Genomic DNA, 57,671 nt, shown 5'->3' with positions numbered 1-57,671 from the left:
TCGACAGCTGGATCATCTTGTGCGGTTCTTCTGCCAACGAGCCGCACGGAATGCACCTTAACACCATGGCGGTGTAAGTCGCTGTAGCGCGAGTGATTAGAAACGGGCGTGTTTCATGATGGGGGCGCGAGGATGTGAGATGGCGCGGAATCGGCCACTTTGATCTTCGTGTTGCGGCCCGCACGAGTCTGGTTCGTTGTGATCGACTGGCTGGCGCAGGTGGCATTGCCGGATGCAATCACCGTGGGCGTCCATAGTGGCCCTCCATCGTGGGGGGCGACCCTGGGCCGTCACGTTGGGGCTGATGCTCGGGTCCTTTGCTTGGCAGACTCGCCTCCTGAGCGACAAGCTTCCACCGCCGTGATTGACCAATGCGTGTCGTGGCGATCCAGCGCCGGAGGCAGACGGTCGCGGATTGCCCCCTCCGTGAGGCGGCAGCAGCTCGTGGTGGGAGGCGACGGAGAATGGAGAAACACGGGCATGGGCCACGAGGCGGCAGTATCACCTCCCCTCCGGGACATGAAATGATCGACCTGAGGTCCGAGTCGAGCGCACGACTTGACCGTTCCGTCAGGGCTGCTCTGTTCTCCGAGGTCGGCGGAAACGATACGTATGACGAGGATGCTGCCGTACATCAGCTAGAGACGTTCCTTGCTGAATTGTTTGGAATGAGCGAAGCGCTCTTCGTGCCCACCGGTCGCATGGCAAATATCATCGCTGCGAGCGTACTGTGTCCGCCAGAAGGGGAAATTCTTCTCGACGTATGGGCTCACATGCTCAAAGCGGAGTATGGGTCGCTGTCGAACCTTCTCGGGCGCCAGGCGCGCACCTATTCGAGTGGCGACGGATTGCTTGAAGCGGATGCGGTCCTAGCACTCGTGCGGACCAGTCACACGACGCGGCCGACGAGGCTGGTGTGCATTGAGGACCCGCACATCGGACTCGGTGGGTCCCCGCAGCCATGGGCTGAGGTAGAGCGGCTAACGAGTGAGTTGCGGCATCTCGGCGTGGCCTCGTACTGCGACGGCGCACGCCTGTGGTACCGCAATCCTTCCGCCAGCGTTCCCTGGACTGTGTACGGGAGCGTCTATGACGCGTTGGCTGTCTCCTTGGTGAAGGGACCGGGTGCACCGGTGGGAGCAGCACTACTGTTCCGTGGGGCACATCGTTCCCATGCCATTGAGGTTCGTCGTGCACTCGGGGGTGGTTGGGCACGTCCGGGTCCGCTGGCAAATGCCGCCCTGGCTGCACTCGAGGCGAGACTGGGCCGAATGACAGGCGACTGCGAGTTGGCATGTCGGCTCGGTGAGCGCCTTGCCGGAGAACTCGGCCCGGACCTGGTGTCTCACAACATCAACATGGTCGAACTGCGGGTGACCGACAGCTCTGAGTTCTTTGACGGCTGCAAAGAACTCGGTGTACTGCTGTTCCGACCAGAAGCGCACCGAGTCCGCGCCGTCGTCCATCAGGACATAGCGGAAGCCGATGTCGACCGCGCCGTTGACGTGATCCTCACCGTCGCGGGGTCGATGCAGATGGTGAGTCGGTGCGCCGCATGAGCCCGGGTTTCGAAACGACGCAGATCCACGCCGCTACGGAACCAGACGGTCCGCTCGGCGCCCGACAGGTGCCGATCTATCCGGGCAATGCATTCCTCCTGGGCGACTTCGAGCGGGCAGCCCGACTGTTCAGTCTGGACGAGCAAGGGCCGATCTACACCCGCATGGGCAACCCAACCATCCAAGCTCTGGAAGGTCGGATTTGTGCCCTCGAAGGCGGGAGCGATGCTCTGGCCGTTGCCAGCGGCCAGGCCGCCGAGATGATCCTATTTCTGAATGCCGCTCGGGCTGGCGAACACATCGTGGCATCTCCCGTCTTGTACGGAGGCAGCACGAACCTTCTGCGCCGGACCCTGTACGACACGGGGATCGACGTGACGACAGTCGCGGACCCACAGAGCCCGTCCAGTTGGGCAGCTGCTATCCGTCCCAATACCAAGTTGCTGTTCGTCGAAACGATCGGAAATCCTACGAACTCGGTCTACGACCTCAGCGCCATCGCAGCTGTGGCGCACCAACACGGCGTCCTTTTCGCGGTCGACAACACCGCCGCGACGCCGTACCTGTTCCGCCCTCTGGAGGTGGGGGCGGATCTGGTCCTGCACTCGGCTACCAAATTCCTTGGCGGCCATGGCACCGCTGTGGCCGGAGTCATCGTTGAGGGCAGTTCGTTCGACTACGCCTCATCAGGTCGTTATCCCCGACTGATGGAGCTGGATCCCGGGTATCGGATCAGCTTCTGCGACCGCTTTCCCTCAGCCCCGTTCGTCGCCCGGGCGCGCTACAACCTGTTGCGCGACCTTGGTCCCGCGCTGTCACCCTTCACCGCGTGGGCGGCGCTCCAGGGCATTGAAACCCTCAGCCTGCGCATGCAACGCCACGTCGAGAACGCCGTCGCGGTCGCGTGTTGGTTGGATACCCAACGCGACGTGGAAGGCGTCGGCTATGCCGGCTTGCCGTCGAGTCCGTACCGGCCGATGGTCGAAAAGTACCTCCCACGCGGCGCCGGCGCGGTCTTCTGCTTCGACATCGCAGGCGGCCCTGACCGCGCGATCCGATTCGTCCAGGCGCTTCGGCTCTTTAGCCATGCGGCGAACATAGGCGACATCCGCAGCCTTGTCATGCATCCGGCCAGCACCACCCACTCCCAGATGGACCCCTCGGAGCGAGCCGCGGCCGGAGTTACGGACACCATGGTCCGTCTGTCTATCGGCCTGGAAACCGCCGATGACCTCATCGCCGACCTAGCGCAGGCCCTGCAGGCCAGCGCGTCCTGCTGACCCACTGACTGGACTTGGAGGCCACATGCCCCGCGACGTGCAGCAGCACAAGTGGCAGCGTGAGACACACCCCGCGCGACTCTGGACACCCCAGGACGACGGGAGCGTGGTGTGCCACCTGTCGCCACGCAACTGCCGCATCAAGGACGGCAGCAGCGGATTCTGTCGAGTGCGTGTGAACCGGGGCGGCGCGCTGGTGACCCTGAACTACGGCAAGTCAGTCGCGATGACTGAGGAGAACATCGAGACCGAAGCCGTGTTCAACTTCGCGCCCGGCGCCCGGATCCTGTCGATGGGCAACATCGGCTGCATGATGAACTGCGACTACTGCCACAACTGGCAGACCTCCCAGGCCAGCTACGTCGGCGACGACGTGGTCCGGACCTACACACCTGAACAAGTGGTCGATGAGTGCCTTTCGCGAGGCATCAACATCATCTCCTGGACCTACAACGACCCGGTGGTGTGGCACGAGTTCGTCATGGACACCGCTGCGCTCGCCCGTCAGCACGGCATCATCAATCTCTACAAGTCGGCCTTCTACATCGACCCCCGCGCCATCGACGATCTCACGCAGGTCATCGACATCTTCAGCCTTTCGCTGAAATCCATGGATCCTGTCTTCTACAAGCGGGTCACGAAGGGCCGCCTCGAACCGGTCTTGGCCGGCATCGAGCAGGTCTACCGCTCCGGGTGTCACCTCGAGCTGTCGATGCTCCTGGTCACCGACGCCAACGACGCCCCAGGTCAACCCGAGAGGGTCGCCAGCTGGATGCTCGAGAATCTCGACGCGGATGTCCCGCTGCACTACGTGCGCTTTCATCCGGACTACAAGTACGTCGATGTGCCGCGAACGCCTATCGACCGCCTGGTCCGTGCCCGCGCCGCGGCTCTCGAACTGGGCATGCGCTACGTGTACCTCGGCAACGTCTACGGCCAGAACGGAGCCAACACCTACTGCCCCAACTGTCAGGCGCTTCTCATCGAGCGGGTCGGCCTGCGGGCTACGGTCATGTCCCTGTCCGACAAGTCATGCTGCAGCGTCTGCGGGTTCCAGACCTCCATCCGGCAGCCCTTGGCCGGCATTGCGAGCCAGCCCGTAGCTGCGGTGGACGTGTCGGCGTATGAGAGCAGCCCGTTTCTTTGGCACGGCGACATCAACGCCGTCCACGTCGAGGTCCGCAACTGTGGGCCTGACCCCTGCACCGTGGTAGCCATGTCGGCGGGCGGAACTACCGACGGCCAGCCGCTTCGCGTCGTACCCCTCGACGTGGCTGGCGAGTTCCGGTTCATGGTGTCGCGGACGGAGATCGACCAGATGGGCATCACCGTTTGCCACCCAGGTATCAACGTGCGGTTCTTCGAGGTGTTCGACCGGGCCCACTATCCGACCCAGAGCACGGGGCAGGTGACGCACACCAGCGACGCCGTGCCCGAACCGGCGTTGTTGGGAATGCCGACCCAGCGTCCCCGTAGTGGCCCGGCGGAGTAGGCCATGCCGTTCGACCAGTTTGTGCAAACAGCCAACATCATCGCTGATGTGCGCCGCCGTGCGGAGCCGCTGCTGGCACGCCTCTGTGCGAAACCAGAGACCGTCGCCGTTGGTGTGCTCGGGGGAGCTGCCTTGAGCGGCCGCCGGGCATTCGTCGACGGCCACTCTGACATCGACCTGACTCTGCTCATCGACGTTCCAGTGCCTACACCGGTGCTCGAGTTGCCGTGGCCCAAGTTCGTCGACACGGTCCAGGGCCTACTGCCTACCTGGCTGCCCGGCTTCAAATTCCGCGACCCCACCGGCGACCTAGAGATCAACATCCACCAGCACATCTGGTCGTACGAGTCCCAGCCGCACGTCGTCTGGGACGACCGCAAGTGTGAGGCATACGCCGAGACGCTCGACGTTGTGTACGACCCTCAAGGGCACCTGCGTGCTCTGGTCGCGGCCAAAGTTGACAGCCGCCACGGGCGGGCACGCCGTGCCGCGGTCGAGTTGCTGACCTACGGCCGTAACCTGCTGCAGGACGGGGCCACAAAGTGCCTACTCCGCGGACGGACCGACGCGGCAGTGGACATCTTCGAGCACATCCTCAGCGACACCATCGACGTCACGTTCTTCCTCGTCGGAAGGTGGCCGCCACACCTCAAGTGGCGGATGGTCACGCTCGAAGCCCTTGCCGAGTGCGACGAGCTCTGCGCTGCCCTACTCGCACTCACATCAGACTGGCGCTGCCGACGCATTGCCATCGACACGGCGCGCGCGACCCTGCTCGGCCTGCTGGACGTCATCGAGCACCGCTGCCGCGAGGTCTATTCCACCTGGCCGGACGATGTCTATAGACATGCCATCGTCCACCACTTCGTCGACCGCCAACTGCTGCTCTCCACCCACGCCGACCAACAAACACGTACGGCGAGCTACGCACACTGCCTAAACGACGAGACATGGAACGCCGTCAACTGGCACCTCGGCGGACCCGAATCTCTTCGGAACCACACCGAACCAGATCGAAGCCGTGAACTCCCGCCACCCGCTGGCACGTCAACGATCGGAGTACGCACCACATGAAGATCATCCTCTTCGCCGCCGTGGATCCGATCGAGACGGGTGAGTCGAACGCACTCTGGCATCCGCTTTCGGTTCTCGCGATCGGAACCACCCTGGTTGACGCTGGCCACACACCCGTGATCATCGACTGTCAGACCGACCGGAACTGGCGCGAAACAGTACGACAGGAGGCGACCGATGCCGAGCTCATCGGCGTCTCGTCGATGACCGGGCCAAGCATCAACAACGCCATCGCCGCGATCGGGATCGCACGAGCCATCCAACCTGGCATCCCGGTGGCGTGGGGTGGCTACCACGCCACACTCGCCTACCGCGGCATCCTGCGAGAGCGGCTCGCGGATGTGGCCGTGTTCGGTCCCGGCGACCTCACCATCGTCAAGCTGGCGCAGGCGATCGAGGCGGCGGGCGGTCTTCCCGACCGTGACGTGCTGGAGACCTTGCCCAACGTTGCATTCCTGAACGGCCGCCGAGAGGTACGCGCCTCGGGCACCGTGGCCGACGGCGTCACGACCACGCCGTATGCGATCGTCGACATGAACGAGCTGCCGGCGATGAACTACGAGCTGGTCGACGTCGAGGCGTATTACAACGAGCACCGCCGAGCGATCTCGTACATCAGTAGCTACGGGTGCCCTTACGCGTGCACCTACTGCGCCGAACCCACCAACAGCATGCGAAAGTGGCGTCCGCTGGAGCCGCGCCGCGTCGTCGACGAAGTTTCCAGCCTCGCCTGGCGCCACCGCCCAGAGTTCATCAGCTTCCTCGACCCAAACTTCTCCAGCAACGCCAAGCGGGTCGTGGACATCGTGGAGAACCTCGAGCACAAGCCGCTGCCCGCCGACGTCGAACTCCTGGCGAACATGCGCGCCCACGACATCGTCCGGTTGACCAGGATCGTGGACCTCAGAAGACTGCGCGACGTCGGTTTCCGGCGCATCTTCATCGGAGCCGAATCCGGTTCAGATCGAATGCTGACGGCCATGAAGAAGGGCTGTACCCGGCAGGACGCCATCGATGCGTGCCGGGCACTCGACGAAGCCGGAATCTTCTCGCTCACCAGCTGGATGCACGACCTGCCGGGTGAGACCGAGGAGGACAGCCAGCAGACGCTTAGCCTGTCACGCCTGCTCAGCCAGCTGCCCACCAACCGGCAGATGCACCACTTCTATACCCCGTTCCCCTCCACGGAGATGTACGAGGCGTTCTTCGGAACCGCCTACGACGAGGACACGAAACAGACCGACTGGGCCACGAGCGACACGTACGCCGGCACCGGGCTGTGGAGCGGACGCCGCGAGTTCCGGCTAGCAGTCCTGGAGGGCCTCGAAGACATCCGGCAGGATGCGCCGTTCACCTTCGAGCGCAAGCAGCTACCGACGCTGTGAGCTGGGCGGGAGCCATTCGATGATCAGAGAAATAGGTCATGCGTTGGAGGCGGACGGGTTCTGGATCACTCCTCACCAGGTCTTTTCCGGTGTCGACCTGGCCCGACTGAGCCAGTTGATCCTCGAGGAGATCTCCGCGCGTGGTACGTCGTTCGCCGACGAGATCGACAAGCCGCATCTGGCTGACGAGAGACTGCTGGAATTCCTGCTTGATCCGAAGGTCCTCGATCTCGTTGCGGCCGTTTGTGGACCTGACGTAGTGCTTGGCTCCAGCCACCTGTTCGCCAAGCGCCCAATCGTCGGCAAGGCGACGCCCTGGCACAACGACACTGCCTACTTGCACCGTTTTCTCGACGCACCCGAGCGAACTGTCGCTGTATGGATCTCCGTGGACGGATCGTGGCCCGACAACGGCTGCCTCCGGATCATTCCGGGCAGCCATCGCCTGCCAGCAGCGGGCGCCCACGTGGCCGTAGAGGACCCCGATCGGTTCGTGCTGAGCCGCTACCTGCCCGACATCAACGACGCCATGGCCGTCGACGTCGTCCTTCCTCCGGGTCACGTGTCGCTACACCATCCCAGCGTCCTACACAGTGCGCGTCCGAACCGCTCCAACCGACCAAGGACCGGCTTAGTGGGCAGGTTCCTGCCTGCCGACGTCAAGGTCTTCGAGCCACTACCCGAAGGCCACCGGCTATGGCTGGCCCGCGGACGCAGTCACGGACAGAACGACTATCAGACGCGGCCACCCACCGACCGCGAACAACGGGCGCAAGGATAACGATCATGTCCGATTGGCTCACCGCCACGCAGAATTTTGATGATCACGGATATGTGATCATCAAAGGTGCGTTGGCTCGGTCCGAGGCCATCGCGCTTAGCGAACTTGCCGAGGAGCGTTGGCGCCGGCGTCCCAACGCTAGCGAGCACTACCTGCACGAGTTCGACTTCGTCAACGTCGAGCCCAGGTTCAGGTCGCTCGTAGCCGTCCGGTCAGTGCTGGGGGTCGTCACCCAGATGCTTGGTCACAACGTCCACGTGTATCACTGTCATCTGACGGTTACCCAGGGGCATGCAGCGGCGACCGGCGAGCGGCCGGTGCCGGACTATGAATGGCACCAAGACGGCGGCACTCTCATCGGCGACCTCGGTGGCGCGGGCGCCCCGCGGGTGTCGATCAAGGCAGGGTTTCTTCTCAGCGATGTTCCCAGCCCCCAACACGGGCCGACTGTGATGCTGCCGCGCGGTCACTGCGGACCGTTGCCGCCGGCTGGGCATGAACACACATGGGCGGGTGCTGTCCCGATCACCGGCCACGCTGGGGACTGCGTGGTGTTCGACAACCGAACATGGCACTCCCGAAGCCCGAACCTGACCGACCAGCCGCGTGTGCTGGCTTCCGTCGCGTACGCGCCGCGCTGGATCCGTTCACGCGACCGCCTCGCGCCCCCTGACCTAGCCGATGTAGACCCCACGTCGGCCATGGCGCAGCTACTGGGACACGCCGAAAGCGCTCGCGGTTGTCATGTCGACAAGGCTGACGACGGCCTACCGCTGCTACGTTTTATGAATCAGAACTGACGAACGCGAGAGAAGTTCACCAACGGCTTTGCGGTGCAGCCCTAGGTGAAACTGTCGCGATCGCAGCGTCATTCGGTGAATCGCGCAGGTCTTGATCGGGAGGAACAGGTGACCTCAGGGCACCCACTGAAGCTGTATAACTCGCTCGGCCGGCGAATCGAGGACTTCATGCCTCGAGCCGAAACCGTGGGCTTGTACAGCTGTGGACCCACCGTCTACGGGTACCCCCACATCGGCAATATGCGAGCATACGTATTCGCGGACACCCTGCGCCGTGCGCTGCGATGGAAGCGGTATCCCGTAAAGCACGTCATCAACATCACTGACGTGGGGCACGCCGTTGCGGAAACCAACCTTGGAGAAGACAAGCTGGAGGCCGCGGCGGAGCGAGAACGACGCTCGGTCGAAGAAATCGCGCAACACTACACACAGGCATTTTTCGATGACCTCACCGCGCTCAATATCCTGCCCGCTGACGAGTATCCCCGAGCCACAGCCCACGTCGACGCGATGATCGAATTCGCTGCCGAACTTGAGAGCACAGGTTTCGCCTACCGGATTCCGACAGGACTGTACTTCGACACGTCCCGATCATCCGGGTACGGCGAGCTTGGGCTCATCGACGTAGCAGGCCAACTCGAGGGGGCCCGGGTCGAACAAATCGCCGGACGGCGGAATAAGACTGACTTTGCCCTGTGGAGGGCCGAGGCGTCCGACCAGCGCCGCGCGATGCGATGGCAATCCCCATGGGGGTGGGGTGCGCCCGGCTGGCATCTGGAGTGCTCCGTCATGAGCATGCACTTCCTGGGAAGCCACTTTGACCTGCACACCGGCGGCGTGGATCACAGAGAGCTGCACCACGTCAATGAGATCGCTCAATCTGAGGCATTCCTCAGCGACGGCGAGCGGTGGGTGCGCTACTGGCTGCACAACGAGTTCCTGCAGTTCAACGCCGGGAAGATGTCAAAGTCGGAAGGCGGAACCGTCCGGGTTTCCGACCTGGCGGACAAGGGTTACCACCCGATGGCATACCGGCTGTTCCTGCTCGGCGGCCACTACCGTATGCCGCTGGACTTCACGACGGACGCACTGGAGCAAACCAGGGCAACCATGCGCAGGCTCGTGGCGCGCATCGAAGCTTTACGCCCACTGCCGCAGGTCGTCGACCAGGCGATGGCGGGTGACGCGGCGGGTGACGACAAACGGGCCGCCGAGATCCTCGACCAAGTGGATGCCGCTATCAGCGCGGATCTCAACACCCCGCAGGTACTCGCCCTCCTGCAGGAGGCACTCAAGGACCAGGACCTTACCGAGCCAGGACGCAAGGTAGTGGTGAGTGCTGTCGAGGCCCTACTTGGACTACAGCTGGGCACCGCGTCCCAAGCGGACTTCGAGCAACGCCGCAGTCGCGACGACTTCAGCGCCGCCGATATCGGTGAAATTGAACAGCTAGTCGCTGCCCGAGCATCAGCTCGCGCCGAGCGAGACTGGGCCAGGGCTGACGTCATCCGGCAAGAGCTAGCGCAACGAGGCATTGAGCTGACTGACACTCCTACCGGGACAACGTGGGCACCGCAGCTGGACGGGTGAGGCCCCGTGGTCGCCCGACGCTATGCCGCCTGGGTAGACCCCTGGGAGGGGTCAGTGGTGCGAAGCTGCTGCGGGATTGTGAATGCCAGGCCCATCGAGCCACGATCGATGCGAAGTCCAAGGGCCACGCGCACGAGCACGTCGTAGGAGGTGATGTGCTGCCTGTTGAGTGCTGCTTGATCGCCATTGGAGTGAGGAGCGCGGCGGCGAGCCCGAGGACGACCAGGACGGGCTGCAGGTCGCGCAATGTCACCTTGATGAGCGGGTAGACAGCGCCCCAGAAGGCGGCGAGCAGGAGTAGCTCTCACCCATGATCGACGATTCATGTGGCAGGGCTACACGGCGCGTACTGGATTACTGGTATCGATGCCACGTGGCCGTGTGGCTGCCGGTGAGGATGGTGCGCATCCGGTGGGCGAGTTCGTCGGCGACGGCTGGTCGGCCGGCGAGGGAGGCGATGACGCTGGTAACGAGTTGGAGTTCTCGGGTTTGGCGGAGGATGTCCCAGCCGGGCAGCGTGGTGACGTCGACGCCGTACGTGGTGGCGAAACTGGTGTAGTCGGCGCGGCTGCGGGCGAAGCGGTGCGCGCCGTGGGCGGCGGGGACGAGGTCCCACTCGCGTGGTCCGATGGCGACGGAGTCGAGGTCGCCTAGCACGGTGTGTCCATCGGATGTGGCGAGCAAGTTGCCGGTATGGGCATCGCCGTGGATCACACCGACGGGCAGGGCCCATTCCGTTGCGAGCAGGGCTGACTCAAGGTCGTCGCACCATCGGCCGAGATGGTCGACGATGTGTGCGAGTGAGCGGCCCACCTGCTGCGCCCAGGAATGCATGAAGCGCTGCTCGCTGTCGGCAAGGAGGCTGAGGTCAGCCAACCGGCGCCGGGACTTGCCGACCGGATCCCAGGTGGGGACCGTGGTGGGCGCTTGTTTGATGGCGTGGATGGCGCGAAGTGGTCCTGTGAGGTCTACCGGCGCCCACCGTCGATCCGCGTCGTCGATTACGGCCTGCCAGATGGAAGCCGACCATTCGCCAGCGTGGACGGGGTTGGGCAAGCCGGCAGCGAGGCGGATCGTAGGCGCGTCCAACTCGGCGAACGCCACCCCGACACGAACGACACGGTCAACGCGTTCTGCCGCGGTGGGTCCGGTGGCCAACCGGAGCACGACGTCGGCGTGGTGGAGGTGGAAGACCGCGTTCATCGTGTATTTGATTAAGACGGCGTCGTCAGGATCGAGGCTCACCTGTCGGCACACTGCGCTGAGGCCGGCGCGAAGACGGGACTGTTCGTCGAGGCTCAGACGGGTCGCCACCGGCTGAGGCTATCCGGTGCGGTGGTGACGGTGTCGATGCGGTGGATGACCTCGGCGATGCCGCGGTGGGCGGCCCGTGGCCGAGCGAGCGTGGCCAGATTGTGCAGCCGATCAACGGCCCGTATGGAGTCAATCTCGACGGTCATGTCAATGGCCGTGTGGGCATGCTGTTCTGCTTGATCGAGGTCGCTGTCGAGGAGATGGGCGGTGGCGAGGGATATGGCGTCGAAGGTGTGGCTGCGTGCCTCGCCGGCGCCGCGGTTGTGGAAGGCGAGAGTGGCACGCTCGATGGCCATAGACGCGAACGCGGCGCGGTGCTGCGAATGTGTGGCCAGGGTGCTGTAGACGACGGCGGCGATGCCGTTGATGTCAGCGGGGGCGAGGAAGAACCGGGCCCAAGACGGGACGGTGGCGGCATCGACGCGGGCGAGTTCACCTTCAGCCCGTGCGAGGGCGTCGCAGACCAGCGCGTCCTGGCCGAGTGCGGCGTAGGCCCAGGCTTCGTTGGCGTGCAGGACGGCGACGGAGACCAGACAGCCGCTGTCTTGGGCGACGATCTGCCCGAGTTGCCACAACCGGAGCGCCTCTTGAGCGCGGTGTTGGTGGATGCTGATGCGGCCGAGTCGGTAGAAGGCGCCCGCGATGAGGGGCAGGTCGTCGATCTGGCGGGCGAGCGCGATGCTGCCGGTGAGGTAGCGGCGAGCGTCGCCGTGGTCGCCGAGGTCGTGGCAGGCCCATCCGACGACTTGGTACATGTCGGACAGCGCCGCCTTGAGATCGCGCTCAGTCTCCGGCTTGGCGAATCGGCTGTGCAGCATGCCGTGGGCCCAGTGCAAGTAGGCGAGCGAGGAGTCGCGGCATGATCCGCCGCCACGTTCGGCGTCGAAGCGGCGATGCCGGTCACTGATCTCGCGCAGGACCGCGACGTGCCGGTCCGTGACGACGGCAGGTACACCGTCGGTGGGCATGGGTGGCGTTGGTAGGAGCCGATTGGCGTTAGCTGGTGGTGAGCCAACCGCGTAGGAGGCGAGCGCGCCGAGGAAGTCACCGTAGTCACCGGGGTCGGAATGCGTGGTGGCGGTGCGCGCGACTCGGTGGGCCGTCTGCGAGTACGCCAGGCCCACAAGGCCGCGGTCGATGCCCAGACCGTCGGTGATGCGTTCGAGGACGTCGTAGGACGTTACCTGCTGCCCGCCCTGGGTGATCGCGCGTACCCGGGTTTCAGACATGCTGGTCGCTGCGGCGATGGCGGCGCGGCTGAAGCCCCGTGACTTGAGGAAGCGGAACAGGCCGGCGATGTCGCGGTGGGACAGGACTTCGGCGATCGGACGGCCGTCGTGCGTCGCGGACGTCCACCATGCGGGGTCTGGTTGTGGCCTACGCACCACGGCTGGCCTCCTTCCGTCGCCGTCGGATGACGCAGCGTAGCGAGACTGCGTGGTGCTGATCCACGCCATCGTGGGGGGCCATGATGGACCGTCCGGCTGGGCTGGTGCGTCCTTCCTTCGACACGAATGCTGGCCACAACACGGCCGCCACGTGGCGTCGGCGAGCTGCGATGGTGACGGCGCCTTCCAACGCCGCTGTAGTTGATGGCGGCGTTCAAGTCGTGGTGCTGGAGGAGACCCGGGTGAAGTCCGAGCATCGCAGGAGCGCGGGCGTCGCGGCAGTGCCGGCGGCGTGGTGGCGCACGGAACTCATCGAGGGCCAACCGGCCCGCGACGTGGTGGCGGCTCGCGACATCGGTGCCATGCTGCGATTTCTGCGCGCGAACGGGGCCACCGTTCTTGGTCTGAGCATCGCAACTGGGCTGTCGGAGACCCGGGTGCGGGCGATCCTCAGCGGGGCACAACGCGTCACGTCCTACGAGGTGCTCGAGCGTATTGCCACTGGGCTAGGAATACCGCGTGGAGTCATGGGCCTGGCATACATCGACGACGACCAAGCCTAGATCAACATTCGTGGACCGCAGCCGCCCTCGTCGAGGCGGTACGGCCCAGTCGTGGTGCCTCATTCGCACAGGGTGGGGGTGCGGCATGGACCCCCTCGTCGGGCTGACGTTGCACCCCAGCCACCCGGCATCGTCATTGCTGCGGTCGCCGGACCGGTGCGGGAGTCCCCGCCCCCATGCCACCGAGTCCGGATTTACGGCCGTGGGCGTTGCCACGCCCGAGCGGAGAGGGCGCCTCGCTCCGGGGAGGACGCGGGGCGCCCGACCGCTTACCGGGTTGCGCTGATGTGGTCGGCCAACCAGTTGACGATTTCTTGTCGGAGGGAGTGGGTCATGGGGGTGCCGCGGTGGCTGCGGTGGGCGCAGCCGTGGGAGATGGGGGTGGCAGTGCGTCGGGACTGGCCCGACGGGAGTCATGACCTGTTCGGCTGGCGTAGGACCGGCTCTGACCTAGGTGCGGCGATGCGGGCCGACCTGGTGTATTGGTTACGGGCGCCGGCCCGGCCGGTGTACTGCGTGGTCACGGTCAGCATGCGTGACTTCCTGTTGCACGGTCGCCGCGACGTCTGCCGTGCGTCGGACTGCCCCACTGCTCCGGCCCGGTCGGCCGGCGCGGTCGCGGACGGGGTGGTGGCGCGGTGAACTCCTTCGCACCCATGCGTGGCGAGCACCTGAGGGCGAATCTTGCGGCGTCCGCTGGCCAGGAGGTTGTGCCGTGCGGTCGGTGACGTTGGCCCGCCGCAAGCTCGGCGCGGGCTCGTTGTGGATCTTCGGGGTGTCGGCGTCGTCGCCGCTGACCGTGCTGGTCGGTGGTGTGATCGCCACCTACGCGACGACGGGCGTGGTCGGTGTACCAGCATCGTTTGTGCTGATCACGGTCGCGTTGGTGCTGCTGGCGGTGGGGTATCTGGCGATGTCTCGGCACGTGACACACGCGGCGCCGTTCTACGCCATGTTGGCCCAGGGCCTGGGCGGCACGGCTGCCGCGGCGGGGGCAGTGGTGGCGCTGGTGGGGTACCACTGCATCCAGATTTCGCTGTACGGGCTGGTCGGTGTCACCCTGGTCGGACTGCTCGGCGGGGTGTGGTGGGTGTGGGCCGCGCTGGTCTGGCTGATCGTGGCGATCCTCGGCGTGACCAGGGTCAGCGCGAACGCCCGCATCGTCGGCACCCTGCTCGCGGTGGAGATCGGGGTGATCGCCCTGTTCGACATCGCGGCGCTGACCCATCCGGCCGGCGGGACCTTGAGTTGGGCGCCGTTCGAGCCGTCGACCCTGTTCGTCAACGGAGCCGGTGGCGCGTTCGCCCTCGGGATGGCCGCGTTCGTCGGCGCCGAAACTGGCCCCGTGTACGGGGAGGAAGCCCGCTCACCGTCGGCGGTGCGCCAGGCGACGCTGCTGGCGGTGACATTCCTCGGAGCGTTCTACGCGGTGTCGTCGTGGGCGGTCGCGGTGGCGGTCGGCCCCGATCATGTGGTGGACGCCGCCCGCGACCCGCAACTGGGGTTGCCGTTCTCGGTGCTGGGCAGCGCGTACGGGCCGTCGGTGGTGACGGTGGCCACGCTGCTGCTGGTCACCAGTGTGGTGGCGGCGATGGCCGCGTTCCACCACGCCTGCGCCCGCTACCTGTTCGGCATCGCCCGCGAAGGTGTCCTGCCGGCCCGCTTGGCCCAGTTGACCGAAGGCACCGCCGGCGGTACCCCCGTCGCCGGGTCGGTGGTCCAGTCGACGATCGCGGCCGTCATGGTCGCCATGTTCGTTGTGGCCGGCGCGGACCCGATGACGGGTTTGTTCACGTGGCTGTCCACGATCGGCGCACTGGCGATCCTTGGGTTGCTGGTGGCCACGTCGGTGGCGGTGTACCGGTTCTTCCGCGCCGGCCGGGGTGGCACCGAGTCGTGGTTCGTGCGGGTGGCCGCCCCGACTCTGGGCGGCATCTGCGGCGGGTTCGTCCTAATGTTCATGATCAGCAACCTGGCGTCGTTGCTGTTGTTGCCGCCCGACTCGCCACGCCGGTGGTTGGCGCCCGGCCTGGTCGCGGCCGCTGCGGTCGCGGGCGCGGTGTGGGCCGGTTGGCTGCGCCGCTTCCGACCGCGGGTATACGCCGGTCTGGGCGCGGGCACACCGGAACCGATCGGTGTGCTCGACCAGCGGCTCGCCGCGCTGGACGTGTGAGGCGTCATGTCCTCGACCACCATGGGTCCCTCCCGCGAGCCCCACTCGCCCCAGGATCCCACCCGGCCGGGCCTGCAGGGCGACGTACCGCCGGATCAGCTGACGGCCATTGATGTGCGTAACCAGGTGGTGGAGCGGATGCGGTGGATGAACCTGCGCCATGCGCACCATGCCTGGGAGCAGCGCTACCGTGACCCCCTCGCCCCGTACGGGCTGGCGTTGCTGTTCGTGCAACCCGATCCGATCCGGCGGGGTCGCCTGTTGGTGAAGGCGGCCACGAAGCTGTGGTTGCACGGCCCGGAGACTGAGCACCTGCCCCGCCTGCTGTTCGGGTTGAACAACCTGGTCGTGGACAGGATGCGCGAGGGTGTGTTTGACCTGCGTACCGAGCTGACCAATCGTGTCGACAACGGCATGGACGACGATGCCTACTACGTCGGCATCGGCCTGTCCAGCCTGGACACCCACACCGGCGTCTGGGAGCAGGCCCAACGGCGGGTCGAAGACGTCGCGGAGGTTCCCGGGACGGTGGCGATGGTGCTCACTGACCAGACCACGATCGTGTGCTCACGGCGCGGGATGAGCGAGTACAACGCCTTCCAGATCCATTCGACCCACAGCCTCGGTGCCAGCTACGGGTACGGGTTCAACCCGTGGTCGTGGAGTCAACCTGACCAGCTGCGCCACGATCCCGCCCACGCGGAGATCCTGCGTTGGCTCGACGTCCTCAACGACACGCTGTGGCAGGCCGACAACGCCCGCATCGTGGCCGCCCGCCGCCGTACCCGGGGGCGAGGCGAGCGTGGCCACTAACCTCGCCACCACGGCACCGGCGGACCTCAACACGCCGGTGGACCTGTCCGGCCCGGTCGAGCAGGTCCTGACCGACCTGCACACCACGCTGAAGCGCTCGCGCCGGTTCGACATCGGGTTTCCCGGCGCGGTCGACCTGACCTTTCCCGCCCTGGCCGGCCTGTTTACCACCCAGCTGCTCAACAACGTGGGCGACCCGTTCGACCTGGGCCACGGCCGCAACCACACCAAACAGGTCGAGCAGCAGGTCATCAACACCATCGCCGACCTCCTCCGTGCCCCGGCTAGCCGATGGGGTTACGTGACGACCGGGTCCACGGAGGGCAACCTGCACGCGCTGGACGCCGCGTGGCAGACCTACCCCGACGTTGTGGTCTACACGTCCACCGCCGCCCATTACAGCGTCGCCAAGGCCGCCCGCATGCTCAAACTCCCTTTGATCATGGTGCGGGCCGATGACACCGGGCAGATGGACTACGACGACCTCGCCGGCCAACTTAGCCTTCGCCGCGACCGCGCCGCGATCATCGTGGCCACCGCCGGCACCGTGATGACCGAGGCCGTCGACAACGTGACCCGTATCGTCGAGATCTGCCACACGATGGCGATCACCCGCCGGTTGGTCCACGTTGACGCTGCGCTGTCCGGCATCCCCCTCGCGTTGCTGCCTGACGCAGAGCGCCCAGCGTTCGACTTCACCGCTGGCGCGACATCCATAGTGATCAGCGGGCACAAGTTCCTGTCCACGCTGATGCCGTGCGGGGTGCTCGTCTACGCCCAACCACCGCACACCCCGCTGCACGCCCGGGTTGCCTACACCGGCAGCGTGGACAGCACTATCAGCGGATCCCGCTCCGGGCACACTCCGCTGATCCTCTGGCACGTCCTGCAGACCCTGGGCACCGAAGGGCTTCGCGCCCGCGCGCAGGCATCCCGTGACCTGGCCGCCTACACCCACGCCCAACTCGGCCAGGTCGGCTGGGAGGCCACCCGCAACCCGTACGCGTTCACCGTGGTCCTGCGCACCCCACCCGCAGCGGTGCGCGACAAGTGGGTCCTCGCCGACGACGGGCAGTACTCGCACATCGTCTGCGCTCCCGGCATCACCCAGGTTCAGATTGACGACTTTCTCACTGACCTACAGGCCGCCCGTGAACACCGAGCGGCATCCCCCACGGCCGTGCCAGAGCCGACACGGCGACGATTCCTCCGGAGCCCTCGATGACATCGACAACCAAAGCACCCATATTCCGCCTGCTCTGGATGATCCCCGCCAGCTTGATCATGCTGGCGTTCCTGCCCTACCTCGCCGGCGACCACCACACGGCCCGGCTGCTGCTCATGGCGTTGAGCAGCCTTCTGGCGGCGGCCAGCAGCGTGCCGTATCTCCGTAGCATCCATGCTGGGATCACCCAACCCCGGTTGGTGACGTGGGCAACCTGGTCGGTCCTGACCGGCATGGCCGCGTTCGCGTCCGCCTCCACGGGCGACTGGCCCGCTGCCGTCTTCGCCGGGATCGGCACCGTAGCGACCACCACGATCGTGGTGGTCGGCTGGCGACGCGGCCACCGCGGCGTCGGCAAGCTCGACATCACCTGCGCCAGCATGGTCATCGCCGGTCTGGCCCTGTGGCAGGCGTCAGACCAGCCGGCCGTGGCGGTGATCGTGGCCTGTTCGGTAGACCTGATCGGCCTTGTACCGACCCTCGCCAACGTCTGGGCCCATCCCGGCGAAGAGAACCCGAGCACGTGGACGCTCATCGCCGCGGGCGGGTTGTGCGCCGCGTTGGCCGCTTGGGGCGACTGGACCATCACCGCGCTGGCATACCCGGTCTACGTCGCGGTGTCGACGGCCACGGTCGCCGTCCTGGCCCGCCGTTGGCCGCCCCGCGCAGGCGTATCTGATCGGGAGGTGGCCCATGTCCATGACACAATCAGCTGGCCCGCGAACTGACCCGGCGACGGTGGCGGCCGGTGGTGCCGCAGCGGTCGGCGCGGATCGTGTCGCTGCCCGAGCATGGCATCGTTGCGCGCCTCCAGCGGCGGGCGGGCGTGATCTGGCGAGGCTGGATCGTAGCCTTCCGTAACGCCGCGACCGTATGTACGGAAGCCGCCGCTTGACCAATCTGGGCAACGTGGCCGCTGCTGCCACCGCGGACCGCCGCGATTGATCGGCACGACGCGATGTGAGCGCATGCGTGTCGCTCGACCCGGGTGAGAGACGAAAACTGGGCGACTGCGCCACGTGGTGCGTGATGAACTGGTGGGCCGTCCGTCAACCACCTCTGCGCCGGGCTGGTGTTCCGGTCGACGCTGTTCCGGCGTGACGTCCCGCGGCCGTCGACGTTGCACCCACGATTAAGACCCGAGATGTGGACGGAGCTTGTGATGATCAGTCCCGACGACCTCGCCCAGCGTCTCGAGCGTCTCACGGTCGAGCGTGGCGAGGTCCTCGATGAGGTCACCCTCGCCGCACAGCAGGCCGGAGCTTCGGCGGTACTGCTTATCGGTTCCCTTGGTCGAGGTGGCGGTGACGCATTCTCGGACTTGGACCTGATCTGCGTCCCCGCCCCGCATTTCACGGGCGTCGACCTTGGCGCGCTGTTTGGCCAGCGGGTCGTCGGTGAGGTTGTCGCACCCCGTAACGCACCCGTCGGCGGCGCCTATGAGGGGCTGTGCCTGGGCATCGCCGGGGCGGTCTGTTGGCTGGACTGGTACACCTGGCCGCAGGCCACCGCCGCCATCCCCGCCGACGCCCGGGCGCTGTTCGACACCGTCGGACTGCCGCGCAGCGACCTGACCTTCATCCCGTTGATCAACCGGCACAGCGACCCGGCCGCCCCAGCACATCCGCCAGGTCCGGCCACAACGCTGCTGCGCGTCGCCGTGGCCGCGAAGTACCTGGCCCGCGGCGACCGTTTACGCCTCACCAGCAAGCTGCCCGACACCGCCGAGCGTCCCCTCAACCGGGTCCACGAACTGCTGCACGCCCAGCTCGCGGCCATCGACGCTCCGGAACTCGTTGCGGCGGTGACGGGCACGGCCGCGCTGGTTGACCTCGCTGCGGCCCAGTACGCCTCCATGACCGAGGGGACCCGACCGTGAACACCGGCGGCCCCGCCGCGGGTCTCGCGTACGGCACGGTGAAAGTCGTTGCCCACGATGCGGGCTGGGCACACATTGCCGCCGACCATATTGCCCGCATCCGCGCCGCGCTCAGCGCGTGGGCGCTGGCTGTCGAACATGTCGGGTCCACGGCCGTGGTTGGCCTACCCGCCAAGCCGATCGTCGACCTCGCTGTGTTGCTGGCCGTGCACGCCGACCCGGAGCAGATCATCGACAGACTGGGCGCGTGCGGGTATGTGTTCCGTGGGGATAAGGGTGATCAGGGCGGGATGTTGTTCGTCGCCGAGACCGCGCCACGGGTACGGGTTGCCCACGTGCACGTGCTGCCCGACGGTGACCCGCAAGGGGCCTACTACCTGGCCGTCCGCGATCGGCTACGCGACCAGCCACACCTGGCCGAAGCGTACGCTGCCCTCAAGATTCGCCTGGCTGCGGAGCATGGTGATGACCGGGCCAGCTACACGGCCGCGAAGGACAGGTTCCTCGCCGAACTGCTCACCGATCTACCCACCGCGACGGTGGAGGAGCCGGTGGTGCAGCGAGTGCGCACCTTGGCGGTGACGCCGTCGAACCGGCTGTTGCTGATCAGACGGACCAAACCCGGTCAGGACGTGTACTGGGTCGTTCCGGGTGGCGGGATCGAACCGCACGATGGCAGCCTCGAAGACGCCGCGCACCGCGAGAACCACGAAGAGTTGGGCGGGCGTGTCGACCTGCACCGACTCGTCCACATCGGGGTCGTGCACGGCCAAGCGCATGCGATCTTCCTCGGCCGCGTCGACGCCTGGGATCCCGATGCTCGGACCGGACCGGAGCTCATCGAGCCAGGTAACGGCGACTACGACCTGGAAGAAGTGCCCCTCGACCCCGACCTGCTCGGAATCGGCCGGATCTGGCCGGTGCCGACGATGCGATGGATCGCCGACAAGCTGCGCGAGGGCCGGGACCTGTTCACTCTCCCCGACCTGCGCGAGACCCGTGTGGTGCGGTGGCGGTCGCGGCGGACCCCGCAACCCTGGACCGGGCCGCTCGCGATGGCCACCAGCAGCACCGCGAAGTTCGCGATCGCCGCCGACCACGTCGCCGGCCACGACATCCGTCTCGAACGGGTGAGCCTGGATCTGGTCGAGATCCAGGACGTCGACGTGGCCGCCGTCGCCCGGCACAAGGCCCAACAGGCCTTCGAACGGCTGGGGCGGCCGCTGATCGTGGAAGACTCCGCGTTCGGCCTGGATGAACTCAGCGGCTACCCGGGTGCTCTGGTTAAACACCTCATCGATGCCGCTGGCGCGCGGGGCATGGCGCACCTGGCCGACCTCACCGACAACCGGTCGTGTACGTCCACCGCCGCGCTCGTCTACGCCGACGATGCGGGGCTGGTCACCTTCACCCACCAGCGCACCGGCACCGTCGCCACCGCACCGGCGGGCCACAGCGGCAGGCTGCCCCTGTGGACCGTGTACATCCCGCCGGGCGCCGCGCAGCCGTTGGCGGCGATGCCCGACCACGACCGCGAGACCTGGCAGCTGCAGTGGCACCACCAGTCGGTCTTCGCCCAGTTCGCCCGCTGGTACACCCGACACTCGGCCTCATCCGGTGACCTGTGAGGTCAGCACGGTCCGCCAACCGCGGCGGGCCCGACTACCACCAGGGCGCGACCATCAAAAGTCGGCACCGGCTCCCGTGGTCAGGCAGCACCACCATCCGCACCCGGCCCGCCAAGCTCGACGGCCTAACCACCGTCACGGCCAGGCCCGTCGCCGCTCGCTACGGCGGGTTGGTGAGACGCCCGCCGCAGTTGGTCACGCAACAGGTCCGCGAATCTGGTCCGTTCCTCTCGGGTGGGGTGGGTGGACGACTGAAGGGACCGGTACAGGTCGTCGCCGTCGAATCGCGGCGAGACATGGACGTGGTAGTGCCACACACTCTGGTCGCCGGCGGGCTCGTTGTGCTGGCGGGTGGAGATACCCGCACAGCCGTAGCTGCGGCGTATTGCAACCGCGACCTGCTGGACAAGGTCGTGCACCCCGTGCCCCACGACCGTGGGCAATGTGTAGAGGTTCTCGACGTGGACCGCGCTGACCACCAGCACCGATCCCGGATTGTGTGGCTTCCACGACGGGGCGATGAACGCGACCGCCACGTCCGTGCGGGCCACGACATCGTCCGGGCCGCTGATGTCGGTGGCCCCGCCGGCGATCAGGACGCAGAACGGGCACCGGTAGCCGGCCGGCTCATGCGAGATCATCCGACTGCTCGTCCCCTCATCAGGTCATCGCCCGGGTCGGGAGGCCGTACGGGTGCCGTCGCGGTCGCGAGCAGATGGATCGACGTCGCGGCGAGCGCGACTTCGGCCCGTTCGGCCAGTCGCAGCGCATGAGGATTGAGCTGGGGATGAACCCTGGCCCACGCCCCGATCGGGCCTTCCACGCCGAGCACCTGAGCGTCGCGCAGCCCGGCGGCCGTCAACTCGGTGGCGAGCTCGTTGACATCGTGCAGGTAGACCACCTGGTCCCACGCATCGCCGTCCTCCACGTGGCCGGCCCTCATGCTGGTCAGGGTGTGCTCATGCCACATGGGGTCGCCCAGTTGCCCGGCGGCGGCCCGCACGAATACACGCGCCCACCGCGACAGCGCCGTCGCGACCAGAACCCCACCAGGTCGCAGCACACGCACGGCCTCCGCCAGAGCCGAGGCCCGGTCGGCACGCTCGGGAAGGTGATACAGCGGTCCCAGCAGCAACACCGCGTCCGCTGTGCCCGTCTTTGCGGGAAGGTCACGCGCGTCCGCGACGTGCGCGGTGATCCCACGGGCTGCTGCCTGTTCGACGTGGCGCGGGACGAGGTCGTAGATGGTCACCGTGTAGCCGCGGCCCGTCAGGTGTTCGGCGTAGCGTCCCGGCCCGCCGCCCACATCGAGCACCACTGCCGGTGGCGGTGGCAGCCAGCGGGCGAGCAGATCGCACGTGCGCGCCCATTCCACCTGGTCGCGATCGCGAACCAACCGGCCATCCTCGTCACCATCGGTGTAGATATCGATCACATTGGTCATGGTGAGGAGAATCGGCACTCGACCATCGCGGGGCAATCCATTTCACCGCCGCGAAACCGCCGGCACGTCCCGCCCACCCGACACGGCAGGCAGGAGGCGAACCGGGGTCATCGAGATCCCCGCCACGCCGACCTGATCAATGGCGACCGCTGTCACGGGAACGGTGACAAATCTCGGACGGTAGGTGTCATACCGGACTGTCATCGTGAAAGTCGCCCTCCGCCACAACCCGAGAGGCCGTGCGACCTCGTACAGCTGCGACGGTGTACGCGCGCCGTCGTCCACCCCATCGGCGAGGAGGTCAGGTGACCACGACCGAGGCAACGACCACTAGCACGCAGACCACTACGGCGGACCCGGCGGGTGAGTCGGTTTTGCCGGAGCTGCGCTCGATGTGGTGGGAGAGCGGCCTGCGGGCCCGCGCCGCCGCCGGCGTGCTCGCGGTTTTCACCGAGCTGCCGCGCCTGGCCTGGCAGGCGATGCGGATCAGCTGGCGTGCCGACCGTACCCGCACCCTGATCGTGATCGTCGCGACGCTGACGGCCGGGGTGATGTCGACGTTCGGGCTCCTGGCCACCCAACGGGTACTGGTGGAGTTGTTCGCCGGCGGCCCGACCCCCGACCGGGTCCGCGCCGCCCTGCCCGCCCTGACCCTGCTCGCGGCGGCGACAGCGGTGCGGGCCGGCATGGGTATCGCGCTCGGGTACGCGCAGAACGGGCTCAATCCGCGGGTGAACCTGCAGGCCGAACGCCGCCTGTTCGAGACGACCACCGCGGTGCGGTTGGACGCGTTCGACGCGGACGCGTTCGCCGACGACATGGAACGCGCCTCCCGCGGCACGGACGCGGTGATGTCCCTCGTGCAAGGTGTGACGAACCTGGCCGCCGGGGTCGTCGGGCTCCTCGCGGTGACCGTGGCGGTCGTGGTGATCCATCCGCTGCTGCTGGTCGCGTTGCTGATGGCGACCGTGCCCAACGGGTGGGCGTCGGTGAAGGCCGGCCACCAGCGCTACCAGACCTACCTGGCCGGGTCGGTACGACGACGCCGGTTGTGGATCCTGCACCGGCTCATGGCCGAACGCGCCACCGCCGCCGAACTACGCACCTACCGACTGCGTGACTTCCTGCTCGACCAGTACGACCGCGTCATGGGCGCCGAAACTCGCATCCAGCTCGACCTCGCCCGCAGGGTCACCACCACGACCAGCGTCGGCGCGATCATCGGCGGCATCGCCACGACCGCCGTGTACGTGCTGCTGGGGTTGCTGCTCCTCGATGGGCAGATTCCGTTGTCGGCGGCGGCCACGTGTGTGATCGCGGTCCAGGCCGCGCAGCGGTCCCTGGCTGTGGTGACGTTCCAGATCGACCGCACCTACACCGACGGGCAGCATTTCGGCGACTACACCGGCTTCATGACCCGCGCCGGCGACTACATGCCCCCACCCGCCGGCACCCACACACCTGGTCCGCTGCGCGAACTCGCCGTCGACCAGGTGAGCCTGAGCTACCCCGACCGCGACACCCCCGCGCTCGACCAGGTCAGCCTGGTTGTGAATGCCGGGCAGACGGTGGCGTTCGTCGGGGAGAACGGATCCGGCAAGTCCACCCTGGCCGCCCTCATCGCCGGCCTTCGCACCCCCGACGACGGGAAGATCACCTGGAACGGGCACACCCTCACCGACCTGAACCCCGATCTGGTGCGGGCGCGGATCGCGGTGGTCAGCCAGGACTACTTCAAATGGCCGCTCAGCGCCGCGACCAACATCGCCATCGGAGACATCACCACCCCGCCCGAGCAGGAGCGGATCCAGGCCGCCGCTACCAGGGCGGTGGCCCACGACATGATCGAGGACCTGCCGCACGGGTATGACACGCTGCTGGACCGTACCTTCGCCGACGGGCAGGACCTCTCCGGCGGGCAGTGGCAGCGCATTACCGCCGCCCGCGGCTTCTACCGCGACGCCGAACTCCTGATCATGGACGAGCCGTCGTCCGCCCTCGACCCCCGCGCCGAGGACGCCCTCTTCCAGGCCATCCGTGACCGGCATGGCACCGCGACCACGATCCTGATCACGCACCGGCTGGCAAACGTCCGCCACGCCGACCGCATCTTCGTCCTGCACGACGGCGCCCTCGTTGAGGCCGGAACCCACGACGAGCTGATGGACGCTGGTGGCCGCTACGCCGACCTGTTCGCCCTGCAGGCCGCCGGTTACAGCGACCGTACGGACCCGTCATGACCGCGCCGATCACCGTGAGCCGCGTACGGGCCATCGCGCTGACCCGCGACGACCAACTGCTGCTCATCCACCGGATCCGACCCGGCCGACCCGACTACTGGGTGCTGCCCGGCGGTGGAATCGAACCAACGGACATGACCCTGACCACGGCGCTGGCCCGGGAACTGCGGGAAGAGACCGGCGGGCACGCGACCATCTACCGGCTCATCCACCTCATCAACGACGCGCCGTCCGGGCAGGCGGTGTTCCTCGCCCGCGTCGATAACCCGAACCCGCACACCCGCACCGGCCCCGAGCTCACCACTGCCGGAACCGACGCCGGCGAGTACCACCTCGAGGCCCATCCGCTCACCCCGACAGGCCTCACGAACCTCGACATCCGACCGCACGGCATCGCGGACCTCCTCGCCGAGCACCTACGCGCGGGGCGCAACCTGTTCGACCTGCCGACCTGCGCCGCACCCACCATCTCACCCGCACATCGCAAACACCACCCGCTCAACACGTGGCACCGGGCGATGTGGCGGCCCGGCCGGGTCCGGCAGCGGTACGGGTCGTCGTGCGGGCGCTACTGCGCGCTGGCGACCGCATCGTCCTGGTCCGGGAGGCCTACCAGGACATGACCCTGTGGCTGGCGCCCGGCGGTGCGGTCGAACCCGGCGAACTGCTGACCACCGCCCTCATCCGCGAGGTCCGCGAAGAGGTCGGCCTGACCGTCCACACCGTCGGGCCGATCGCCTTCTGCATCAACACCCGCCGCGACGACGCCACCACGACCCTGGTCGTCTTCTTCGAGATCACCGACTGGTCCGGAACCCCCGAGCCCGTTGACCCGGACATCCTCGACGCGGCACTTGTAAGCACGCACGACGCAGTGGGCCTTGTCAGCAGCGAGCCGCAGGCACCCCGGCGCATCGTGCAACCACTCGCCGAGTACCTGCTCGGTCGATGCCCGCCCGGCACCACCTGGACCTGGGACGGCGACAACACGGACGCCACCTGGGGAGCAGCACATTCTCGTGACCGGTCATCGCGGTGACGAGAGGCCCGGCGCGGCGGGCACGGTGCATCCAGATCGGCTGAGGACGGCGCGTGTCCCTCGGCCGAGACCTCTGGTGACACTCGGCGCGCCGGGCGTAAGTGCTACCCCGTCGGCGGGAAGCCGACCAGCCGCATCGCGGCCACGTTGTCGGGCCGGGACCAGAACAGCTCATGCAGATCCGCTGGCAACTCGTCACGGTGGGTGCTGCTCCTCCCGCGACGGAAAAACTGGTCATCTACCTGCTGAAGGTCCGCGAACGACGGGATCACCGCCCCGGCCCTCGGTGACAGCTGCGGCGCGAGCGCCGTGACGACTCGTTCCACGGCGTACGCCGGATCGCCGACCAGGTCCTCGTAACGCAGCAGCAGGCGGTTCGGCACGGGCGGCTGCAGCCAGCTCAGCACGTTGGCGCCCCAGCTTCCCGCACCGACCGGCTCATCCCGGACGATCATCTTGCGCAGCTCGGCCGCGAACCTGCCGGGCTCGGCTTCGCTGACCTGGCGAGCCCACGACACCAGCGCGTCACGGCCGTCGCGGACCAGGCAGATCGCCTTATCCCCTGGATCCACCTCGTGGCCTACCTGCCGGTGAGTCTTCACGAAATGCACCCGGGTGTCCGTGCGCATCGCCTCGATCGCGGCCGGTCGCTCCGTGAAGCCGATCAGGTCAGCACCCAGACGCCGGGCGACGTAGTCGGTGTCATACACGACCGAGGTACGCACCCCGTACAGGTGATGGAGGGCGATCCGCAAGAAGGTGTTGCCCGACCGGGGAAACGAGGCCAGCCAGACAATCACCCTGGCACTGTAGCGACACCTGCAACCCCGTTGAAGCGGCGAACGCGAGGTTCGCCGCGAGATGGTCGACCCGATGCGGCCTTTGGCCGGCGCCGTGGCCCTCACATCCCATCAAGCAGGGAGTTTGGCGAATTGGTACAAGGGCGGTTCTTGGGAGGGCAGTGTCCGTTGAGCGATTTCGGCACCTTGAGGCGCGGCCGCGCTATACGTGCCGGGTCGGGTAGCCAATCTCGATGAGATCGTCCGTGAGATCGGCAACCACGAGGTCCGCGTTCAAGCGGCGTACAAGCTCATCGGACAGCGGGTGCAGGGCGAAAACCTCGCCGACCGCCTCAAGATCTACGGTTGTCTCGTAGTAGTCCTCGGCGAAGCGGTGGTACGCCACGGCTGTGCCCTCCACCAGCACCTGGAACAGCCGGTCGGCACCGTCCGGATCATTGCCATCCGGAAGGTCGAGCTCTCCGGTGTGCCACCGATCGTCGCCGTGCTGCCGCCACAGGCACACCGTCGCTTCCAAGGTGCCCTTGTAACTGAACGCCGGCTCGTCGACGCAGCCGGAGAAGACCTGCGGCACCGCGTCGACCAGCCCGGGCCACAGCTCGCCATCGTTGCTGGCCGGGCTCATCGGTGACTCGTGGTCGAAGCCTCGGATGAACGCGCCCGATGGCGAGAACACGATCGACCACGCGTCGCCCGATCCGTTCCGCATGGACGCCATCTGCTCGCCTGGCGCCCAGCGCGCGTCGAAGGAGTAGTACCGCGACTCCCACTCAGGACTCAAGATCGCGTCCAGCATCGCCATCGCTCGACACCGCTCGCGCAGTGTCGGTATGTCCGGGAGGGTGCGCACCACGTTATGAACCGCCACCGGCACATCTAACCTCGACGCGCCTGCCCGTGTGGCTCCTCCTCGCCGCCGTTACGAAGATCATCAAGTCTAGGTGGGCAGCCCGCCTGACCCAAGAATGATCATGATCAGGGGTGATCGTCGATGGCCAGCGATGGCGTCGACTTCGCCTCGCCAAACTGCGTGCTCATCCGCCAGGCAACACGCCCAGTCACACTTGCGTGGGGCCGCATGGGGGCGGCTATGCTCGACGACTTATGGGAACACCTGTTCGATCAAGGTGGTGTGTCAGTGGAGCGGCAAGCGACCAAGCGACGACACGGGCGTGGGCACACGTACGAGTTCGCGATCAACGGCCTCGACGGTCGGGTCACCATCACGACCACCGCCGACCACACGGTGCGCACCGTTGTTCTGGCCGCAGGTAAACAGGGCTCCACGATCAGCGGGCTGTGCGACGCGTTGTCGCAGATGACCTCGCTCGCGCTGGCCCACCACACCCCAGTGCAGGCGGTGGCTGCCGTGTTGACCGGATTGAGGTTCGAACCCGCCGGAGCCACCGGCGACCCGGAGATCCCCACCGCGACGTCGGTAGCGGACTACCTGGGGCGGCGCATCGCCGCCGATCTGGTAACCCGGCGACAGCGGGCACGGCGATGGACACGGTGCCGCGCCCGCACCAGTTGACAGATGTTGCTATTCGCCAACACGGCTTTGGAGGTGTGCTGTGCCGGTGCTGCATCACGTGGCGGTGACGGTGACCAGCCTGGTTGAGGCCAGACCGTGGTACGACGCGGTCCTCGGAGTGTTGGGCTACCGGCCCGAAATCGTCTCGGAGCGGATCTGCACCTGGACTGGTGCCACGCCGGAGATCCTGGTGTACCCGGACGAGGGCGATGACCGGTCCCCGCATACCCATGGTCGCCCCGGTTGGCAGCATGCCGCGTTCGCGGTGGACGACCGGACCATGGTCGACGCGGTCCACCGGGCGGTGATCGAGGTGGGCAGCGGAACGGTGGTGCACGCCCCGCGCGAGTACGACTACATGCCCGGGTACTACGCGGTGTTCGTGACCGACCCCAGCGGCGTGCGGTGGGAGATCCTCCACGCACCGTCGATCAGCGCCAACACGTAGGCAGGCCGGCACCCGGACGAGGTCATCACATGGTCCGAGGCGCTGGCAAAACCGGCGATGGGCCTGGCGGTGACTTTCGACGGTGGTGGGCCGCGTACGCCGTGTCCGAACTCGGCAGCGCCGTCGGCGCGGGAGCGCTGTCCCTCGTCGCGGTCATCGTCCTGAACGCTTCCACCCTGCAGGTGGCATTGCTGGCCGCCCTGTCGGGTGTGGCCGGTGCGATCCTCGCGGTGCCAGCCGGGCCGTGGGTCGAGTTCCGCCGCAAGCGGCCCGTGATGATCGGCACGGACCTGGTCCGGGTCGTGGTCCTCGGTAGCGTCCCCGCTGCGGCCGCCGTCGGCTCGTTGACCTACGCGCAGCTGTGCGTGGTTGGTGTGGTCCAGGCGGTGTGCGCGATCGTGTACGCAGCCGCGTCCGGTGCCCACCTCAAGGCGCTGGTCGGTGAGCCACAGCGCCTGGCGGCGACCAGCCGGATGGAGGCCACGCTGTGGACCGCGATCAGCGTCGGCCCGCCGATAGGTGGACTGCTCGTGTCGTGGCTAGGCGCCACCACCGCGATCGCGGTAGACGTGGTCAGCTTCGCACTGTCCGCGCTCGGCGTCCGCCGCCTGCGCACACCGGAACCGGCACCGCCCACTCCAGCCCGTCACCGCCGGTGGGCCTCCGAGGTGACCATGGGGTGGCGAGCCATCGGTGCTCATCCGGTGCTGCGGCTGCTGTTCGGCAATGCCATGGTCTTCGGCGGCCCGATCATGGCGATCTCACCGGTACTCGCCGTTCTCATGCTGCGCGACCTCGGGCTACGCCCGTGGCAGTACGGACTCGCCCTCGGACTGCCCGGCCTCGGCGGCATCGCCGGCGCCCTGCTGGCCAAACCCCTCGTGCGACGGTTCGGGCAACGCCGCGTCCTGCTCGCCGCCGGCCTGGCCCGCACCCCCTGGATGCTGTTCCTGCCGCTGGCCCCACCCGGCACCCCGGGGTTGATCGTGATCACGGTCGCTGACATGTTGTTGCTCGCCAGCGCTGGCGTGTTCAACCCCGCGTTCGCCACCTACCGGATGAACGTGACCCCCGACGCCGTGATGACCCGGGTCCTGACCGCCTGGTCGATCAGCTCGCGACTGATCCAACCGATCGTCATCACCGCAGCCGGTCTACTCGCGACCGCCATCAGCCCACGGACCACGCTCACCGTCCTGGCCGCACTCGTGCTCACCAGCGCGCTGCTGCTGCCCTGGCGGACTGATACCACCACGCCCGCACCGACACGCCATGCAGCCTCGCGGGCGGCCCGACCGCCCACGAGCCGAAACGCGCGCCGTTGACTGGTCGGTCCTCAGGTCGATGAGGCGTCGGTCTGCGCCGCCCTGCGGCTCAGGAAACCGGCGCGGCGCGCGATCATCTCCTCCAGAGCATCGAGAGTGGGCAGCGGCCCGATCACCTGCTCGCAGTCCATGCCCAGCACGTCGCAGGGCAGATACCAGGAGCGCATGTCCTGCGCCGTGAACTCGCTGGCCTGCGGTCGTTGCGCATGCCGGCGCAGAGTCTCCTCCAACGGCACGTCAAGGTAGAACACGTACGCCTCACCTCGATGGTCCCGAACGAGGTCACTGATGATGTGTCGGTACCGGGCGGCGGCGAGGATGCCCTCCACGACGACGTGGCGACCGTGATCGAGCGCGAACCTGGCGACATGCTCGATCAGATGCGGCGCCAGCCCGCCCTCAACGTCGCGCTCGCGCAGCACGATGCGCCGCAGATGGTCCTGCTCAACGAGGGCACAGGACCGGTCGTAGCGCCGTTGCAGCATGCGGGCCACCGAAGACTTCCCGGACCCGGAGTTGCCTCTGATCACAACCAGCTTGGGCTTCGCCGCGTTGTCGGTACCGGACGCCATGCCGGCGATCCTGGCCCGCCACCGACGCAAACGCTGGCGCGACGCGCGGCGACTGTGGCAACGCGATGTGAAACATGTCCGCCGACCTGGAAGCCAGCCGCGACCGGTTCGACCGGTGCTGGCAAGACCAGCCGCGGGCCGGGGATGATCGGGCGCGGTGGCGGGCTACAGGCCCGTCACGCCGTCGATCTGCTCACGCAGCAGATCGGCATGACCGTTGTGGCGGGCGTACTCCTCGATCATGTGCAACAGGACCCAACGCAACGAGACCGGACCCCCGCCTGGCTCCTCGCCCACGACATCGAGATCCACCGCCCCAGCTACGAATTTCTCCGCGAACGCCACCTCATCGCGCCAGTCAGCCCATGCCGAGGCCACCATGTCCTCATCCGCGTCGCGCACATCGAAGGCCGTGTCGGGCCCGACTGTGGAATACAAGGCGGGTGGATCTTCGCCGGCCATGACCCGCCGAAACCAGAACCGCTCACCCTCTGCCAGATGACGTACCAGCCCCAGCAGCGACAACGCCGACCGGCTCACCGCACGACGGGAAAGATCCTCCGGCGACAGGCCGCGACACTTGTACTCGAACGTGAGCCGATGCCACCGCAGGAACGCGACCAACGTGGTCGCCTCATCCGCTCGCGGCGGACGAGGCTCACGCGGATCAACCCGGGCGTCGACGGTATGGGATGTCATGCCCTGATTATCCGAACAGCTACGACAATCCAGGCTGGCCGTGTGGTCCACACAACCGGTGGAAGCCACAGCCAACGCGCTGGGGCTGAGTCCATGCAGACCGGCCTGGCGCATCGAGAACCGAATCGGGCTCCTCGCCGTTGACGGTCAGCTTGCGCGGCCGATGGGGTGGCCATCCTTACGTAGCCGGCGGGCCCAGCCCTGGATGGTGTGGACGGGAACCTGGTAGTGCTCGGCCAAGCCGCTAATCGTGCCGACCTGCCGGTAGGCACCCATCACCTCGTCCGCCGGCGGCATCCGCCGGTAAACCCGATCACCCTTGGCCGCCGCCGCCGCGTCGTCGGTCGGTGTGGCCGCCGCCTTGCGGGGAGGCGACGTGGTGTTACGAGTCGACTTCGCCGCCGACTTACGTGGCTCCGCCTTTCGTGTGGCAGCGGGTGGGCTCGACTTCTGCGCGCCACCGCGGGGACGTCTGGCCGCGCGTGCGGGTACTGGTGCGGGCTCGTCGGCCGCAGGTGTGGTGGCCGGTGTCGACGCGGCTGTGCGGTCCTGCGGCAGGACGCCTGGCGTCGCGAGGGCGTCGCTCAGCCAGGCCAACGCCCGGGTACGTGCCGGAGCGTCCAGCTCCACAAGGGCGCGGTAGGCGGTCTCCATCGCCACGAACTCCGAAAGAGCCATCACACTCTCCTTGATCGCCTTGCGAGACGGGTTCATGGTAGGCGCGCGACAGCTTGTACTGCGGCGGGGTCGGCAGACCCGTCGGACCGGCCTCGGCGGCCACTCGCGTTAACCAGGACCAGATCATCATGCTGCCTTGGGTAGGCCGCGTACGTCATCGGCGGGCACGGCTGGGCTGTCCGGGCCGCAGGCGCTCCTGGGGTACTCGTATCGGCTCGGGTCATCCATGCCTGGCAGCGTGTCGACCCGCTGCACCGGATGGCTCGGGCCGCCCGCATTCGGTGTCCAGTCCGGGGTCGACGCTGCGGGTGTGGGTGAGACGGTGGGTGTGGTGGGCAGGCTGAAGAGTGGCGGGTTCATGCGCTGGTGCTCGCGTGCGGCACGGGCGCGCACGGCGACGTCAGCGCGAGCCGCGCGAAGTTCCGCGTAGACCGTGGTCGGGAGATGGAGGCCCTGAGGGTCGATGGTGAAGCTGTTCAGGTCGCGCCACCAGGTGCTGGTCTCGTCGCCACGACAGGGTGGGTAGTGCGGGGCTCGCAGCGAGAGGCCGGGCTGGTCGAACCAGTCGCCGATCGCGGGATGCGCGACGCCGATCGGGATGCCGACGCGGGTGAGGTCGTCGGCGAGTTGCCAGTGGCATTGGGGCTCGTGACGGGCGACGCCTGGTACGCCGAGGCGGGGATGCCAGAACCAGACCTCGACCACGCCGACGGCGGCGTAGTCCTCGTGACGTCGGATCCACGCCTGGTCGGTGAGGTCCTGCCGCTGTACCTCCAGGGCCAACTGAGTGCCGTCGTCGAGGGTGACGGCTACGTCGCTGCGGCGGCGTCCGTCAGCTGTCCAGTACTCGGTGGTGGCCGCGGTGACGCGGGGTTGGCTGGCGGCCCACCGCAGCAGGGTATGTTTCGCGTCGGCGTGCCACACCGTTTCCGGGTGGTGTCCGCCGGGCGGGCCAACCCGGGGCGGGTGGGCGAAGTACGGGCGGACCTTGCCGGCTGTGCGGCCGCCCTTGTACAGCAGTGGCACCTGCGTGCCGGGTAGGGCGTCGGTGCCGTGGTAGCAGTGCCAGCACACCAGCGTGCCGTCCCCGTTGTGGCCCTTGTTCTGCCAGTGCGCTCGGGATGCGTCTTCGACGTGGACGCTGATGTTGGTGATCAGGTCCAGGCCGACGACAGAGCGGTCCCTCATTCCGTATCTCCTTCGGGTGCGACTCACGTGATCGCGCCGTTGCCGGCGCTGACCCGCGCGCGAATGCGCGCAGGTTGTGACCGCCCGTCATCGCGGAAGAAGAACCCTGAAGTCGACGATGCCGTCGTGGTGGGGCCGAGTGAGTATCGGTGATGGTCTCGAGCAGCCAGGCTCGGACGGTGGCCCCAAGATCTATAAATGTGTCGTGTGTGATGTTGGTGTGCCGACGGGCAGTTTCCAGTATGCCTGCCGGCATCGACGTCAACGAGTCTTATGTTCGTGCCCGGGTTGAGGTACCCACGGCGCACGGCGGACCCGTCGGACCGCCGTGCGTCAGCCTGTGCCCGGGACCGGTCCGTTACGTCAGGCGGCCGGCCGTCCGGCGTGGGGGAGGAGGCGGGCGGCAGTATCAGCCGCTTCGCAACCGAGATCCATGATCACCGAGGTGTAGGTATGGCGGTGATAGTGATGGAGGAATGGCGCGGGCGTGCTTGAGGAACATGGCGGCGCAGTGGCGCAGGTCGTGGCTACGCCGCCCACGACGTGCTGGAGCACCCAGGCATCGCCGCGCCGTTCCAGCCGCACCAGACAGTCGTCCTCGCAACAGTCACCGGAGCCAGTTCGCTGGGCAGCAATAACATCCCGGCGCAGCTGCGGTTCGAGATCGAAGCTGCACTTGCAGCCGGTCGGGCGGTCATCATGGAAACCGCACCACTCGACCATCGCGGGGCAGTCCACTTCAGTGCAGCAGAACCGCCCGATCCCGGTGTACCTCCTCGAAGCCCGGTCTAGCGGATCAAACGCCCGCCGCTGGCATCGACTGCGTCGGCGGGCAGAAGGACCGAGCCGCCGCCGACAGCCGCTGCAGCGACCGCGTCGACGGCCAATGCCACGAGTGCCGGTGCCTCCGCGTTGAGTCGATGTCCACCGTCGATGGCCATCAGGTGCCGCGCATCCAGTTCCGCAGCCAACCGCTCGTGGTAGGTGCGCCATGACCGATCGAGGTCCGCGGTCGCCTGCGGGCTCGTCCACCGGCCCGGTGTGCGGGTCAAAACCACAGCGGGCACTGGGCCGGGAAGGCTGGTCATCTCGCAGGCGCCCGCGTCGGCGTCGATCCAGCGGGCGTCGGATCGGTCACCGTCGGCGTACGGGCCTCCATCACCGGGCCACAACGCCATCGCGGGCAGGCTGCCCTCAACGAGGACCAGCCCACCCACCCGCCCCGGATAGCGAGTGGCGAACACCCGTGCCACGAGGCACCCGAACGAGTGACCCACGAGTACGAGCGGCGACGAGGCACCCAACCTATCCAGTAGCCGGCCGAGCTCGTCGGCGACCACGCGGTACGGCTGCGGACCGTGCTCATTGACCGCGGCGTCGCTGCCTGCGATGCCTGCCCGGTCATACGTGATCCGGCGAACCGGCCCTGTCAGCCGTTGCAGCACGGGTTCCCAATTGGCGCCTGGCTCACCCAGGCCCGACACGAAGACCGCCGAGGGGCCGTTGCCGCGCACCGTCGCAGCCAGCCGGTATCCACCGACATCGGTCAGCATCACGACGGCACTCTCCGTTTGTTGAGGTCCACGACCTTCAAGCGTGGCATGACAGTGGCCCTGAGCTACACGCCAACGAAGGTGGGCACGTCACGAGGCTACTGGCGGTGGCGTCGAGCGGCGATCTGGTTTCGGTATGTAAACGACCGGGCGCGATCGTCGGCGAGTTGCCGGTGGCGTTGAGGCTCGATGCGTTCCGCGCTCGATCACGGTTCGTCAAGCTGATCGACTACGCTCATACCGTTGATCTTTGCGGGAAGGAGATATTCGTCGACCTGTTTGGCGAGGTGAAGTGGCCATGGCAGGGTTGTGGTGACGTCAGAGTATGGTGCCGCCCAGCGCAGGTCGTGCGCGAGTGCCGCCCAGTGGTCGGGTACGTCGCCGGGCTGTATGGCCGCCACGAACAGTTCGATGAACTGTTGGTTCCAGACGTGGGCGCTTGCCTTGGGCGCTCGCATCTCGTCCTTGTGCTCGTACGGTGCGATCTTCGATACGGACTTGATGGCGTTGCTGGCGCTCATCGGTTTGCTGCCGGTGCTGCCGTAGACCCGGTCGAACACATAGCGCCACAGCCCGAGCGGTTGGCCTGGCTCGCTCGTGCTGAATCCAAAGCACTCGGGTGTCTCGCCGGCCTCGGCGGTACGCACCCTGATATGGCGTAGTCCGGGGTACTTGGCGATCGGTTGCGGGTTGTCCGCGCCGAAGCCGAGCAGGTCCAGCTTCACTTGGCTGTTCGAGACGAACTTCCACTCGGAGCGAAGGTTCTGGGCGTGGGTGAGCATCAGCACGTCGGGGTAGGCGCCCACGACAGCGGCGATGGTCTCCTTCACGAACCGGGTGATCTCGTCAGGCCCCATGTTGAGGTCGACGTTGACGTAGCGTCGGCCGATCTCCAGTAGCCCGGTGTGCAGCGGCTGCCAGTCGATCTGTGGGGCGCAGATGCGGACGTCCTGCCCGGTGGGATCAATCAGTACCGCAATGGGGACCTGTCGACGCACTCCCCAGGTCCGTCCCTTGTTTTGCCGGATTACCCAGAATGCCAGTAGGGCGGGCTGTTGCTGCAATGTATTGGCGAACGGGCGGGGGAGCGGTGCGGGGCGTACGCCGAGTTGGCGAAACAGGTCGTCGACGGCGGAGATGAACCGTTCGAGGTTGGGGTCAGAGGGTTCCCGGCCCTCCCGGATTCGGGGTGGTTTCGTGGGTTCTACGACAGGGGTTATGAACTGGGTGAGCCGATCGGTGCGCAGCAGGCCCTGGCGGATGGCGAAGATGGGGTCGTGGCCGCGGCGGGCGCCGCTGTAGGAGTCGGGGCCGGCGATTTCGACCAGCGCAATGGTGGGGACTTTTGCGCGAGGCACGGTTGCTTCGATGTGCGTGACGCGCGCCTGTACGGCGTCTTGTAGCTTCTTGCCGGCGCCGGGGGCGTCTCGGTCGAGGTCGGCGGTGATGCCGGGTGACGACGAGCGTCGAAGGCCGAGGGTGAGGGCGCCGCAGTCGACCATGATGCCTGTGTCGGTGAGTTGGTCAGCGGTGGGCAGGTTGACGCCGAGGCGGGCGGCGAGCGCGGTGAGGGCGTACGTGGTGGACGGGGCGGTGTCGGTGAACAGGTCGATGTCCAGCCGTTGCCCGATGACACTGCAGATCTGGGCAGGGAAGGTGGTGGCCTGTTCGTTGACGTTCGTGGCCCGTCGGAGTTGGGGGTAGACCGACGCGGGTACCCGCAGCTGGGGTTCGAGGAGGTGGAGGTGTGGCGTGAGGGTCTCGGTGACCCAGGTGATGAGCGGTTCACGGTCGGCGGGCGACAGTCCCGCGCTGACTTTCTCTTTTCTGCGGCCGAGCATGCCGGGGCTGTAGACGAGTGCGGCGGCGTCGCCTTCGCGTTGCAGGTAGTCCATGGGCTTGTCGGTGAGCTGCTGAGGGTCGGGTAGCCGGGATAGGCAGCCGACCTGGTGCAGGACCCGAGCAAGCGCGTCGTCCCACTGTGGGCCGTAGCTGGTGTTGCCGTCGGCGGCGCTGCTGCGGGTGAGTCTGATACGAGCCCGGCCGAAGTGGCGGGAGTTCGCCAGCCCGGTCACGTACGGCAGGGTAGGGGCGAGGTACACGTTGTGCCCGTGGTCGAACGCGAGCTTCGCGCGCACCGGTACCCAGCGTCGGACGCCGAAAGTCATGTACACGAACAGCTCGGAGCTGGTCGGTATGGTCTGGGTGGTGATTCCGATCTTCACCGAGTACGGGGTCTCCTCCTCGATGGCAAGCGGCGGCCAGGAGATTAGCTCGGCGCCGGTGTCGGTGGCGCATCGGCGGAAGCGCAGGTCACCGTGCCCACAGACCACGTCGGGCTGGGAGAGCGTCGCCGCGATCTCCATGGGAAGGAGGCGGAACGCCAGGTCGCGGTGCTGGACCGCAGCCAGGTCAACGTTCAGCTGTGACCACTGGCGATCCAGATCCGCGGGATCAAGCTGGGTGAGCGTCGCCGCGATTTGATTTGGGCCAGCCTTCTGGGCGCGTACCCACCCGGCGACGATGCTGAACAACGCCCGGGTATCGATCTTCCGGTATGTGAGCAGCCAGTCCTGGTCGTCATTGCCCTGCGTCGCCCGGGTCATGGTCACGACGCAGTCAGGCACGAGTGCGGTGATCGCGTCGTTGAGTGACTGGATCGGGATGCTGGCAACAGAGCCACCCCGAGCAGCTTGGGCGAGCCGGCGCAGCGGGTCCTTCCACACGCCAGGGAAGCGGAGTTGATGGTAGACGCGTGGCATCGCGACCGATGGATCCAGCCGCAGCGTCGTGACGGCGAGGTGATCGTAGCGGGGCATTCAGCGGTCTCCCATGTCGCGCAGGGCTCGATAGAGCGGGTGGTAGAGGGCTTGGACCAGGTGCCGGTCGGTGCTGGTGGCGTCGGCGGCGAAGTACGGTTCCAGCACGTCGCGCATGCCCAGCAGAAGGCTGGAACTGGCGTCGTCGAGGCCGTTGTCGGTGCGCTGGGCCGTCTTCGGGGCGAACGCGGCGTCGCAGAAGTACACCTTCGCAGCCTGACCGCCCCGCACGAGCCGGCCCACGACCTGCCAGATCGTGACGAGTTGGGTCCAGGCGACCCGGGCGCGTTCGTCGTTGTCGAGCTGGCTGTAGGCCACCATGGTGTGCAGCAGGCGTCGCCATTGGCGCTGGGCGGCGCGGCGTCGCTCGTTGCCAGCCGCCTCCAGCGCTTGCTCGGGTTCGCTGGCGTCAGTAAAGCGTCGACCCATCTGGGTCTGGGCGTACTGGTTGATGCGCTGGGTGACGTAACTGAGATCTTTCGGCCTCGGGTGCGGGCGGACCAGGAAGAACGCTGCGCCGATCGCGGCCACCCCCTCGTCGTTGAGGATGTTGTGGCCGCGTTCGATGGCCAGGATCGGGGTCACCAGCAGCCAGGCGTCGTCGCTGCCGAAGTCCGCGACATCGGCACGGCGGATGGTGTGCGCGTCGTCCCAGCCAGTTTCCAGTTCGTCGTCGCCGACCAGGCAGCGGACCTGCCCCTGCCACGACGACTTAGCTTTGAGTAGCGCGTCAGTAACCTGGCGGGCCTCGGCATAGCTGCCCACCAACAACATGATCTTCTGTCGGCCGGGTGGCAGCGTGGCGCGTTCGCGGTCCAGCCGGTTGGGGCTGCCAGGTCCGGGGCCCGGTTTGGTCAGCTCCTTGACCATCTGCTCCAGTGCCGCGCGGCGTTGCGGGCCGTAACGCCCGGACACCCAGATCGGGGTACGCCGGGGCCCGGTGTACTGGATATCCAGGGTGAAGGTCGTCTTGGCGATCTGAGCCAGGTCCTGCTCGGGCGGGCGCAGGATCGCCCCGACCGGAACATCGATGTGGTAACGCGGTGAAGTGCCGGCCCAACTCGTTCCCGATAGAAGGAGCACGTTGGGGCCGCTTCCGTCGGCGGGGAACAGGTCGGGCAGGTTGACCAGCAGCATCCGGCCGACTCCGGAGTAGCGGAAAAACCGGAACTCGCCCAACTGCCCGTCGCGGCTGCTTGCGTCGTCCTCGACGTACTGGAAGCCGAGCACGTTGCCCATGGGCGACTCGGGCACGATCGCGGTCAGGTCGGCCGGCGGCTTGCGCAGCTCAGCGGTGATCACGTCGTACATGTCCAGCTCGCCGGCGACCTGCGGCCACATCGTGAGCATCAGGTTGAGCCGATGCGCCATCACCGCGACCGCGAGTGCCACTTCCAGGCGCCAGATGGTGTGGTCGGTGTCCGAAGGGCTGATGACCCGTCCCGGCGTCAGCTCGCGCCGGGTGAGATCGTCCAGCCAGCCTCGGACCAGCGTCTCGCGGGTGTCTTCCTCGATGTCGGACAGCTGCGCCACGGCCAGGCGTGCCAAGTCCGCCGTCACTGGGTCGTCGTGGGACGCGGCAGTCGGCTCGTCGATGAAGGCGTTGAAACTGGCGCGCAACGCCTGGTACAGCGGGTCGTCCTCCCAACCGTCGGCCGGCCGGCGGCCGGTCGTGGAGGTGTAGCCGGCCCAGTCCAGGGCCAGTTGGTCGAACAGCGCCCAAGCGGTGAAGTAGTCCTGGTCGATCCAGTTCAGGACGGGCCTGCCAGCGCGGCTGCGGTCGCGTTGCAGCAGCTGGTAGATGAGGTCGGCTGCCGTGCGGGCGTGGTTGACCGCGCTGGTGAACCGGCGGACCTGCTTGGAGCTGGTCTGCGCCCGGTCGCCGCGGCGAAGTTTGTCGGCGACCCGGGTGCCGATCTCGTCGATCCATGCTTCGTCGCTGGAACCCAGCAGCACCTGAGCGTTGGCGAACATCTCGTCGAGGTTTGCCTGCACCTGGTCGGCCTCGTCGACAATAATGAGGTCGCTGCGCCGCCACGCTGCCTCCAGGTAGCGGATCTGCGTGCCGCCCAGCGGTGTGGGTACGGCGGTGTGCACCAGGCTCCACGGGGTCGCGATCCAGACGTTAGCGTCAACGAGGCGTCGGGATGCCTCGTGACGCTGGCAGCCGTGCCACTGCGGGCAGGTGTGCTTCGGCTTGTCCCGCCAGCCGTCAACCACATCATCGTGATCATGGGCGACCAGCGCCTGGCAGGGCGCCTCCCGAACTCCCAGCGGGGTGGCCGCTTCCCGGAGCGCGCTGAGGCCGCACGCGGTGCTGACGAGCTCGAAACCGAACCCCGGAGCCGGCAACAGCCGACCCGGTACGGGCGGTTGGAGCCGGTGCAGCCGCTCGGTGTGCCGGGCGCGATTTAGGCCCATGACCGGGGCGACCCGAACCCAGTTGTAGAGCGACAGGTCGTGGCTGAGTCGCAACGCGGCTGAATTGTCTCCGACGACGATCGTCACCGTGTGCCCATGCCCAGCCGCCCACACTGCCAGCACCATGACCAATGTGCTCTTGCCCGCGCTGACCATGCCCACCAGATGCAACATCGTGTCGACCGTCAGCGCCATGGCATCGTGGAACACGTGCCCGCCGTCGCGGACCTGCAAAGTCACGTCGAGAAGGCGCTTCGCCCACGCGTTGCTGCGGCCGTGCGCCACGTCGACGACGTCCATGTTCCGGGCCGTCGCGATGAGGTCTTCCCACGTCACGTAGATCGGCCGACGGGGCCGCACGCTCAGATCGTGAGTCTTCGGGGCAGCGACAGGCGGCAACGCATCGGGCAGGGTGATGCCCAGGCCACGGGAGGTCGAGCTCATCCGGTACTTGCCCGGCTCCGCAATCCGAACCGTTGCGGTGTCGAACGGCATAGGGCGGGTGAGAATCTCCTCGTACACCGACCACCGGTCCGGAGCGACCCGGCAGGGCCGGCGTACCGGCCGGCCAGCCGGGTCAAAATGGTAGCCGCGGACCTGTTCAGGCACCGATCGGTAGGCGTCCAGGACGCTGTCCCATCGGTACGGGCTTTGAGTACGCCACAGCAGCTGCCTGGCATTAGCCAACCGCACCGGTGCGTCCTCAACGACGCAGTCCACGACGTGCCAAAGGGTCCGGTAGCCGTCCAGCAGGGCCGGCACGCCGCCAGCCGACTGGCCTGGTGCGACCGTCTCCAACAGGTACAGGCTGAGCTCGATGTCCATCAATCCTGATGCCGATGGTTGGTCACCGGTGGGCTGATAGTGCGGCGCGATAGCGCGAGTGACCCGCTGGCGCAGCGTCCGGACCTGCCTCATGCCTGTCCCTCCTTGCGCCTGCTGACCGCCTGCAGGAAGTCCTGTTCCGACACCGCGACCACGGGCTGGCCGGGGCGCAACTCAGGGCACGCGGCCCGCAGCCGCTCGATGTAGCGCGGCTGCGCCTTGACCTGTTCCTTGGCGATCACGATGTACGCGCGGTCGGCACCGGCCGGCGGGCGAAACGGGCGCTGGCGCAGCCGCTGGGCGAGGCGGACCGGGCTGCGCCACGCCTTGACGTCCACCGCCCACGGCAGTGACTCGAACACCGACAGGTCGCAGGCGTCGAAGTCGGGCCAAAGCCGCACCTCGACCCCCATGGTTCCGATCGCCGTGGCGATGCGCAGCTCGGCCCGGCCAGGCGCGACGACAAAGGTGCGAAGCTCGCGTCGCAGCCACCACACACCTTCCGCCGCCGCAAAGTCCGGCCCGGGCGTGTGCGGATCGGGGCAGCCGGCGTCCACGCAGGTCCATGTGCGCGCGTCGTCCAGCGGCAGCCGAAGACCATGACATCCGCCGCAGGTACGAACTACGCCGTCTGTGATGGCTTCCAGCGGCGCCTCCACGTACGCCTCGCGTACCTGAGCGGCGACCACCGCGAGCGTTGGACGGGCCAACTGCTCGTCAAGATCCAGTGCAGTAATCGACGGCTGCTCGATGAGCAGCCGACGAAACGCCACATAGGACTCCGGCATGTTCGCAGCTCGCGTTTTGTCCATCACGGAGGCGATGAGCGCGTTCTCGCGTACCTCGCCCTCGACATCGCCGCGCAGGCTGCCCAACTCCTCGCACGTCGCGGTCGGGCGACCGTAGGACAACAGCGCCTCGTCAGGGTCGACATCAACATCAACGAAGCTAACTTTCCAGTCGCCGAATGGCACCTCGGCCCATTGCAGCAGTTCGACAACTCCGCTGGGGGCCGGGACGTCTTGATGCCAGGCGAGTAGCGTCAGTTTGTCCAGCGCGGCCTGCAGGTTCGCCGGGTACGGCAACCGGAACGGCCCGGCCGTTGACACCTGTTGGTGGTAGTCGATGATGCCGCTGGCGAGTTGTGCGATGAAGATCCGGCCCTCCGGTAGCCACGGTGGCAGCCCGTCAGTCATGCGATTCCTCCAGTGGACACGAGGTCGGGGCGGTGCGTCGCCAGCCAACGGTGCCAACCATCCTTGGCGATCTCCCGCAGCGAGTCGGTGTCGACGGCGGTAATCGTATTGCCGTCGGTATGGGCCAAACCCCATTCGCACCACGAATGGATGACATAGCGGGCCGCGGTCACCGAATAGCGCGGGTCGCCATTGGTCGCGACGATCGACACCAGCTCCCCCTCATCGGCCGTCATGCGGTCCGCGAGGACCGCGACCATCTGCCCGCGGTACCCCTGTGTGACGCAACGAGATCCTGCCGGCGGTCTCGGGCGTCACTGTCGCGTTCGACACTCGAACCCGTCCATAGATGGGACCGGATGATCGGCATGCCGCCCGGTGTCCTGATCGGACGGCGACGGGACGCCGATGCCAACGGCCCGTTCGACAAGGTATATGTCCCAGCTCGCGTGGAAGGCGCGCAGCAACGCCTGGCTCTGTGTGGCGGTGACGAGCTTGCCGTGGGTGGTGATGAGCTTGAGGTCACGCCATTCTGCGAGCAGCGCGCCCGCACGAGTTCCCGCATCGATGGGGCCTGCCTCGATGCAGACGATACGAACAATCTGTCCACGGGTCAGCTGACCGGCCACGGCAAGCTGGCCGGCAACTCGCCGGTGGTAGCCGGCACCCCGCGTGCGACGCACTGCGTGTTCGATTGGCATGCTCGTCATGTGCCAGGTTCGACCGACGGGGCACCGGTACACGCGCAACGGTGGGCAGTTCGGCCGACGGACGCGATGCACAACGGCGCCGAGCGCGTCGGACTCGGTCTCGAATGCGACCTTGCCGCACGGCATGCAGGTCGGTCCAGCTAGGGGCCCACGGACCTCGCGGTTCACGACTCAACTCCTCGGCTACGGGTTCGGCCGTTGTGTGGCCGGGCCACAGCCCGGCCACACGATCCGGACGTCACAGCGCCCAGTACGCGGCGGGCTTGTCGAAATCGAGGCCGACGCCGTCGACCTGCACCTTGCCGCCGGAGATCGCGGCCTTGGGCACGTCGAAGACGATCTTCCCGGCGACCTTCTGGCCGCTGGACAGGTCGGTGGCGTTCAGTGCTGGCTTGAAGTTGACCGTGAGCGCACCTTCGGAGACGGTGCCGTCCTTGGCAACGAACTTGAAGTTGAACGGGTTCGCGCTGTAGGTGCCCTGCTTGCAGACCACGGTGACGTTGAAGACGACGAAGACCCCGTGGTCCGGCTTGCTGCCGAAGTCGCCCGGCTCTACCGCGAACTGCTTGGGGTTGGCGACGGTGATCTCGACGGTCGTCTTGTCGCCCAGGGTGTCGTTGGTGAGCGTGACGGTCTGACCGACCTTGGCCGTGGCGGTGGTCTTCTCCGTGGCGGCGGACTCGACGTTCTGGCTGCTGCCGCCCGTGACGGAGGACTTTGTGTCGCCGTTGCCGGAACTGCAGGCGATGGTGAAGGCCGCAAGGGTGACGAGTCCAAGGACCACGATCTTACGCATGTGAGGGAGCCCTTCCGGGGTTGACTGTTCGATGGCGCGTTCACCGTACGTGTGACTGTGAATAGTGTCAACAGCAGATCTTGGCGAAGGCATTGTCCACGGCCTCTACGTTTGTTAGCCTCATCGCGACGGCGACGCACACGCGGCCGGGTAATGGAGCGGAGAGGCGGAAACGGGTGCAGAGCAACGCCGAGGTGACCGCTGCCGACATCGCCCGTCTGGCAGGAGTCGGGCGTGCCGCGGTCAGCAACTGGCGCAAGCGGTTCCCCGACTTCCCCGAACCAGTCGGGGGCACGCCCACCAGCCCCACCTTCCCGCTCGTCGCAGTTGAGGCGTGGCTGCGAGCCAACGACCGGCTCCCGACGAGCACGCCGCTGGACGACCTGCTGCGGGTGATGCGCCACACTGTCGCCGAGGTCGGGCCGATCGACGAGGCGGTTCGCGGTGTCGGGGAGGCACTGCTCGCGGCCAGCCAGTCGCGAACACCCACGCCGTCGCTGCCGGCCGAGCTTGACCGGGCTATCGTCACGGCGATCCAGGATGTAAGCCCTGCTCAGGTCTTCGAGTTTCTGCTTGAGCGTCTCCTCGACGCGCAGGGAAAGCGGGGCGCCATCGCCACCCCGCAAGCGCTCGCTGAGCTCATGGTCCGGCTCGTCGACGTGTCCGGCGCGGTCGTCTTGGACCCCGCCTGCGGCACCGGCTGGCTGCTGCACGCCGCCGCTGCCGCAGGTGCGGACCGCCTGCTGGGCCAGGACATCAACCATGATCTTGTGGTACTCACCGAGGTGCGCCTCGGTCTTGCCGGCGTCGCGCACACAGTCCAGCAGGGCAGCCTCCGCGACGACCGCTTTGCCGACGCGGCGGTCGACGTGGTGGTGTGCGACCCACCATTCGGCCAACGGGACTGGGGCTTTGATGAGCTCACATTCGACTCCCGCTGGGAGTACGAACTGCCGCCCCGTTCCGAGCCCGAACTCGCGTGGGTGCAGCACGCGCTGGCGCGGCTGAAACCCGGCGGGCACGCTGTCGTGCTACTCCCACCGGCGGTGGCGTTCCGCCCAGCGGGCCGGCGGGTGCGCAATGCCCTGCTCCGGCGCGGGGCGCTGCGCGGCATCGTCGCGTTGCCGCCCGGTGCCGGCGTGCCCGCGCACCTGACTCTGCACCTGTGGTTGCTGCGCCGGCCGGACCGCCCGGGCACACCACGCGACCTGCTGCTCGTCGACGCGTCCCGGTCCGAGTGGCCCGGCTGTGCCGAAACGATCACTGAGCTGGTCGCGGCGTACCAGGCCAAGGGCGAAATGCCTCCCGAGTACAGCGAGATCGCCCGTGCCGTGCCGTTGCTGGACCTGATCGACGACGAGATCGACCTGACGCCGGTGCGGCACCTCGGTCACGACGCGGGTGCGGTCGATGCGGTCGCGCTCCGCGTTCAGCGGGACGAACTGGCGAGCGTCATCGCGACGCTGCCGGACCTGCTCGCGGGCCTGCCCGACGTGCCCACGGCAGGATCGCCGGTCCGTAGCGTCGCAGTGGCCGATCTGATCCGTGACGGGCAGGTGACGCTGCACAATGCGGGGGAGATGATCGTGCGGGAGGGTGACGTGCTCGTCCAGACCGTTGGCGCCCGGCCCCGCGCCACGGTCGTGACGGACGCGTCCCATCCACCGGCGCAGGACGGGCCACAGACGCTGCTGCGCCCTGATCCTGATCGGCTCGACCCCTGGTTCCTTGCCGGGTTCGTAGCCCGGGCGACCAACGTGCGGCTGAGCAGTTCTCTCGGTACCTCCCGGCTCGACGTGCGCCGGGCACGGGTGCCGCACCTCCCGCTTGACCGGCAGCGGGAGTACGGCGTGTGGTTCGAACGGCTGGACGTATTTGACCATGCGGTCCGGCAGATGTCGTCCCTCAGCACAGACGTGGTCCATCACATCGCGGAGGGTCTGGCCACCGGCACCCTCGGTGGTTGAGCATGATGCGGGTTCCGACACGGCAAGGCAGGAGCGCATGCAACCACTGAAGTCCACCGACCCGGCCGAGGTCGGGCCGTACCGGTTGCTCGGACGGCTCGGCTCCGGCGGCATGGGCGTGGTGTACCTCGGCAAGTCGCGTACCGCGGACCTGTTCGCGATCAAGATGATCACGCAGGGCCTCGCTGGTGACGTCGAGTTCCGCACCCGCTTCGCCGCCGAGGTGGACACGCTGCGCACCGTCAGCGGTACCCGCGTGGCTCGGCTGGAGCGGGCAGACCTCGATGCCGACCCGCCCTGGCTGGCCGTCGAGTTCGTCGCGGGACGAAGCTTGCAGACCCAGGTTGAGGTGAACGGGCCGCTCAGCCCGCGTGCCGGCGCCATGCTGGGCGCGCTGCTGGTCGAAGGACTACGCAGTGTGCACGCCGCTGGCCTGGTACACCGCGACCTCAAACCCGCCAACATCATGCTCGGCCCCTACGGACCCATGGTCATCGACTTCGGCCTCGCCGTGCTGCGCGAGCGCGACCACCACCTCACCGGCACCGGGCTGCCGGTCGGCACGCTCGCCTACATGTCACCTGAGCAGGCCCGGGGCGAACGTGACCTGTCCACCGCCACCGACGTATACGCCCTCGGCGCAACGCTTGTCTACGCGCTCACCGGGCACACCGTCTTCGCGCAAGGCAACGCCATCGCCCTGCTCAAGCGGATCGACGACCCCGACGACCTGCCCGACACCTCCGGTGTGCCGGCCGACCTCGCCGCGCTCATCGACGGCATGCTCGGCTACGAACCGTCCACCCGCCCCACGCTGGACACCGTCTTCGACCGGCTCATCGCCGTGGCGACCGCCGGCGGCGTCCGCACCGAAGAGGTGCGTGCCGACCTGGCCAGGCAGACCTTCGTCAACGACCCACTCGACCTGCCTGACGAGGCACTCCAACCCGAGGCGGAGGATTCGGACACCGCGAGCGTGGAAGACGACCCGACCCGTCTGGTGAGCCTGCCCTCGCGGCCGGAACCCGAACCGGCGGCCCTAGCGCCGGCCGACGAGCCGGCGCCACGCCCACAGGTGCCAGCGGCAGACGTCGGCTGGTTGGCCGAGGAGATGCGCACCGCCTACGCCCGGGGGGCAGCCCTGTGACCACCGAACAGACCACGTACGCACCAGGCGCACGCATCGAGGTACGCGACGAGGAGTGGCTGGTCCGCTCCGCCACGCCCACCGACAACGACGGCTTCAAGCTGCAGGCCGTCGGCGTTTCCGAGCTGGTGCTCGACGACCCCGCCACGTTCTTCGACAAGATCGACAACGTGAAGCTGCTCCGACCCGAGGACACCACCCTGGTCCCAGACGACACGCCGAACTTCCGACGCAGCCGGCTGTATCTCGAGGCGGTGCTGCGCCGCACCCCGTTGCCGCGCAGTGAGACCGGCCTCGCGCTATCCGGTGGGTTCCTCCGGGACAAGCTGACCTACCAGACCCGCCCCGCGGAGCTGGCCCTCAAAGCCCTGCGTCCACGGGTGCTCATCGCCGACGTGGTGGGGCTCGGGAAGACACTGGAGATCGGTCTGCTGCTGGCTGAACTGATCCGGCGTGGGCGCGGCGAGCGGCTCCTCGTGGTCACCCCGCAGCATGTGCTCGAGCAGTTCCAGCATGAGCTGTGGACCCGGTTCTCGATTCCACTGGTGCGGCTGGACTCGGTGGGCATCCAGCGGGTGCAGCAGGAGATCCCGGCCGGGCGTAACCCGTTCACGTACTTCAAGCGGGTCATCATCTCGGTCGACACGCTCAAGGACTCCGGGCAGTACGGCCACCACCTCGACGCGATCCGCTGGGACGCGGTGGTCATTGACGAGTCGCACAACCTCATCACGAAGGGCAGCCAACGCAACAAGCTTGCGCAACGGCTCTCCCCGCGCACCGACGCTTTCATTCTCGCCAGCGCGACGCCGCACAACGGCGACAAGCGGTCCTTCGCCGAGCTGGTGAACATGCTCGACCCAGCGGCCATCGCCGACCAGGACAACTACTCGGCAGCCGACATCGACCACCTCTACATCCGCCGGACGAAGATCAATCCGGAGGTCCGCGACCAGATCGGCGACAAGTGGGCCGACCGTGGGCCCTCGGTGCCCGTGCACTGCCCGGCCACGCCTGCGGAAGAGGCGGTGTTCGGCGAGCTGACCACGACCTGGTTGCAGCGGGCAGGGGCGACGGGGCGGGACAGGCTCTTCCCGTACACGTTGATCAAAGCTTTTCTCTCGTCGCATCGTGCGCTGATCGAATCGGTGGACGCCCGCCTGCGCAACGCCGACGCCGCCGAACGCACGGATCTGCTGACCCTGCGCGGGCTCGCCGAGAAGATCACCGACGAGGACTCGGCCAAGCTGGCCGCCCTCGTGGCATACCTCAGGGAGATCGGTGTCAAGCCGGGTGGTCATGTGCGGGCCGTGGTCTTTTCTGAACGGGTATGCACGTTGAAGTGGCTCACCGATACCGTGCCCCGGCTGCTCGGCTTCCCGAACGACAGCGACGCGGTGCGGATGATGGAGGGTGGGCTACCCGACGTCACCAAACAGGCGCTCATGGAGGCGTTCAACCTTGCTGGTAACCCGGTGCGGCTGCTGTTCACTAGCGATGTGGCGTCTGAAGGCGTAAATCTTCACAGCGAATGCCATCACTTGGTGCACTTCGACATCCCGTGGAGTCTCATCCGCATCGAGCAGCGCAACGGGCGCATCGACCGGTACGGCCAAGCGCACGAGCCCCAGTTCCGCGCGATGATCCTCACCTCGCGGACGGCCGACGCGCTCGACGACCGCGCGGTCGCGGAGAAGCTGCTCCTCAAGGAGGAGGCGGCGCACCGCAGCCTGGGCACGGCCGAGACGGTCACGGGCCTTTACGACGCGAAGGTCGAAGAGGAGCGGCTGGTGCAGAGCCTGCTGCGCGGTCGGACCGTCGAGCAGTTCATCGAGGAGAGCGAGCCCGACCAGTTCGACGCGTTGATGGGCGGGGTGAGCGACACTCCGGCCGCGCCCGATGTGACCACGGTGGAGCTGCCGACGCTGTTCCCGTCGACCGAGGGCTTCCTGGATGAGGCGCTGCGGGAGCTGTTCGGACAGTACGGCGAGACCATCGACCTGCGCCGCGAGGACGAGCTGATCGCGTTCAACGCGCCCAAGGACCTCGAGCGCCGGCTGCTCGACCTGCCGCGCAGCTACCTGGCCAAGCAGCGCGAGGGCGAGAACCTTCGCATCAAGCTGACTTTCGACGTCCAACTCGCGGCCCGCAAGCTGGAAGAGGCGCGCAAGAGCAAGACGACCATCTGGCCGGAGATCGGGTTCCTCTCCGACGTGCACCCCGTGATCGACTGGCTGGTCGACAAGGTGCTCGTGAAGCTCGGCCGCCAGCAGGCTCCCGTGCTGCGGACGAAGGTCGACGAGCCGGTCTTCCTGGTACAGGGTATTTACTGCAACCGCCTCGGCCAGCCGACCGTGGTGGAGTGGATGGCCGTCTCCGGCCTGCCCGACGCGCCTGTGGTGCGGCCCATTCCTGAGGTACTGGCCCAGGCCGGGATCGGCCCCACCATGCCGAACCCCAACCAGCCGGCCGACCTCGCGGACCTGCAACGGCTCGTGCCGACCGCAATCGAGGTCGCCCGCGATCATTTGGTCAAACGCCGGGCCGACTGGGACGAGCGGGTGGAGGAGCCTCTGCGGATCTACAGGCAACGCCTGGCCCGCTGGGAACAGGCCAGCCTCCTGGAAGACGCCACCCCCGCGCCGCTACGCGCCCGTCGCGACGAACGGGTCCGGGGCACCGCCACCGAGCAGCGCGACCTGGTAGACCGGCTGGAGACCACGGGAGAACCGTTGCTGCGCCTGCTCGCCGTGCTGGACGGGGGAGACAAGTGAACCTCGACTCACTCACCAACCGGGGCGAGTACCTCTCCGCCCACTTTCTCGCCGAGAAGCTGCCCGGCGACGTGAAGGCCAATGCCGCCAAGCAGTGGAGCGAGGCCGAACGGCACGACACCACAACGCCACGTACCCGGCTGCGGGCGCTGCGCCGTGTCTACAACGGGCTCAAGGGCGAGCTGGTCGAACTCGACCCGGAGAGCCCCAAGCACGAGGAGAAGCTGCGCGAACTGCACCGGGAGATCCTGGCCGGGCTCGGCTTCGTGGCCACGCCCGAGACCGAGCCACAGTCCCTTGTGGTGGAACGCGCCGGCCAGGAGAACACGATTTCGGTCGTGTACAGCGAGCCCGGCATCGTTGTCATCGAGTCCGGCTGGGCCACCGATGCCGACGCGGCCGCCGACCCCGACGAGGCCGGCCGGCTCCTTGACCCGCTGACCGTCGACAACAAGGCCCTGGACACCGCGTCGGCGCTCGCGTCGTACCTGCTGCGCGGCGACGACCAGCCGCCGCGATACGTGGTGATTCTCAGCGGCGCCGTGGTGATCCTGGCCGACCGTCTGTCCTGGTTCGAGGGCCGCTACCTCGCGGTGAGCCTGGACATCGCGTTCGGCCGAAACGACACCACGGTCGGCGGCGAACTCGACATCATCGCTGCGCTCTTCGCCGCCGAGGCGCTTCGTCCGCCACCGGAGGGCGGCGCCGAGCCGCTCGCCGCCCTGCGCGAGGGCTCCCGCCAGCACGCCGTCGGCGTGTCCACCGAGCTGCGCGAGGGTCTGCGCATGTCGGTCGAGCTCATCGCGAACGAGGTGCTGGCCCGGTTGCGCGAGGCCGGTGTGCAGCCCGAACAGCTCATGGACCCTGCAGAGCTGGGCAAGGAACTGGCCCGGGAGTCCCTGCGTTACCTCTACCGGATCCTGTTCCTGCTCTACGCCGAGGCCCGCCCCGAACTCGGCGTGCTGCCGACCAACAATCCGGAGTACACCGAGGGCTACAGCCTGGCCAGGCTCGGCGAGGTCGCCTCCCGCAAGCTGGTCAGCGAGTCCGCCGGGCAGGGCTTCCACCTGTACGAGTCGTTGGACCTGCTGTTCCGGATGGTCAACGAGGGGCACAACCCCCGCGGTGGCGCAGAGGTCGCCCGCGAGACCTCGGAGAGCGAGGGCATCCGGTTCGAGCCGCTGCGCTCGGACCTGTTCCTGCCGGAGAGGACCCGACTCATCGGCCGGGCCATCCCGCACCCGGACGCCGACGACAACCCGACCGCGCCGCCGATCGACACCCGGCTGCGCAACGCCTGCCTGCACCAGGTGCTGCGCTGGTTGATGATCGCGCGGGGCAAGAAGAAGGGCCGGGGCGGCTTCATCTCCTACGCCCAGTTGGGCATCAACCAGCTCGGCGCGGTGTATGAGGGCCTCATGTCCTACACCGGGTTCATCGCCGCCGAGGAGCTGTACGAGGTCGCGAAGTATGACAAGCAACTGAAGCGAGCTAATCCCGAAAGCGGCTCCTGGATGATCCCGTCATCCAAAGTGGAGGAATACCCGGCCGAGGTTTTCGTCGAGCGCGAGGACCCCGAGACCGGCGTGCGCAGCCGGGTGCGCTACCCCAAGGGCGCATTCGTCTACCGTCTGGCCGGCCGCGACCGGCAGATCAGCGCCTCCTACTACACCCCGCAGTCCCTCACCGAGGTCACCGTCCAGTTGGCGCTGAAGTACCGCCTGGAGGAGGAGGGCCGCGAGGTTGCCGCCCGGGAACTACTCGACTGGACGATTTGTGAGCCGGCGCTCGGCTCCGGCGCGTTCCTCAACGAGGCCATCAACCAGGTGGCCGCCGAGTACCTGCGCCGGGCGCAGAAGGAGCGCGGCGAGACGCTCGACCCGGAGAAGTACGCGGAGGAGCTGCAGCGGGTCAAGGCGTACATTGCGCTGCACAACTGCTACGGCGTCGACCTGAACCGCACCGCGGTCGAGCTGGCCGAGGTATCGCTGTGGCTCAACACCATGCACCCGGGGCTGCAGGCGCCGTGGTTCGGTCTCCACCTGCAGCGAGGCAACTCACTCATCGGCTGCGGCCGCAAAACCTACGAGCCCGCGCAGGTGGCCGACAGGTCGTGGCTGAAGGCGGCGCCGGCCGAGCACAAGCTGTGCGATGGCGACATCCCCGATGGAGTGATCCACCACTTCCTGCTGCCCGCCGACGGGTGGGGAGTGGTGGCTGGCAACAAGGAGGCAAAAAACCTCGCGCCCGAGGAGGCTGCTCGCTTGAGCGCGTGGCGCAAAACCATGCTGCGCACGCCTACAGCCAAAGTCAAGAATAGTCAAGTGCAGCGGTTGCAGACCCTGTCCCGCCGGGTCGAGTACCTGTGGAAGCTGGTGCTGCGTCGGCTGGAGATCTCGGAGCGGGAGATTCGCCGCGACATCAGGGTCTGGGGAGCTGACGACCTGCCGCTTGTTCCGCTAGACGCTGTGCCGCGCGAGAAAATTCTCGAAGACCTGACCTCCACGAGTACGCCCTACTGGCGGCTGAAGACCGTGATGGACACTTGGTGCGCGCTTTGGTTCTGGCCGCTGGACAAGGTCGCGATGCTGGACGGGACAGCATCTGACTACGGATCAGGTCCTGTCGTTACGTGGCTCGTGGAAGAGCCGGTGCATGAGGTCGTCTACGCCGAGCAGGGCACCCTGGACCTGGGCATCACCGAACCGTTGACTCTGCCGAGTCCCGGAAAGCAGATCGGCAAACGCGCCCGCAAGCGGGCGGTCCCTATGCGCCCACAGGTGCCCCTCGCCAACCTGGACGATTGGATCGATTTTCTCGAAGCGATGCTCGGCCGCCACGACATCCCGCTGGACTCCTTGCACGCCGAGTTCGAAACGCTCGCCCAGTTGGAGCATTTCGAAGAAGACCTGCCTGGCCTTATGGTCATGGACCGCGAGACTGACCTCGCCGATCGCTTCCCCTGGCTGACCACCGCGTCGTTGATCGCCGACGATCAGGCATTCTTTCACTGGGAGTTGCACTTCGCTCAGGCATTCGCCCGTGGCGGCTACGACCTTCAAGTCGGCAACCCACCCTGGGTCCGTCCCATCTGGAAGGACGAGATCGTTCTCGGGGAGCACGATCCCTGGCTAGTGCTCAAAGAGCGTGTACCGCAGGCAGAGAAGAGCAAAAGGAAGCAAGGTTTGTTGGCTTCCCCGAATGTAGCCGATTACATGCGTTCAGCGCTTACGGCCAGCTCTGCGGACTCTGCCTTTTTAGGAGCGTCCAGTATCTATCCATTGCTATCGGGAACGCAAACAGATCTCTATCGTGTCTTTATGCTACAAACTTGGCGGAACGCTCGAGGGGAGGGCGCAGTTGGGCTAATCCACCCGGATACACACTTTAGCGGCACAAAGGAAGGTGACATAAGATCGGTCGCATACCGACGCCTTAGACTGCACGCCAATTTCATAAACAAGCTGAAGCTTTTCCCCGAGATTCATGATAATAAGACGTTTGGACTTCACATTTACGGTAGTCCAAGGGATATTTCATTTGCTCATCTATCCTGGCTGTTTTCGCCAGATTTGATCGTGTCGTCCTTAGAGCACAGTGGCGAGGGAGCCGCTCCAGGCTATCGCTATCGAGGTGCGTGGGATCAAAGGCCTCACTTGGCGCGGGTCGTCGAGGTAAATCGAGATCGACTTCGCGTTTGGCAGAACCTTGTCAATGTTGCGGATGATGACGTTGAACGTGCGCCCACGCTTTCACCGATAACGCTGGCTGAGGATGAAGCGATCGCCAAGCTTGCTTCCTGGAGGCGGCGCCTTCGTAGTCTCACGCACTGGATTAGCCCTGGTTATCACGAGGGGAATGCAAAAAAGACGGGCCTAATACGATGGGACCAGGGTCAACCGCCGAAATTGACAGAGGTAGTGTTACAAGGACCACATTTCGCGGCAGGCGCGCCGATTTCAAAACGACCTCGGGTGCCTTACTTGAGCAACAATGATTGGGACTTGGTCGATCTCGAATCTGTCTCGGACGACTATGTTCCATTTACAAACTATGTCTTGTCCGGTGATGAGGCCGTCACTCGTGCGGCTCAGGATGTATGGAACGAAAGGCGTTATACGGCTCACTACCGTCTTGTGTGGCGCAAGATGATCGATCCGAAGAGTGCGGTATGGTCGCTGTTTGCAGCGCTCATGCCGCCAGGGCCGGCGCACATCGATTCAATTCGAAGTTTGGCCCTGCCTGATGTATGTGCGACCGTTCTGGCGGCAGGCTTCTGGGCATCTCTTCCTCTTGATTACATCGTCAAGATCACAGGCAAAGCGAACCTCGATGTGTCTGATGCCATTGCTATGCCAGTTGGCGATCGCGATCATCCCCTTGCTTCCCCATTATTGCTTCGGACGCTTCGTCTTAATTGCATTACAGATGCGTATGGGAACGTCTGGAGAGAGCTCCGCGAACATTGGTCGCCAGATGAAAGGTGGGCGCTAGAATGGAAACTCGTTAAGCCTCTCGCCGAGGTTGACAAGGCATGGAACCGTCGCACCCCGCTTCGAAGCGATTGGGAGCGCCGAGCCGCACTTGTGGAGACCGATGCGCTGGTAGCTGTTTGGCTCGGATTGGACGTTGAGGATTTCCTAACAATTGCTAGGGCCCGGTACTCAGTTCTGACGGAACGCGAGGCAAGTATGCGGTTTGATTCCAATGGCCGCAGGATTGCAGCTGATTCGAATGCCTTTGGTTTTGGTCAGACGAAGGATACGTACTCGGAGGTAATGGCGTACCTAGAAGATCCTATAAGCCACCAGCCGCCGGAAGGCTACACGCCGCCATTCTACAAGGCGGATCGGGAGTGGGAGTACCGCGAGGCGCACGCGGTCTTCAGTAAGCGGCTGAAAGACGCGATCGACGCAGGCTGGACGCCCTCATGAGGCCGACGTTGGCGGCGGAGTCACTAAAGGCGAACCTGACGCAGTACCTCACGACCACGTTCGGGCTTACTGATGGTGCCATGCGCAGCGGGTTGGCCGCTTTCCTGACCCATCCTGAGCAGGGGATCTTCCGGGGGGCGTACATCCGGATCCGGACGCCGTTCCGGCTGGCGACCGACGACTGGCGCCAGCACCTGGAGTGGGCGCCTGGCGGCGACTGGACGCCCTACGGTCACCAGGCGAAGGCGTTCGCGCGGCTGTCCACGCTGCGCAGCGCGGCACAGCCGACGCTGGTGACAACCGGCACCGGGTCGGGCAAGACGGAGTCGTTCCTCATCCCGATCCTGGACCACTGCCGGCGGGCCCGTCGTTCCGGCAAGGCCGGGGTGAAGGCCGTGCTGCTCTACCCGATGAACGCGCTCGCCACCGACCAGACCGAGCGCATCGACAAGCTCCTGCGTGAGGAGCCGGACCTCGCGGATGTGACGGCCGGCCTCTACATCGGCGACGTGCCTGCTTTCGACTACAAGCGCGTGCTGAACAAGCGGCCGGAGATCCGCCGCAACCCGCCGGACATTCTCATCACCAACTACAAAATGCTCGACCTGCTGCTGCAGCGCCCGGACGACCTGCCGCTGTGGGCCAACGCGGACCTCGCCTACGTGGTGCTCGACGAGTTTCACAGCTACGACGGCGCCCAGGGCACCGATGTGGCGATGTTGCTGCGCCGGCTCGCCGCCGTCGCCGCCGGTGGCACCGCCGAACAGCCGCTGGGCGCCATCTGCCCGGTCGCCACCTCCGCAACGCTCGGTTCGTCGAAACACAGCGCCGACGCCGCCGACGCGATCCGCGCGGTGGCCGCGCAGGTGTTCGGGACCACCTTCGACGACGAGTCGGTGGTGGGGGAGGACCGCTACCGGCCTGACGAGTTCATCGGCGAGGTCGACTACGGTCTGCCCATCCCGCATCCGAAGGACCTCGCGGCCATTCCCGACCCGGCCCTTCAACCCGAGGCCCTGGTACGCATCGCGCGCGCCGTGCTCGGCAGCGACGATATCGACCCGGTGGTGCTGGGGCGGGGCCTGCGTCACCACAAGCTCACCCAGGCGGTCCTCGCCGTGCTGGATGGCAGACCGCGTACTCCTGTGGAGATCCTGGACTACCTGCCCCGCCGTGGCGCCGGCCCGGACTGGGGGGAGACCTTCAAGAAGGAGCCCGCGCTCGCGGCGGCCGGCCTGGCCCGGTTCATCGCGCTGCTGTCGGAGGCCCGCAACCCCGACAAGCCCCACATGCCGCTGCTCAACATCGAAACACACCTGTGGGTACGCCAGGTGTCACGGCTTCGCCGCGCGGTCAGTGCCACACCGGCCTTCGGCTGGTACGGCGAGCCGCCACGCGACCCGGGTGTCGAACCGGCCGAGGCCGACCTGGTGGTGGCCGACGCGCGGCAGATCCTGTTGCCCGCCAACCACTGCCGCCACTGCGGACGGTCGGGCTGGACGGCGTACTCCCCGGAGAAGGACCCGCAGGACCTCAACGTCGACCCGGACCGGATCTACCGGGCCGGTACCACCAAGGAGAAGCGGCGGCTGCGTGCCTTCATCGCGGCCACCCCCACCGAGGTGGCCCAGCAGCGTCGGGGACTGCACGTCCTGGTCGCCGGCCAGCACGTGCGGCCGTTCGACCCGGTCAGCGACGCCGGAGTCGAGCAGCCCAACGACGGCGTGTTCGTGCTCTGCGACCTGCTGGACAGCGCCGGCGCCGACGTCGACCGGTGCCCGGCCTGCGAGACCGACCAGGGCATCCGCTACATCGGTGCCGGTCTCGCCTCGCTGGCGTCCGTGGTGGTGACGAACCTGTTCACCGGCGGCGAGCTGGCCGAGCGGGAACGCAAGACGCTGCTGTTCAACGATTCCGTGCAGGACGCCGCCTACCGGGCCGGGTTCGTGGCCAGCCGCGCCTACACCTTCTCGCTGCGGGCACTGCTCGCCGCCCAGCTCACGCCGGGCGAGTCGACCGCGCTCAACGAGGTGATCGCCCGGGTGATCACCGCCGCGGCCGACGCGGGCGTGCTCGCCACCGTGGTGCCGCAGGACCTGCACGACCGGCCCGGCGTGGACGCGCTGCTCGCCGGCGAGCACGCCGGCACCCCGGCGGTGTGGCGGCTCATCGCGCAGCGGCTCGCGTTCGCGACCATCATGGAGTGCGGTCTACGCGCCCGGTTCGGCCGTACCCTCGAACTCACCCGCACCGCCGCGGTGGAGGTCCGGCTCGACGACCCGGCCGCGGTCGCCACCCTCTGCCGCGACGTGCTGACCAGCTCACAGATCCACGCGCTGCACGAGATGCCGAGCCCGGAACGGTTCACCGCCCACGTGCGCGGCCTGTTGGAGCGGCTGCGTCAGCAGGGCGCGGTCCGCCACGACTGGTACGCCAGGTATCTGCGCTCGGGCGGGCGGCGGTGGGAGATCTGGGGCGCCCGTCCGGACGGCATGCCGGCATTCGCGCGCGGCCTGTCCGCACCGCGGTTCGTCGCGATCGGCTCGACGCCGAGCAACTCGGAGTTCCAGGCTATTGGCCGTGATACCTGGTACGCCGACTGGACCGCCCGGATGCTCGGCCTTACCGCCAACGACGCCGTCACCTACCTGGAGAGGCTCCTGCCCGCGCTGGCGGACGCCGGTGTGGTGGCCAAGGGCGCCACCGAGTCCGGCAACGCCACCGTCTACGGTCTACAGCCCGGGCATCTCACGGTCACCCTGCTCGGCGCCGACCAGGCGGTCGCCGCCGGCATCGCCTGCGACACCTGCGCCTGGCAGCAGACCGTGCACCCCGACCGGGTCGCCGGCTGGGTGGGCATGCCCTGCCGGCAGTACCGCTGCGCGGGCAGACTGGCCGTCGCGCCCGACGAGGGTGCCCGCGACGACTACTACCGCCGCCTCTACCTGGAGGGCGGTGTGTTCCGGGTGGTCGCCGCCGAGCACACCGGCCTGCTCACCCGAGCGCAGCGCGAGACCGTCGAGAAGGCGTTCCGCGAGGCGGAGCGTTACAACGACCCGAACGTGTTGTCCTGCACGCCGACGTTGGAGATGGGCATCGACATCGGCGACCTGTCCGCCGTCGTGCTCGCGTCGCTGCCCCGCGGGCCGGCCAACTACGTGCAGCGCGCCGGTCGCGCCGGCCGGCGTACCGGCAACGCGCTCACCGTGACCATGGTCGGGCGCAACGAGCGCGACCGGTACTTCCTCACCGAACCGACCGCCATGCTGGCCGGCGACATCGCGCCACCCGGCTGCTTCCTGTCCGCGGTGGACTTGTTGCATCGGCAGTACCTGGCGCACCTCATCGACCTGGCGGCACGCGGCCGGTTCGCCGGCGTACGCGGGCTGCCGCGCTGGGCCAACGCCGCGTTCGGCCCGACCGGCTGGCTACGCAGCCTCGCCGCGGCAGCCGTGCGCGAGGGCGGCGTACTCGTGGAAGGGTTTCTGGCGCTCTTCGGTGACGAGATCAGCGACGCTGCCGCCGCGGATCTGCGGTCGTTCGCGACCGGTGGGCTGCCCATCAGAGTGGACGAGGCCAACGCTATCTGGGACGAGCAGCTCGCCGACCTGCGCGAAC

Annotated in this window: 44 protein-coding genes (1 of these 44 only partly in view); 28 read left to right on the top strand and 16 right to left on the bottom strand. The window is 67.1% G+C overall.

What is annotated here, in order from left to right; translation table 11 throughout:
* The first annotated feature begins 524 nt into the window (after positions 1–524).
* The 8 genes from ABD211_RS12305 to cysS are packed head-to-tail and all read left to right on the top strand — an operon-like array spanning position 525 to position 9,961.
* Complete coding sequence (locus tag ABD211_RS12305; RefSeq protein WP_344129613.1) at positions 525–1,559, top strand: threonine aldolase family protein; 1,035 nt, start codon at positions 525–527, stop codon at positions 1,557–1,559.
* Positions 1,556–2,839 carry an O-acetylhomoserine aminocarboxypropyltransferase/cysteine synthase family protein gene (locus ABD211_RS12300; protein ID WP_344129644.1) on the top strand — a complete coding sequence of 428 codons (1,284 nt, stop codon included), beginning with the start codon at positions 1,556–1,558 and terminating at the stop codon, positions 2,837–2,839. Before ABD211_RS12305 ends, ABD211_RS12300 begins: the two co-directional genes overlap by 4 nt.
* Before the next feature lie 25 nt (positions 2,840–2,864).
* Positions 2,865–4,331, top strand: a complete 1,467-nt coding sequence (amrS, locus tag ABD211_RS12295) for an AmmeMemoRadiSam system radical SAM enzyme (protein ID WP_344129610.1) — start codon at positions 2,865–2,867, stop codon at positions 4,329–4,331.
* Between the two features lie 3 nt (positions 4,332–4,334).
* Entirely contained in the window at positions 4,335–5,405 is a 1,071-nt protein-coding gene (locus ABD211_RS12290) for a hypothetical protein (protein ID WP_344129607.1), read from the top strand.
* Positions 5,402–6,790, top strand: coding sequence for a B12-binding domain-containing radical SAM protein (locus tag ABD211_RS12285; protein ID WP_344129604.1), 1,389 nt, complete (start codon positions 5,402–5,404; stop codon positions 6,788–6,790). Before ABD211_RS12290 ends, ABD211_RS12285 begins: the two co-directional genes overlap by 4 nt.
* A gap of 43 nt (positions 6,791–6,833) precedes the next feature.
* Positions 6,834–7,571 (top strand): phytanoyl-CoA dioxygenase family protein, encoded by a 738-nt coding sequence (locus ABD211_RS12280; protein ID WP_344129601.1) that lies wholly within the window; start codon positions 6,834–6,836, stop codon positions 7,569–7,571.
* Positions 7,572–7,576: 5 nt separating this feature from the next.
* Positions 7,577–8,371, top strand: coding sequence for a phytanoyl-CoA dioxygenase family protein (locus ABD211_RS12275; RefSeq protein ID WP_344129598.1), 795 nt, complete (start codon positions 7,577–7,579; stop codon positions 8,369–8,371).
* A gap of 45 nt (positions 8,372–8,416) precedes the next feature.
* Positions 8,417–9,961, top strand: a complete 1,545-nt coding sequence (gene cysS, locus ABD211_RS12270) for a cysteine--tRNA ligase (protein ID WP_344129595.1) — start codon at positions 8,417–8,419, stop codon at positions 9,959–9,961.
* 354 nt (positions 9,962–10,315) lie between these two features.
* Here the strand turns inward: cysS and ABD211_RS12265 are convergent, their stop codons facing one another.
* Together ABD211_RS12265 and ABD211_RS12260 are read right to left on the bottom strand one after the other, a co-directional pair.
* Positions 10,316–11,275 carry a phosphotransferase gene (locus tag ABD211_RS12265; protein ID WP_344129592.1) on the bottom strand — a complete coding sequence of 320 codons (960 nt, stop codon included), beginning with the start codon at positions 11,273–11,275 and terminating at the stop codon, positions 10,316–10,318.
* Positions 11,260–12,663 (bottom strand): NsdA family TPR-like regulatory protein, encoded by a 1,404-nt coding sequence (locus tag ABD211_RS12260; RefSeq protein ID WP_344129588.1) that lies wholly within the window; start codon positions 12,661–12,663, stop codon positions 11,260–11,262. The genes ABD211_RS12265 and ABD211_RS12260 overlap by 16 nt, the downstream gene beginning before the upstream one ends.
* Before the next feature lie 80 nt (positions 12,664–12,743).
* On the opposite strand from ABD211_RS12260, the gene ABD211_RS12255 reads away from it, so the two are divergent.
* The 8 genes from ABD211_RS12255 to ABD211_RS12220 all read left to right on the top strand — a co-directional run bounded on the left by ABD211_RS12255 (position 12,744) and on the right by ABD211_RS12220 (position 20,944).
* Positions 12,744–13,226, top strand: coding sequence for a hypothetical protein (locus tag ABD211_RS12255; protein WP_344129586.1), 483 nt, complete (start codon positions 12,744–12,746; stop codon positions 13,224–13,226).
* A gap of 333 nt (positions 13,227–13,559) precedes the next feature.
* Positions 13,560–13,868 (top strand): hypothetical protein, encoded by a 309-nt coding sequence (locus ABD211_RS12250; RefSeq protein ID WP_344129583.1) that lies wholly within the window; start codon positions 13,560–13,562, stop codon positions 13,866–13,868.
* Between the two features lie 73 nt (positions 13,869–13,941).
* Positions 13,942–15,399, top strand: coding sequence for an APC family permease (locus ABD211_RS12245; protein ID WP_344129580.1), 1,458 nt, complete (start codon positions 13,942–13,944; stop codon positions 15,397–15,399).
* Between the two features lie 6 nt (positions 15,400–15,405).
* On the top strand, positions 15,406–16,212 hold the full coding sequence (locus tag ABD211_RS12240) for a hypothetical protein (protein WP_344129577.1): 807 nt from the start codon (positions 15,406–15,408) through the stop codon (positions 16,210–16,212).
* Complete coding sequence (locus ABD211_RS12235) at positions 16,202–17,437, top strand: histidine decarboxylase (RefSeq protein ID WP_344129574.1); 1,236 nt, start codon at positions 16,202–16,204, stop codon at positions 17,435–17,437. Before ABD211_RS12240 ends, ABD211_RS12235 begins: the two co-directional genes overlap by 11 nt.
* 38 nt (positions 17,438–17,475) lie before the next feature.
* Positions 17,476–18,165 (top strand): hypothetical protein, encoded by a 690-nt coding sequence (locus ABD211_RS12230; protein WP_344129571.1) that lies wholly within the window; start codon positions 17,476–17,478, stop codon positions 18,163–18,165.
* Positions 18,166–18,599: 434 nt separating this feature from the next.
* A complete protein-coding gene (locus tag ABD211_RS12225; protein ID WP_344129568.1) occupies positions 18,600–19,316 on the top strand; it encodes a hypothetical protein in 717 nt (238 codons plus the stop codon).
* Positions 19,313–20,944, top strand: coding sequence for a non-canonical purine NTP pyrophosphatase (locus ABD211_RS12220; RefSeq protein WP_344129565.1), 1,632 nt, complete (start codon positions 19,313–19,315; stop codon positions 20,942–20,944). The genes ABD211_RS12225 and ABD211_RS12220 overlap by 4 nt, the downstream gene beginning before the upstream one ends.
* Positions 20,945–21,069: 125 nt before the next feature.
* On the opposite strand, the gene ABD211_RS12215 is transcribed toward ABD211_RS12220, so the two are convergent.
* Both ABD211_RS12215 and ABD211_RS12210 read right to left on the bottom strand, forming a co-directional pair.
* Entirely contained in the window at positions 21,070–21,585 is a 516-nt protein-coding gene (locus ABD211_RS12215) for an HIT family protein (RefSeq protein WP_344129562.1), read from the bottom strand.
* Positions 21,582–22,388, bottom strand: coding sequence for a class I SAM-dependent methyltransferase (locus tag ABD211_RS12210; protein ID WP_344129559.1), 807 nt, complete (start codon positions 22,386–22,388; stop codon positions 21,582–21,584). Before ABD211_RS12210 ends, ABD211_RS12215 begins: the two co-directional genes overlap by 4 nt.
* Positions 22,389–22,693: 305 nt before the next feature.
* Between ABD211_RS12210 and ABD211_RS12205 the strand changes: the two genes are divergently transcribed.
* Genes ABD211_RS12205 through ABD211_RS12195 form a run of 3 tightly spaced genes read left to right on the top strand, consistent with a single transcriptional unit; the run spans position 22,694 to position 25,667 of the window.
* The gene (locus ABD211_RS12205) at positions 22,694–24,628 is read left to right on the top strand and encodes an ABC transporter ATP-binding protein (RefSeq protein ID WP_344129556.1); all 1,935 of its coding nucleotides are present in this window, start codon (positions 22,694–22,696) and stop codon (positions 24,626–24,628) included.
* Positions 24,625–25,251 (top strand): NUDIX domain-containing protein, encoded by a 627-nt coding sequence (locus ABD211_RS12200; RefSeq protein ID WP_344129553.1) that lies wholly within the window; start codon positions 24,625–24,627, stop codon positions 25,249–25,251. The genes ABD211_RS12205 and ABD211_RS12200 overlap by 4 nt, the downstream gene beginning before the upstream one ends.
* Complete coding sequence (locus ABD211_RS12195; RefSeq protein ID WP_344129550.1) at positions 25,134–25,667, top strand: NUDIX hydrolase; 534 nt, start codon at positions 25,134–25,136, stop codon at positions 25,665–25,667. The genes ABD211_RS12200 and ABD211_RS12195 overlap by 118 nt, the downstream gene beginning before the upstream one ends.
* Before the next feature lie 104 nt (positions 25,668–25,771).
* Here ABD211_RS12195 and ABD211_RS12190 read toward each other — a convergent pair whose 3' ends face one another.
* Both ABD211_RS12190 and ABD211_RS12185 read right to left on the bottom strand, forming a co-directional pair.
* The gene (locus ABD211_RS12190; protein ID WP_344129547.1) at positions 25,772–26,467 is read right to left on the bottom strand and encodes a sulfotransferase domain-containing protein; all 696 of its coding nucleotides are present in this window, start codon (positions 26,465–26,467) and stop codon (positions 25,772–25,774) included.
* Between the two features lie 202 nt (positions 26,468–26,669).
* Positions 26,670–27,341, bottom strand: coding sequence for a hypothetical protein (locus tag ABD211_RS12185; RefSeq protein WP_344129544.1), 672 nt, complete (start codon positions 27,339–27,341; stop codon positions 26,670–26,672).
* Between the two features lie 117 nt (positions 27,342–27,458).
* Between ABD211_RS12185 and ABD211_RS12180 the strand changes: the two genes are divergently transcribed.
* From ABD211_RS12180 to ABD211_RS12170, 3 genes are read left to right on the top strand one after another with little or no spacing between them, the layout of a single operon-like run.
* Positions 27,459–28,001 carry a TSCPD domain-containing protein gene (locus ABD211_RS12180; protein ID WP_344129541.1) on the top strand — a complete coding sequence of 181 codons (543 nt, stop codon included), beginning with the start codon at positions 27,459–27,461 and terminating at the stop codon, positions 27,999–28,001.
* 40 nt (positions 28,002–28,041) lie between these two features.
* Positions 28,042–28,449 carry a VOC family protein gene (locus ABD211_RS12175; RefSeq protein WP_344129538.1) on the top strand — a complete coding sequence of 136 codons (408 nt, stop codon included), beginning with the start codon at positions 28,042–28,044 and terminating at the stop codon, positions 28,447–28,449.
* A 29-nt stretch (positions 28,450–28,478) separates the two neighbouring features.
* Positions 28,479–29,774 (top strand): MFS transporter, encoded by a 1,296-nt coding sequence (locus ABD211_RS12170; RefSeq protein ID WP_344129535.1) that lies wholly within the window; start codon positions 28,479–28,481, stop codon positions 29,772–29,774.
* 11 nt (positions 29,775–29,785) lie between these two features.
* Here the strand turns inward: ABD211_RS12170 and ABD211_RS12165 are convergent, their stop codons facing one another.
* From ABD211_RS12165 to ABD211_RS12125, 9 genes are all read right to left on the bottom strand, one after another.
* Positions 29,786–30,346, bottom strand: a complete 561-nt coding sequence (locus ABD211_RS12165) for an AAA family ATPase (RefSeq protein ID WP_344129532.1) — start codon at positions 30,344–30,346, stop codon at positions 29,786–29,788.
* 165 nt (positions 30,347–30,511) lie between these two features.
* Complete coding sequence (locus tag ABD211_RS12160) at positions 30,512–31,045, bottom strand: DinB family protein (RefSeq protein WP_344129529.1); 534 nt, start codon at positions 31,043–31,045, stop codon at positions 30,512–30,514.
* 147 nt (positions 31,046–31,192) lie between these two features.
* A complete protein-coding gene (locus tag ABD211_RS12155) occupies positions 31,193–31,759 on the bottom strand; it encodes a hypothetical protein (protein ID WP_344129526.1) in 567 nt (188 codons plus the stop codon).
* A gap of 90 nt (positions 31,760–31,849) precedes the next feature.
* Positions 31,850–32,911, bottom strand: a complete 1,062-nt coding sequence (locus ABD211_RS12150; protein ID WP_344129523.1) for a competence protein CoiA family protein — start codon at positions 32,909–32,911, stop codon at positions 31,850–31,852.
* Between the two features lie 788 nt (positions 32,912–33,699).
* Positions 33,700–34,464: an alpha/beta fold hydrolase gene (locus ABD211_RS12145; protein WP_344129641.1), complete on the bottom strand. Its 765-nt coding sequence runs from the start codon at positions 34,462–34,464 to the stop codon at positions 33,700–33,702.
* A gap of 206 nt (positions 34,465–34,670) precedes the next feature.
* Positions 34,671–37,283, bottom strand: a complete 2,613-nt coding sequence (locus ABD211_RS12140; protein WP_344129520.1) for a pPIWI_RE module domain-containing protein — start codon at positions 37,281–37,283, stop codon at positions 34,671–34,673.
* A complete protein-coding gene (locus ABD211_RS12135) occupies positions 37,284–40,622 on the bottom strand; it encodes a pPIWI_RE_Z domain-containing protein (protein ID WP_344129516.1) in 3,339 nt (1,112 codons plus the stop codon).
* Complete coding sequence (locus ABD211_RS12130; protein ID WP_344129513.1) at positions 40,619–41,725, bottom strand: restriction endonuclease-related protein; 1,107 nt, start codon at positions 41,723–41,725, stop codon at positions 40,619–40,621. The genes ABD211_RS12135 and ABD211_RS12130 overlap by 4 nt, the downstream gene beginning before the upstream one ends.
* Positions 41,722–41,985 (bottom strand): hypothetical protein, encoded by a 264-nt coding sequence (locus ABD211_RS12125; RefSeq protein ID WP_344129511.1) that lies wholly within the window; start codon positions 41,983–41,985, stop codon positions 41,722–41,724. Before ABD211_RS12125 ends, ABD211_RS12130 begins: the two co-directional genes overlap by 4 nt.
* A gap of 99 nt (positions 41,986–42,084) precedes the next feature.
* Here ABD211_RS12125 and ABD211_RS12120 point away from each other — a divergent pair, with 99 nt between their 5' ends.
* Positions 42,085–42,579, top strand: a complete 495-nt coding sequence (locus ABD211_RS12120; protein WP_344129508.1) for a hypothetical protein — start codon at positions 42,085–42,087, stop codon at positions 42,577–42,579.
* Positions 42,580–42,673: 94 nt separating this feature from the next.
* Here ABD211_RS12120 and ABD211_RS12115 read toward each other — a convergent pair whose 3' ends face one another.
* Complete coding sequence (locus ABD211_RS12115) at positions 42,674–43,231, bottom strand: DUF4352 domain-containing protein (RefSeq protein WP_344129505.1); 558 nt, start codon at positions 43,229–43,231, stop codon at positions 42,674–42,676.
* Between the two features lie 176 nt (positions 43,232–43,407).
* Here ABD211_RS12115 and ABD211_RS12110 point away from each other — a divergent pair, with 176 nt between their 5' ends.
* The 5 genes in view from ABD211_RS12110 to ABD211_RS12090 are tightly spaced (at most 37 nt apart) and all read left to right on the top strand, a layout consistent with a single transcriptional unit that may run on beyond the window.
* Entirely contained in the window at positions 43,408–45,198 is a 1,791-nt protein-coding gene (locus ABD211_RS12110) for an N-6 DNA methylase (protein ID WP_344129502.1), read from the top strand.
* Between the two features lie 37 nt (positions 45,199–45,235).
* The gene (locus ABD211_RS12105) at positions 45,236–46,345 is read left to right on the top strand and encodes a serine/threonine-protein kinase (RefSeq protein ID WP_344129499.1); all 1,110 of its coding nucleotides are present in this window, start codon (positions 45,236–45,238) and stop codon (positions 46,343–46,345) included.
* Positions 46,342–49,119, top strand: coding sequence for an SNF2-related protein (locus ABD211_RS12100; protein WP_344129496.1), 2,778 nt, complete (start codon positions 46,342–46,344; stop codon positions 49,117–49,119). Before ABD211_RS12105 ends, ABD211_RS12100 begins: the two co-directional genes overlap by 4 nt.
* Complete coding sequence (locus ABD211_RS12095) at positions 49,116–54,053, top strand: DNA methyltransferase family protein (protein WP_344129493.1); 4,938 nt, start codon at positions 49,116–49,118, stop codon at positions 54,051–54,053. The genes ABD211_RS12100 and ABD211_RS12095 overlap by 4 nt, the downstream gene beginning before the upstream one ends.
* Positions 54,050–57,671 carry the 5' portion of a DEAD/DEAH box helicase gene (locus ABD211_RS12090; protein WP_344129490.1) on the top strand. Its footprint extends 2,843 nt past the window's final position, so 3,622 of the gene's 6,465 nt are visible here — the first part of the coding sequence; its start codon is at positions 54,050–54,052; its stop codon lies off the right edge, out of view. The genes ABD211_RS12095 and ABD211_RS12090 overlap by 4 nt, the downstream gene beginning before the upstream one ends.

Origin of the sequence: Luedemannella flava, assembly GCF_039528515.1 — a bacterium.
Lineage (GTDB): Bacteria > Actinomycetota > Actinomycetes > Mycobacteriales > Micromonosporaceae > Luedemannella > Luedemannella flava.
The sequence above is the reverse complement of the archived record's forward strand: the minus strand, read 5'-3'. Positions and strand labels throughout refer to the sequence as shown.

Bases quoted from the DNA above. Each gene is read 5' to 3' on its own strand.
- ABD211_RS12305 (WP_344129613.1), top strand. From the start codon at position 525: ATGATCGACCTGAGGTCCGAGTCGAGCGCACGACTTGACCGTTCCGTC.
- ABD211_RS12300 (WP_344129644.1), top strand. From the start codon at position 1,556: ATGAGCCCGGGTTTCGAAACGACGCAGATCCACGCCGCTACGGAACCA.
- amrS (WP_344129610.1), top strand. From the start codon at position 2,865: ATGCCCCGCGACGTGCAGCAGCACAAGTGGCAGCGTGAGACACACCCC.
- ABD211_RS12290 (WP_344129607.1), top strand. From the start codon at position 4,335: ATGCCGTTCGACCAGTTTGTGCAAACAGCCAACATCATCGCTGATGTG.
- ABD211_RS12285 (WP_344129604.1), top strand. From the start codon at position 5,402: ATGAAGATCATCCTCTTCGCCGCCGTGGATCCGATCGAGACGGGTGAG.
- ABD211_RS12275 (WP_344129598.1), top strand. From the start codon at position 7,577: ATGTCCGATTGGCTCACCGCCACGCAGAATTTTGATGATCACGGATAT.
- ABD211_RS12255 (WP_344129586.1), top strand. From the start codon at position 12,744: ATGATGGACCGTCCGGCTGGGCTGGTGCGTCCTTCCTTCGACACGAAT.
- ABD211_RS12250 (WP_344129583.1), top strand. From the start codon at position 13,560: ATGGGGGTGCCGCGGTGGCTGCGGTGGGCGCAGCCGTGGGAGATGGGG.
- ABD211_RS12240 (WP_344129577.1), top strand. From the start codon at position 15,406: ATGTCCTCGACCACCATGGGTCCCTCCCGCGAGCCCCACTCGCCCCAG.
- ABD211_RS12230 (WP_344129571.1), top strand. From the start codon at position 17,476: ATGATCCCCGCCAGCTTGATCATGCTGGCGTTCCTGCCCTACCTCGCC.
- ABD211_RS12225 (WP_344129568.1), top strand. From the start codon at position 18,600: ATGATCAGTCCCGACGACCTCGCCCAGCGTCTCGAGCGTCTCACGGTC.
- ABD211_RS12215 (WP_344129562.1), bottom strand. From the start codon at position 21,585: ATGATCTCGCATGAGCCGGCCGGCTACCGGTGCCCGTTCTGCGTCCTG.
- ABD211_RS12210 (WP_344129559.1), bottom strand. From the start codon at position 22,388: ATGACCAATGTGATCGATATCTACACCGATGGTGACGAGGATGGCCGG.
- ABD211_RS12200 (WP_344129553.1), top strand. From the start codon at position 24,625: ATGACCGCGCCGATCACCGTGAGCCGCGTACGGGCCATCGCGCTGACC.
- ABD211_RS12180 (WP_344129541.1), top strand. From the start codon at position 27,459: ATGGCCAGCGATGGCGTCGACTTCGCCTCGCCAAACTGCGTGCTCATC.
- ABD211_RS12170 (WP_344129535.1), top strand. From the start codon at position 28,479: ATGGTCCGAGGCGCTGGCAAAACCGGCGATGGGCCTGGCGGTGACTTT.
- ABD211_RS12165 (WP_344129532.1), bottom strand. From the start codon at position 30,346: ATGGCGTCCGGTACCGACAACGCGGCGAAGCCCAAGCTGGTTGTGATC.
- ABD211_RS12160 (WP_344129529.1), bottom strand. From the start codon at position 31,045: ATGACATCCCATACCGTCGACGCCCGGGTTGATCCGCGTGAGCCTCGT.
- ABD211_RS12155 (WP_344129526.1), bottom strand. From the start codon at position 31,759: ATGAACCCGTCTCGCAAGGCGATCAAGGAGAGTGTGATGGCTCTTTCG.
- ABD211_RS12150 (WP_344129523.1), bottom strand. From the start codon at position 32,911: ATGAGGGACCGCTCTGTCGTCGGCCTGGACCTGATCACCAACATCAGC.
- ABD211_RS12145 (WP_344129641.1), bottom strand. From the start codon at position 34,464: ATGCTGACCGATGTCGGTGGATACCGGCTGGCTGCGACGGTGCGCGGC.
- ABD211_RS12140 (WP_344129520.1), bottom strand. From the start codon at position 37,283: ATGCCCCGCTACGATCACCTCGCCGTCACGACGCTGCGGCTGGATCCA.
- ABD211_RS12135 (WP_344129516.1), bottom strand. From the start codon at position 40,622: ATGAGGCAGGTCCGGACGCTGCGCCAGCGGGTCACTCGCGCTATCGCG.
- ABD211_RS12130 (WP_344129513.1), bottom strand. From the start codon at position 41,725: ATGACTGACGGGCTGCCACCGTGGCTACCGGAGGGCCGGATCTTCATC.
- ABD211_RS12125 (WP_344129511.1), bottom strand. From the start codon at position 41,985: ATGGTCGCGGTCCTCGCGGACCGCATGACGGCCGATGAGGGGGAGCTG.
- ABD211_RS12120 (WP_344129508.1), top strand. From the start codon at position 42,085: ATGATCGGCATGCCGCCCGGTGTCCTGATCGGACGGCGACGGGACGCC.
- ABD211_RS12115 (WP_344129505.1), bottom strand. From the start codon at position 43,231: ATGCGTAAGATCGTGGTCCTTGGACTCGTCACCCTTGCGGCCTTCACC.
- ABD211_RS12105 (WP_344129499.1), top strand. From the start codon at position 45,236: ATGCAACCACTGAAGTCCACCGACCCGGCCGAGGTCGGGCCGTACCGG.